49 protein-coding genes (2 of these 49 cut by a window edge) are annotated in these 57,671 nt (G+C 61.9%); 41 read left to right on the forward strand and 8 right to left on the reverse strand.

The genetic code is table 11. The features are described 5' to 3' along the window. The 23 genes from CQ020_RS08320 to CQ020_RS08430 all read left to right on the forward strand — a co-directional run. Positions 1–849 carry the 3' portion of an FAD-binding oxidoreductase gene (locus CQ020_RS08320; RefSeq protein WP_105691417.1) on the forward strand. It extends 429 nt beyond the left edge of the window, so the window shows 849 of its 1,278 coding nt (coding positions 430–1,278); the start codon falls outside the window, past its left edge; it ends in the stop codon at positions 847–849. 17 nt (positions 850–866) lie between these two features. Then, positions 867–2,417, forward strand: a complete 1,551-nt coding sequence (locus CQ020_RS08325) for an aldehyde dehydrogenase family protein (protein WP_105691418.1) — start codon at positions 867–869, stop codon at positions 2,415–2,417. Then, the gene (locus CQ020_RS08330) at positions 2,414–3,535 is read left to right on the forward strand and encodes a tartrate dehydrogenase (protein ID WP_105691419.1); all 1,122 of its coding nucleotides are present in this window, start codon (positions 2,414–2,416) and stop codon (positions 3,533–3,535) included. Before CQ020_RS08325 ends, CQ020_RS08330 begins: the two co-directional genes overlap by 4 nt. Next, positions 3,532–4,512: a D-2-hydroxyacid dehydrogenase gene (locus CQ020_RS08335; RefSeq protein WP_105691420.1), complete on the forward strand. Its 981-nt coding sequence runs from the start codon at positions 3,532–3,534 to the stop codon at positions 4,510–4,512. The genes CQ020_RS08330 and CQ020_RS08335 overlap by 4 nt, the downstream gene beginning before the upstream one ends. 115 nt (positions 4,513–4,627) lie before the next feature. Further along, positions 4,628–6,217: an ABC transporter substrate-binding protein gene (locus CQ020_RS08340; RefSeq protein ID WP_105691421.1), complete on the forward strand. Its 1,590-nt coding sequence runs from the start codon at positions 4,628–4,630 to the stop codon at positions 6,215–6,217. A gap of 31 nt (positions 6,218–6,248) precedes the next feature. Beyond that, positions 6,249–7,190: an ABC transporter permease gene (locus tag CQ020_RS08345; RefSeq protein WP_105691422.1), complete on the forward strand. Its 942-nt coding sequence runs from the start codon at positions 6,249–6,251 to the stop codon at positions 7,188–7,190. Then, the gene (locus CQ020_RS08350) at positions 7,174–8,019 is read left to right on the forward strand and encodes an ABC transporter permease (protein WP_105691423.1); all 846 of its coding nucleotides are present in this window, start codon (positions 7,174–7,176) and stop codon (positions 8,017–8,019) included. The genes CQ020_RS08345 and CQ020_RS08350 overlap by 17 nt, the downstream gene beginning before the upstream one ends. Then, positions 8,012–9,604, forward strand: a complete 1,593-nt coding sequence (locus tag CQ020_RS08355; protein ID WP_105691424.1) for an ABC transporter ATP-binding protein — start codon at positions 8,012–8,014, stop codon at positions 9,602–9,604. Before CQ020_RS08350 ends, CQ020_RS08355 begins: the two co-directional genes overlap by 8 nt. Positions 9,605–9,787: 183 nt before the next feature. Next, a complete protein-coding gene (locus tag CQ020_RS08360; protein WP_105691425.1) occupies positions 9,788–10,192 on the forward strand; it encodes a tautomerase family protein in 405 nt (134 codons plus the stop codon). 162 nt (positions 10,193–10,354) lie between these two features. Beyond that, the gene (gene iolC, locus CQ020_RS08365) at positions 10,355–11,371 is read left to right on the forward strand and encodes a 5-dehydro-2-deoxygluconokinase (RefSeq protein WP_105691426.1); all 1,017 of its coding nucleotides are present in this window, start codon (positions 10,355–10,357) and stop codon (positions 11,369–11,371) included. Then, positions 11,368–12,333, forward strand: coding sequence for a deoxyribose-phosphate aldolase (locus CQ020_RS08370; protein WP_105691427.1), 966 nt, complete (start codon positions 11,368–11,370; stop codon positions 12,331–12,333). The genes iolC and CQ020_RS08370 overlap by 4 nt, the downstream gene beginning before the upstream one ends. 6 nt (positions 12,334–12,339) lie before the next feature. Continuing rightward, positions 12,340–14,286: a 3D-(3,5/4)-trihydroxycyclohexane-1,2-dione acylhydrolase (decyclizing) gene (gene iolD, locus CQ020_RS08375; protein WP_181151812.1), complete on the forward strand. Its 1,947-nt coding sequence runs from the start codon at positions 12,340–12,342 to the stop codon at positions 14,284–14,286. A 31-nt stretch (positions 14,287–14,317) separates the two neighbouring features. Next, complete coding sequence (locus tag CQ020_RS08380; RefSeq protein WP_105691429.1) at positions 14,318–15,829, forward strand: CoA-acylating methylmalonate-semialdehyde dehydrogenase; 1,512 nt, start codon at positions 14,318–14,320, stop codon at positions 15,827–15,829. Positions 15,830–15,860: 31 nt separating this feature from the next. Then, positions 15,861–16,778 carry a sugar phosphate isomerase/epimerase gene (locus CQ020_RS08385; protein ID WP_105691430.1) on the forward strand — a complete coding sequence of 306 codons (918 nt, stop codon included), beginning with the start codon at positions 15,861–15,863 and terminating at the stop codon, positions 16,776–16,778. Between the two features lie 48 nt (positions 16,779–16,826). Beyond that, positions 16,827–17,840, forward strand: coding sequence for a Gfo/Idh/MocA family protein (locus CQ020_RS08390; RefSeq protein WP_105691431.1), 1,014 nt, complete (start codon positions 16,827–16,829; stop codon positions 17,838–17,840). 12 nt (positions 17,841–17,852) lie between these two features. Then, on the forward strand, positions 17,853–18,728 hold the full coding sequence (locus CQ020_RS08395) for a sugar phosphate isomerase/epimerase (RefSeq protein ID WP_105691432.1): 876 nt from the start codon (positions 17,853–17,855) through the stop codon (positions 18,726–18,728). 62 nt (positions 18,729–18,790) lie between these two features. Next, positions 18,791–20,155 (forward strand): sugar porter family MFS transporter, encoded by a 1,365-nt coding sequence (locus CQ020_RS08400; protein WP_374955180.1) that lies wholly within the window; start codon positions 18,791–18,793, stop codon positions 20,153–20,155. A 229-nt stretch (positions 20,156–20,384) separates the two neighbouring features. Next, entirely contained in the window at positions 20,385–21,386 is a 1,002-nt protein-coding gene (locus tag CQ020_RS08405; protein ID WP_105691434.1) for a substrate-binding domain-containing protein, read from the forward strand. Between the two features lie 62 nt (positions 21,387–21,448). Next, positions 21,449–22,498 (forward strand): ABC transporter permease, encoded by a 1,050-nt coding sequence (locus tag CQ020_RS08410; RefSeq protein ID WP_105691435.1) that lies wholly within the window; start codon positions 21,449–21,451, stop codon positions 22,496–22,498. Between the two features lie 13 nt (positions 22,499–22,511). Next, entirely contained in the window at positions 22,512–23,438 is a 927-nt protein-coding gene (locus CQ020_RS08415; protein ID WP_105691436.1) for an ATP-binding cassette domain-containing protein, read from the forward strand. A 140-nt stretch (positions 23,439–23,578) separates the two neighbouring features. Continuing rightward, the gene (locus tag CQ020_RS08420; RefSeq protein WP_105691437.1) at positions 23,579–24,577 is read left to right on the forward strand and encodes a Gfo/Idh/MocA family oxidoreductase; all 999 of its coding nucleotides are present in this window, start codon (positions 23,579–23,581) and stop codon (positions 24,575–24,577) included. Next, positions 24,574–25,629 carry a Gfo/Idh/MocA family protein gene (locus CQ020_RS08425; protein WP_105691438.1) on the forward strand — a complete coding sequence of 352 codons (1,056 nt, stop codon included), beginning with the start codon at positions 24,574–24,576 and terminating at the stop codon, positions 25,627–25,629. Before CQ020_RS08420 ends, CQ020_RS08425 begins: the two co-directional genes overlap by 4 nt. Continuing rightward, a complete protein-coding gene (locus CQ020_RS08430; protein WP_105691439.1) occupies positions 25,626–26,660 on the forward strand; it encodes a Gfo/Idh/MocA family oxidoreductase in 1,035 nt (344 codons plus the stop codon). The genes CQ020_RS08425 and CQ020_RS08430 overlap by 4 nt, the downstream gene beginning before the upstream one ends. A gap of 65 nt (positions 26,661–26,725) precedes the next feature. Here CQ020_RS08430 and iolB read toward each other — a convergent pair whose 3' ends face one another. Together iolB and CQ020_RS08440 are read right to left on the reverse strand one after the other, a co-directional pair. Then, the gene (gene iolB, locus CQ020_RS08435) at positions 26,726–27,619 is read right to left on the reverse strand and encodes a 5-deoxy-glucuronate isomerase (protein ID WP_105691440.1); all 894 of its coding nucleotides are present in this window, start codon (positions 27,617–27,619) and stop codon (positions 26,726–26,728) included. 46 nt (positions 27,620–27,665) lie between these two features. Then, entirely contained in the window at positions 27,666–28,406 is a 741-nt protein-coding gene (locus CQ020_RS08440; protein ID WP_105691441.1) for a GntR family transcriptional regulator, read from the reverse strand. Between the two features lie 231 nt (positions 28,407–28,637). On the opposite strand from CQ020_RS08440, the gene CQ020_RS08445 reads away from it, so the two are divergent. From CQ020_RS08445 to CQ020_RS08465, 5 genes are all read left to right on the forward strand, one after another. Then, positions 28,638–29,063: a ChaB family protein gene (locus CQ020_RS08445; protein ID WP_105691442.1), complete on the forward strand. Its 426-nt coding sequence runs from the start codon at positions 28,638–28,640 to the stop codon at positions 29,061–29,063. Positions 29,064–29,213: 150 nt separating this feature from the next. After that, complete coding sequence (locus CQ020_RS08450) at positions 29,214–30,236, forward strand: 3-oxoacyl-ACP synthase III (RefSeq protein ID WP_105691443.1); 1,023 nt, start codon at positions 29,214–29,216, stop codon at positions 30,234–30,236. Continuing rightward, positions 30,230–32,968: an alpha/beta fold hydrolase gene (locus CQ020_RS08455; RefSeq protein WP_105691444.1), complete on the forward strand. Its 2,739-nt coding sequence runs from the start codon at positions 30,230–30,232 to the stop codon at positions 32,966–32,968. The genes CQ020_RS08450 and CQ020_RS08455 overlap by 7 nt, the downstream gene beginning before the upstream one ends. Next, positions 32,965–33,969: an NAD(P)-dependent oxidoreductase gene (locus CQ020_RS08460; RefSeq protein WP_105691492.1), complete on the forward strand. Its 1,005-nt coding sequence runs from the start codon at positions 32,965–32,967 to the stop codon at positions 33,967–33,969. The genes CQ020_RS08455 and CQ020_RS08460 overlap by 4 nt, the downstream gene beginning before the upstream one ends. 114 nt (positions 33,970–34,083) lie before the next feature. After that, positions 34,084–35,538 (forward strand): APC family permease, encoded by a 1,455-nt coding sequence (locus tag CQ020_RS08465; protein WP_105691445.1) that lies wholly within the window; start codon positions 34,084–34,086, stop codon positions 35,536–35,538. A 7-nt stretch (positions 35,539–35,545) separates the two neighbouring features. On the opposite strand, the gene CQ020_RS08470 is transcribed toward CQ020_RS08465, so the two are convergent. Continuing rightward, entirely contained in the window at positions 35,546–36,358 is an 813-nt protein-coding gene (locus tag CQ020_RS08470) for an MBL fold metallo-hydrolase (protein ID WP_105691446.1), read from the reverse strand. 120 nt (positions 36,359–36,478) lie between these two features. Between CQ020_RS08470 and CQ020_RS08475 the strand changes: the two genes are divergently transcribed. After that, complete coding sequence (locus tag CQ020_RS08475; protein ID WP_105691447.1) at positions 36,479–36,685, forward strand: DUF2945 domain-containing protein; 207 nt, start codon at positions 36,479–36,481, stop codon at positions 36,683–36,685. A 4-nt stretch (positions 36,686–36,689) separates the two neighbouring features. Then, the gene (locus CQ020_RS08480; protein WP_105691448.1) at positions 36,690–37,886 is read left to right on the forward strand and encodes an NAD(P)/FAD-dependent oxidoreductase; all 1,197 of its coding nucleotides are present in this window, start codon (positions 36,690–36,692) and stop codon (positions 37,884–37,886) included. 85 nt (positions 37,887–37,971) lie between these two features. Here the strand turns inward: CQ020_RS08480 and CQ020_RS08485 are convergent, their stop codons facing one another. After that, on the reverse strand, positions 37,972–38,175 hold the full coding sequence (locus CQ020_RS08485) for a cold-shock protein (RefSeq protein WP_014921815.1): 204 nt from the start codon (positions 38,173–38,175) through the stop codon (positions 37,972–37,974). A 156-nt stretch (positions 38,176–38,331) separates the two neighbouring features. Continuing rightward, complete coding sequence (locus tag CQ020_RS08490; protein WP_181151813.1) at positions 38,332–39,534, reverse strand: cation:proton antiporter; 1,203 nt, start codon at positions 39,532–39,534, stop codon at positions 38,332–38,334. A 212-nt stretch (positions 39,535–39,746) separates the two neighbouring features. Here CQ020_RS08490 and CQ020_RS08495 point away from each other — a divergent pair, with 212 nt between their 5' ends. Beyond that, a complete protein-coding gene (locus CQ020_RS08495; RefSeq protein ID WP_105691449.1) occupies positions 39,747–40,355 on the forward strand; it encodes a dihydrofolate reductase family protein in 609 nt (202 codons plus the stop codon). A 28-nt stretch (positions 40,356–40,383) separates the two neighbouring features. On the opposite strand, the gene ligD is transcribed toward CQ020_RS08495, so the two are convergent. Next, entirely contained in the window at positions 40,384–41,628 is a 1,245-nt protein-coding gene (gene ligD, locus CQ020_RS08500; protein ID WP_105691450.1) for a non-homologous end-joining DNA ligase, read from the reverse strand. A 395-nt stretch (positions 41,629–42,023) separates the two neighbouring features. Here ligD and CQ020_RS08505 point away from each other — a divergent pair, with 395 nt between their 5' ends. Together CQ020_RS08505 and CQ020_RS08510 are read left to right on the forward strand one after the other, a co-directional pair. Continuing rightward, complete coding sequence (locus CQ020_RS08505; protein ID WP_105691451.1) at positions 42,024–42,377, forward strand: hypothetical protein; 354 nt, start codon at positions 42,024–42,026, stop codon at positions 42,375–42,377. Positions 42,378–42,464: 87 nt separating this feature from the next. Continuing rightward, on the forward strand, positions 42,465–44,213 hold the full coding sequence (locus CQ020_RS08510) for a pyruvate dehydrogenase (protein WP_105691452.1): 1,749 nt from the start codon (positions 42,465–42,467) through the stop codon (positions 44,211–44,213). On the opposite strand, the gene uvrA is transcribed toward CQ020_RS08510, so the two are convergent. Then, entirely contained in the window at positions 44,214–46,787 is a 2,574-nt protein-coding gene (uvrA, locus tag CQ020_RS08515; RefSeq protein ID WP_258141781.1) for an excinuclease ABC subunit UvrA, read from the reverse strand. It abuts the gene before it with no gap. A gap of 76 nt (positions 46,788–46,863) precedes the next feature. After that, on the reverse strand, positions 46,864–47,688 hold the full coding sequence (locus tag CQ020_RS08520; protein WP_258141782.1) for an IclR family transcriptional regulator: 825 nt from the start codon (positions 47,686–47,688) through the stop codon (positions 46,864–46,866). A 237-nt stretch (positions 47,689–47,925) separates the two neighbouring features. Here CQ020_RS08520 and CQ020_RS08525 point away from each other — a divergent pair, with 237 nt between their 5' ends. From CQ020_RS08525 to CQ020_RS08560, 8 genes are all read left to right on the forward strand, one after another. Further along, the gene (locus tag CQ020_RS08525; RefSeq protein ID WP_105691454.1) at positions 47,926–49,482 is read left to right on the forward strand and encodes an ABC transporter substrate-binding protein; all 1,557 of its coding nucleotides are present in this window, start codon (positions 47,926–47,928) and stop codon (positions 49,480–49,482) included. A gap of 51 nt (positions 49,483–49,533) precedes the next feature. Beyond that, positions 49,534–50,487, forward strand: a complete 954-nt coding sequence (locus CQ020_RS08530) for an ABC transporter permease (RefSeq protein ID WP_105691455.1) — start codon at positions 49,534–49,536, stop codon at positions 50,485–50,487. Beyond that, on the forward strand, positions 50,484–52,535 hold the full coding sequence (locus CQ020_RS08535; RefSeq protein WP_105691456.1) for a dipeptide/oligopeptide/nickel ABC transporter permease/ATP-binding protein: 2,052 nt from the start codon (positions 50,484–50,486) through the stop codon (positions 52,533–52,535). Before CQ020_RS08530 ends, CQ020_RS08535 begins: the two co-directional genes overlap by 4 nt. Further along, on the forward strand, positions 52,532–53,539 hold the full coding sequence (locus CQ020_RS08540) for an ABC transporter ATP-binding protein (protein WP_105691457.1): 1,008 nt from the start codon (positions 52,532–52,534) through the stop codon (positions 53,537–53,539). The genes CQ020_RS08535 and CQ020_RS08540 overlap by 4 nt, the downstream gene beginning before the upstream one ends. Before the next feature lie 53 nt (positions 53,540–53,592). Continuing rightward, a complete protein-coding gene (locus tag CQ020_RS08545; RefSeq protein ID WP_105691458.1) occupies positions 53,593–54,552 on the forward strand; it encodes an alpha/beta hydrolase in 960 nt (319 codons plus the stop codon). Positions 54,553–54,688: 136 nt separating this feature from the next. After that, the gene (locus CQ020_RS08550) at positions 54,689–55,552 is read left to right on the forward strand and encodes an alpha/beta hydrolase (protein ID WP_258141784.1); all 864 of its coding nucleotides are present in this window, start codon (positions 54,689–54,691) and stop codon (positions 55,550–55,552) included. Positions 55,553–55,643: 91 nt separating this feature from the next. Further along, positions 55,644–56,501 carry a fumarylacetoacetate hydrolase family protein gene (locus CQ020_RS08555; RefSeq protein ID WP_105691495.1) on the forward strand — a complete coding sequence of 286 codons (858 nt, stop codon included), beginning with the start codon at positions 55,644–55,646 and terminating at the stop codon, positions 56,499–56,501. Then, positions 56,501–57,671 carry the 5' portion of an FAD-dependent monooxygenase gene (locus CQ020_RS08560; protein ID WP_105691459.1) on the forward strand. Its footprint extends 551 nt past the window's final position, so 1,171 of the gene's 1,722 nt are visible here — the first part of the coding sequence; its start codon is at positions 56,501–56,503; its stop codon lies beyond the right edge, outside the window. Before CQ020_RS08555 ends, CQ020_RS08560 begins: the two co-directional genes overlap by 1 nt.

The raw sequence follows: 57,671 nt of genomic DNA on the forward strand, positions 1-57,671 counted from the left end.
GCGGAGCTGGTTGATCACCATGTCAAGGTCATTCCCCAATCCGAGATCCACAGTGAAATCGGAACGGACTTCTATCAGGGAGCCATGATGGACCCCTTGGGCGCGGGTCTGCATGTGGGCAAGTTCGTTCATGGGCTGGCAAAGGCGGCAGCCGACAACGGAACCCACATCTGCGAGAACGCAAGTGTCACTGAGCTGAACAGGGTTTCAGGTACGGTCCATGACGTCCACACCACCCGCGGTATTACCCGGGCAAAGCAGGTCCTTGTGGCCACCAGTGGCTACACGGGAAATGTCACCCCGTGGCTTCAGCGTCGCGTGATTCCTGTAGGCAGCTTCATCATCTGCACTGAGCCACTGTCCGAAGAGGTGGTAAACCGCATTCTTCCCAACAGGCGCCAAGCCTCAGACAGCAAAATGCTTACCTACTACTTCCGCATAACCCCGGACAACAGGTTGCTTTTCGGTGGTCGCGCCCGCTTCGCGCTGTCCAGCCCGGATTCTGATGTCAAAAGTGCAGAGATCCTGCACAAGGCAATGACCGAACTTTTTCCCTATCTGTCCAAGGCCAAGGTGGATTACATCTGGGGTGGCCTGGTGGACCTTTCCATGGACCAGATGGTGCACGCCGGCGTCCATGACGGCCTGTTCTACTCACTCTGCTACAGCGGACATGGTGTACAGATGGCCGCCCACATGGGCAAGAGGATGGCCCACTACATGGCCGGCGATAAGCAGGCGAACGTGTGGGAAGACCTGAAGAACCCGCCAGTGCCGGGCCACTTCGGCCCACCGTGGTTCCTGCCGTTCATTGGTGGAGCCGCGAAGATCATCGACCGCATCAAATAGGCAGGGTAAAGGATCCCATGAGTTCATCAACCAAAGTCGCTGCAGCGCGCCCGAAAACGGGGAAGGAGACTGCCTACCGGCGGGCAAGTATTGCCGCCCTGCCTGGCGGTGCCTTCCTGGAAGGCCGTTGGGCGACGGCTGACAGGATCCTTGAAGTCCGGGATCCCGAAGACGGCGTGCTTCTGGGCACAGTTTGTTCGTCCACTCCACAGGATGTACGGCGGGCGGTTGCCTACATTTATCGCCATCTTCAAGAAGATGATTGGGCCCTCCGGGAACGGCGGGAGGCTTTGGAGCGTGCTGCACTGCTGCTTACAGACCAGGGTGAGCGGTTTGCGGAGATCATTGCCGCAGAAAGCAGCAAGACCATTACCGAGGCTGAGCGCGAAGTGCGCCGCTGCATTGAGACGTTGCGACTATCAGCTGCGGCGTCCAGCGAACTTGTCGGAGAGACTCTGGCGTTTGAAGACAGTATCGCCGGGGCCAATAAGATCGGTTGGTACAACCGCAAACCCGTGGGCATTATCGCGGCCATCACCCCCTTCAATGATCCGCTCAATCTTGTAGCGCATAAGCTGGGCCCGGCGTTGATCGGAGGCAACGGCGTCGTGCTTAAACCCTCAGGACGCACACCGCTGACCGGGCTTGCCTTCATCGAACTGTTGTTGGAAGCGGGCGTTCCTGCCGGGCGCCTTGCCGCAATCGTTTCGGGACCGGGTGTTTCGGAGGCGATCGTCACCGACCCACAGGTGGATCTCATCTCCTTCACGGGCGGACCGAAGACTGCCGACCGTATCGCTGCCGCCGCGGGAGCGAAGAAGATCCTCTCCGAACTCGGCGGCAACAATGCAACCATCGTCTGCGCAGACGGTGACGCCTTGGCCGCCGCTGAGGCGATAGTGGGCGGCGCTTTCGGAGTAGCTGGCCAGAACTGCCTGTCCGTTCAGCGGGTCTACGTTCACATCTCCCTGTTCGATAAGGTCCTTGAACAGGTGGTCGCTGGAGCCCGGGCGCTTCGTGTCGGGGCTAAATTCGATCGCACCACGGACGTCGGACCCCTCATTACCGAAGCCGAAGCCCGCCGCGTGGAGGAATGGGTGGAAGAGGCCAAAGCACTTGGCGGCACTGTCCACGTGGGTGGCCACCGCCACGGCGCGTTCTACCAGCCCACAGTGCTCACGGACGTGCCCACAGATGCCTTGGTCATTCGCGAGGAAGTGTTTGGCCCGGTTGTCAGCATTATGCCGTTCATCCAGATCACCGATGCCATCCACGCCGCCAACGATTCCCACTACGGGCTCCAAGCCGGCGTCTTCACGGAGTCGATCGAGCTGGCCCTGGCCATAGCCGACAAGCTGCACGTGGGCGCCGTGGTGATCAATGAGACCAGCGACGTTCGAATCGACTCCATGCCCTTCGGCGGGTTCAAGAAATCCGGTGTGGGACGCGAAGGCGTCAAGCACGCGGTACGCGAGATGACCGAACCCAAAAGCACCATCATTAAACTGGCCGAACCCGCCACCCGCTGGCAGCAACTCAATGCCACCTCAGAACGGAATGCATCATGACCACCCACAAAATCGCAGTCATCGCGGGAGACGGAATTGGAAAAGAAGTTGTCCCCGCCGCCATTGAATGCCTGGAACGGATCGCCCGGATCCACTCAGTAAACCTCGAGTTCACCCACTTCGGCTGGGGCTCGGACTACTACGTTGAGCACGGGCGAATGATGCCGGTGGACGGGCTGGAACAGCTGGCGCAGCACGATGCCATCTTTTTGGGCGCCGTCGGATCACCGGAGGTTCCCGACGCCGAATCCCTGTGGGGACTCCTGATTCCCATCCGGAGGGAATTCCAGCAGTACATCAACCTTCGTCCCGTGAAAACGCTCGACGGCGTCAAGTCACCACTGGAGAACAAGGCACCGATCGATATTTTCATCGTGCGTGAAAACAACGAAGGGGAGTACTCGGAGGTCGGCGGCCGCGCGTACCGTGGGCTGCCCCACGAGACCGCCGTCCAGGAAACCATCTTCACCCGCCTGGGAGTATCGCGTGCCGCACACTACGCCGCTTCGCTCGCCTCATCCCGAAAAGGGCACTTGACCTCGGCAACCAAGAGCAACGGCATCATCCACACCATGCCGTTCTGGGATGAAGTGGTGGAAGAAACCACCCGTCTCTATCCTGACGTGACGCTGACCAGCGAACTGGTGGACGCGCTGGCTGCGCATCTGGTCCTGAAACCCTGGACCTTCGACGTGATCGTCGCCTCAAACCTCCTGGGCGACATCCTCTCGGACCTGGGCAGCTCCGTCACCGGTTCCATCGGCGTAGCCCCCAGCGCCAACCTCAATCCCGAAGGTGACTTCCCGTCCCTCTTCGAGCCGGTCCACGGATCAGCCCCGGACATCGCGGGCAAGGGACTGGCAAACCCTGTAGGTCAGATCTGGTCAGGGGCAATGATGCTGCAGCACTTGGGCCACCCGGAAGCTGCCGAGCACCTGCAGTTGGCCTTCGAGTCAGTGTTGCGCGAGGGCCTGGGCACCCGCGACGTCGGAGGACCGTCGTCTACGTCGGAATTCACTGCCGCCGTCCTGGCTGCCATCGATGTGTTGGACACTACTGGCTCGACAGGTGCCGGAGCTACAGCCGCGCCAACGGCAGCAGCGGCGTCGTCATCGTGACAACTCACGAAGGCAAGCGGCCCATCGTCGCTGTCCTGTACCGGGAGGCCCTGCCGCCCCGAGTGGACGAGATTGAGGAACTCGCCGACGTCCGCCTGACCAAGGCAGCTGGCCTTGGTGAAGCAATGAACGGCGCGGATGTTCTGTTCCAATGGCATTCCTTCTCACCCGCACTGCGGGAGAACTGGGCTGCAGCCTCATCACTGAAATGGGTCCACGTGTCAGCGGCGGGTGTCAGTCAGCTCCTGTTCGATGACCTGATCAAAAGCGACGTCACTTACACCAATTCGCGCGGGGTCCTGAGCCGGGCCATTGCCGAGTTCGCGCTGGGGTTTGTCCTGGACATCGCCAAGGATTCGCAGGGCTCGCTGCGGCTCCAGGAAGCCCGGCGTTGGCAGCACCGGATTACCCGGAAGATCCAAGGCCAGCGAGTGCTGGTGGTGGGGACAGGTTCCATTGGGCGCGAAATCGCGTCCTTGTTCCGTGCCGTGGGGTTGCGTGTCAGTGGTGCCGGACGCAGCAGCCGACCAGGGGATGAGTACTTTGATGACATCCACTCCTCCCAGGATCTGGCCTTGGTTCTCCGCGACTTTGACTACGTTGTCCTGGCCGCACCCCTGACCGATGACACCAGGCACATGGTGGACGCCGACGTCCTTTCCGCCATGAAGCCCACCGCACATCTCATCAACGTGGGGCGCGGAGAACTGGTGGACACCGATGCTCTGGTGGACGCACTGCGTTCGGGATCCATTTCAGGGGCCGCGCTCGACGTGGTGCACCCGGAACCTCTGCCGCCGGAACACCCGCTGTGGAGCATGGACAACGTCATCCTCACCCCTCACATGAGCGGCGACACCGAGGAGTACCTCGATGATCTTGGCAAGCTGTTCGTGGAAAACCTCTGGCGCTTCAGCCGGAGCGAACCACTGCGGAACGTCGTGGACAAAAAGCTCGGGTTCGTTCCCGGTTCCTGATGAAAGCCCTCCTCACGAAGAAGCAGTGAATCCGGACACATTGTTACGGGTCCCCGGTGTGTCATTTTCTACCCGGAAAGAGGTAAGGCTATCCTAAATAGTCTCCATTTTCCCCATGCCCACCCGTTCGGGCATAAAACGCAGGCGGTTCCCTTTGCGCACTCCCAGCCGATCCACGGCAGCCCTCGGGCTGGCAGCTCTCCTCACCCTTTCCGGATGTGGACTCAGCGGCGGCCAGCCTGCTTCCACCGAAAAGGTAGCCGATACCAACCAGCGCATCGTGGTGGACAACTTCCGCGCACCCGTGGCCAACTGGGCCCCCGAGTCCGACGCCGCATACATCCTGTCACTCTCCGGCTGCTTGGAGACCCTCACCAAGTACGATTCCGCCCAAGGGAAAGTGGTTCCATTCCTGGCTACGGAATGGAAGCAGGCCTCGCCGCTGGAATGGGACTTCACCATCCGTGAAGGCGTGAAATTCCAGGATGGCACCGATCTCACCGCAGAGGCTGTTGCCGCCTCACTGAATCACGTCCTCCAGGCCAAAGTGCCTGCCCGCGCCTTCAGCCCAAGCGTCGTCAGTGCTGTGAAGGCCACCGATGCCAAGACTGTTCGTGTGACCACACCCGTGGAGAACCCCCTGGTGCCGTTCCGCCTTGCAAGCGTGAACACCGGCATTCTCGCTCCTGCCGCCTACGGAGGTGCCACCGTTGATCCCTTCGGTCACTGCACCGGCCCGTTCACTCCGGTCTCGGAGAAGGCGAAGCAGTCCCTGACGCTGGATCGCAACGAAAATTACTGGGGCGGAGATGTTCAGCTTGCAGGTGCTGAGGTCCGCTTCATCACCAACGGCGCCACACGCGCTGCGCAGGTACAAACCGGTGAGGCGGATATTTCCCTGTCCATCCCAGCCTCTGCTTTGTCCACGTTGGAGAATGCGCCTGAGGTTTCCGTGCTGAAGGCCGACTCGCCGCGCACGGCCACGCTCTACATGAACAACGGCCGGGCGCCTTTCAACAACGTCGATTTCCGTAAGGCCCTACGCTCCGCACTGGACCTTGAGGCGTTGGCCGCCAGCGTTTACGAGGGCGCTGCGCTTCCGGCTGCGGGCCCCTACGCACCTTCCGAACCCTGGGCGTCCAGCGATGCAAGCTCACCCAAGCAGAACGTCGAGGAAGCGAAGAAGCTCCTCGCTGATGCCGGCTACACAGCCGCCAAACCGTTGGAAATCATCGCGATTGTTGAACGAGCAGAGTTTGCCGACGTCGCAACCGTGATCCAGGACAACCTCAAGAACATCGGTGTACCGGTGGCCATTCAGGCCAAGGAATACGCCTCCGCGGAACCCGACGTTCTGGCGGGCAACTACGACATGATCCTGAGTCAGCGTAACCGGCTCATCGACATCGCTGATCCCATTGGCTTCCTCACGGCCGACTACACGTGCAAGGGCTCATACAACCTGAGCCATTTCTGCAACGAAGAGTATGACGCGATCATTGCCGAAGCAGCCGGCACCTCCAACACCGAGGAACGCTACAAGCTGTATGCCAAAGCCGGCAAACTGCTGAACGACCAGGCAGTCAACCTTTGGCTGGTCAACGAACAAGCCACCGACGCCGTTCGCAGTAACGTCCTCTCTTACGTTCAGGACCCGCTGTCCCGCTACGTCCTGACCGCACAAACGGCCAAGTCCGGCTCCTAGCAACGAAACTGCGACCGACAGACAAACCGGCATGATCACGTTCCTTGCGAAGCGGACGGTGACCCTCGTGGTCGCCGTCCTGCTGTCGTCCTTTGCTGTCTTCCTGATTCCTTATGTCACTCCGGGCGATCCTGTCCGGAAGATCATCCGCTCCCGCGTCGCCGGGGATGTGGTGGATGACGCCACTGTTCGAGCTTTGGGCGAGAGCCTGGGCCTCAACGATCCTCTTCCCGTCCAGTACCTGCGGTGGCTGGGGGATTTCTTCACCGGGGACATGGGGTTGTCCCATATCAGCAGGACACCCGTGGTTGACCAAGTGATGCCGGCTTTGGGGATCACTCTCAGCCTGGTGTTCGTCGCCCTGGGCGCTGCGGTGGTGGTGTCACTGCCCTTGGGGATTATTGCGGCGCTAAAACAAGGCAGTAAGACCGACAAGTTGATCACCACAGTCACACAGTCCTTCATCGCCATGCCTGAATACTGGTTGGCGCCGCTGCTGGTGCTCGTGTTCGCCCTCAAACTGTCCCTCTTGCCCTCGGCAGGGTGGAACACGGCGTCTTCCATTGTGCTGCCAGCGGCAACACTGGCGTTGCGTCCCATTAGCTTCTTCACCTCCGCCGTACGGTCAGGAATGATCGATGCCCTCGACGCCGAGCACATCTCCGCCGCGCGCGCCCGGGGATTGAGCCACGTCCAGACCGTCATGAGGCATGTTGTGCCGAACGGCCTGGTGCCGTTGTCCACACTGTTTGCGGTGTGGTTTGCAGGTCTGCTGGGAGGCTCGGTCATTGTGGAGGTGATCTTCGCGATCCCGGGCATGGGCAGGCTCCTTTTTGATGCCGTGGTCAATAGTGACATCCCCTTGGCCCAAGGAGGCGTGGTGGTGGTTGTGGCATTGGCTGTCGCGATCACAACGCTTGCCGATTTCCTGCACCGGATCCTGAGCCCGAAAGTCAGTGGTGCCCTTGCGTAACCGTTCAGCGATCGACGCCGCCGCCGTCGTGGTTCTCGTCCTTATCGTCAGTGCTGTGGCAGCTGCGCCATGGCTGGCGCCGTTCCCTCCGGATGATCAGAACCTTGCCGTACGGCTTGCACCTCCCAGCGCTACGCACTGGCTGGGAACGGACCACCTCGGGCGGGACACTCTGAGCAGATTGCTCGACGGCGGCCGCTTCTCTTTGCTGGTTGCCGCGCTGGCCACCGTGCTCACCGGCGTCATAGGTTTGGTGATCGGCGTCCTCAGCGCCCGCCGCAAAGGCTGGCTGGATGAGCTGTTCACGCGCACCAATGACGTCTTGCTGGCCTTGCCCGAAATGGTGGTGGCGTTGTTTATTGTCGCTGCCATGGGAACCGGCTTCACATCACTGCTGGTGGCGTTGACCGTGACAGGATGGACGCCGTTTGCACGGCTGGCCCGGACCCTGGCCTATGACATCTCGGCACGCGGATTCGTGGAAGCGGCGCGGGTGGTGGGTTGTTCGCAGTCGTTCATTGTTTTCCGCCACATCCTGCCGCATCTGGCCGCGCCAATGCTGGGGCAGGCAACGCTGCGCTTCGGCCAGCTCCTGATCAGCGTAGGAGCCCTGTCCTACCTTGGGCTCGGCGTCCAACCGCCGCAATCGGACTGGGGTTCCATGCTGGCGGCGGCGCAACCCTACGCGGAAAGGGCGCCGTGGGGGATCATCGCTCCCGGACTCGCCGTCTTCCTGGTTGCCCTCTGCGTGACGTTGATCGGTCAACGGGCATCGCGCCGGGCCTCGGATCCGGTGGACGTCCTGGTAGTGGAGGGTCAGCATGCCTGAGCTGGTGGTTGAGGATCTGACAGTCCACAGCGCGGAGACAGGACGCCCGATCCTGGATGGTGTCAGCCTCACCGTGAAACCCGGCGAGTTCGTGGCGCTTGTGGGAGGCTCTGGTTCGGGGAAGACCATGACCGCGCGGTCCATCCTGCAGCTACTTCCTCAGCCCTTGAGGATTAAGTCCGGGTCCATCCGGCTCGGCTCCCTGGACGTCGCCGGGGCATCGGAATCAGAGCTGAACCGTATCCGGGGTGGCCGGCTCGGAATGCTCTTCCAGCAGCCAAAAAAGATGTTCAACCCCAACAAAAGCATCGGAGCCCATCTTCGGGAACCCCTCAAACTCCATGCTGGCCTGCGCGGCCACGCGGCAAAGGCGAAGGTGCTCGAATTGCTGGCCGAGGTGGGCTTCGAGGATCCACAAAGGGGCGCAAGCTCGTACCCGCATCAGCTTTCCGGCGGCATGGCGCAACGGGCCATGACTGCCATGGCCTTGGCCGGCCAGCCCGAGATCCTTCTTGCAGACGAGCCGACGTCCGCGCTGGACAAAGTTCTGGAACAACAAATCCTGGAGTTGTTGGACCAGCAACGGATCCAGCGAGGCCTGGGGATCCTCTACATCACCCATAACCTTGCCTCTGTTGCTGCCTTTGCGGACAGGGTGCTGGTGATGGATGCAGGCGTGATTGTTGAATCGGGCACCACGGAGTCGGTTCTCGGCAGTCCCAAGACCATGTACACCCGCAGACTCCTTGAAGCGTCCAACCTGGCGCCCACTGGTATCCCGGAGCCCCCCAAGCACCAGCGCAGTGCCCTGAAACTGACCAAGGTGGTCAAGCAGTTCGGATCCGGAAAGCGCAGCGGGCGCCCTGCCTTGGACTCGATCTCACTGGAGGTCCAACAAGGCGAAATCCTGGGCATCCTCGGCCAATCAGGATCAGGGAAGAGTACGCTCGCCCGGGCCATTGTTGGGTTGGAAGGCATCAGCAGTGGCAGCATCAGCAGGACGCTCGTGGCCAACGACGCAAGGGCAACAGCCGTGCAACTGGTGTTCCAGGAGCCCCACGATTCCTTCGATCCGCGCATGACACTCCGAGCCAGCCTTGAAGCACCGCTCCGATCCCACAAAGAGTTCTCGGCAGAGGAACGGTCCCGGAAGCTTACTTCGGCAATGGAAGAAGTGGAGCTGGATCCGGCACTCCTGGACCGGCGACCAGGTCAATGCTCAGGTGGTCAATTACAGCGGGTCACCATTGCCCGGGCGTTACTTTTGGAGCCCGAAGTTTTGATCTGTGACGAGGCAACGTCCGCCTTGGATGCGCTGACCCAGCGGACCATTCTTGACCTGCTCCAGCGACTCCATAGGGACCGCGCGCTGACGTTGGTGATCATCACCCATGACATGGACGTGGTGCGGCATATGTGCCAACGTGTGGCTGTTCTCTACCAAGGATGCCTTGTAGAGCTCACTGACACGGACAGGTTCTTTGCGGACCCGCAGCATCAGCACAGCCAAGCCCTCGTTTCGGCAGCCATTCCGTGCCGCGGCCTGCACCTCAAGAAAATCAGGGCCGCACTCCAAGTGAATTGACCCTCTTCGCTACTAACCAGGTCCGCTGACGTCCCGCCACAACTCATCACACTCAACCCCCTTGCCGCCCGCGGTCAGGGGGTTAGTTGTTGTTGGCGCACGGGAGGATTTACCGCGACGTGCTGTTCTTGAGCTCCAAGTCTTCGTTTGTTAGTATGACAGGACAAACTTAGGAGAAAAAACATGCCGCTTGTTCGAATTGATGTCAACCAGGGCCGCTCGCCAGAGCAATTGACCACCCTGAGCCGCGCGATCCACGATGCCATCCTTGCGGAGTATGGGATACCGGAGCGCGACTACTTCCACATCCTCACTGAGCATGCACAGGGTCAGATCGTTGCCCAGGATGCAGGGCTGGGTTTTGAGCGCAGCTCCGGTGTTGTGATGATCCAGATCTTTACCCAGGGCGGGCGCAGCCAAGAAGCCAAGGGCTCGCTTTTTGAAGCCATCGCCATCGGCCTTGCGCAGCTGGGGATACCCGGCGAGGACGTCTTTGTGGGCTACGTGGAGAACTCGCCAAGCGACTGGTCGTTCGGCTTTGGGCGCAGCCAGTACGTCACGGGAGAACTGGCCGTTCCGAGCAAGTAAAAGCACTCGGTGTCATGTTGTAAATATGTCAGTACAAACCTTTGACAGGACATTAAATCTGGTGCAAAGTAGTCATGTGGCCCCGCTCACTGAGGGGTGGCAAGGCATTGGGGCCCAGCGCTCAAAGGTTTAGAGTTCACAAGAGAAAGGTCAACGATCATCGTGACCCACGAACTGCTTACGATCGGGCGCATCAGCGTTGATATCTACCCGAACGACATCGGAGTGGACCTGGAGGACGTGACGTCCTTCGGCAAATACCTCGGAGGTTCGCCCTCCAACGTAGCCGTCGCCGCGGCGCGTCACGGCCGCCGCGCGGGAGTCATTACCCGCACCGGCGATGACGCCTTTGGAAACTACCTTCACCGGGAGTTGCACAAGTTCAACGTGGACGATTCCTTCGTCTCCGCTGTTAAGGAATACCCCACCGCTGTGACCTTCTGCGCGATTAAACCGCCTGAAGACTTCCCCTTGTACTTCTATGGACGCTTTCCCACAGCACCGGACCTTCAGATCAAAGCTGAAGAGCTGGACTTGGACGCGATCCGTGACGCGGGGATCTTCTGGTCCACCGTTACCGGCCTCTGCCAGGAGCCCAGCCGTGAGGCCCACATCAAAGCGCACCAGGCCCGTCCGCGTGCCGGGCTGAGGGAAGGTCAGTTCACCATCCTGGATCTGGACTACCGCCCCATGTTCTGGGCCACCGAAGAGGAAGCCCGGGCCGAGGTCGCCAAGGTCCTTCCGCACGTCACGGTGGCGATTGGCAATGATAAGGAATGTGCCGTTGCCGTAGGTGAGGGCACGCCTGACGAACAGGCGGACCGGCTGCTGGCAGCCGGCGTCGAGATTGCCGTGGTGAAACTTGGACCGGAAGGCGTCATGGCCAAAACCCGCACCGAGCGCGTGGTCTCCGCCCCTGTTCCGGTGGAAACCGTCAATGGTCTGGGTGCCGGTGACTCCTTTGGCGGCGCCTTCTGTCACGGGCTACTGTCCGGTTGGCCGCTGTCCGAGGTTCTGGACTACGCGAACGCCTCCGGCGCGATCGTCGCCTCACGCCTTTCCTGCGCTGATGCCATGCCGACGCCGGACGAGGTCACCTCGCTGCTCGCGGAACGCGGCCGCCCCATCCCTGGTGCAGCCCTTGAAGCCTCCACCCTCGAAGAAGGAGCAGTTCGTTGAGCGCCAACGATGATCCCCGCCGTTACGAGCATTTGAGCCGTATCAGGTTGGAGGACCCCGAGGCTGTGGCCCGCGCTGCAGCCACCCGCCGCCGTCACCCTGGCCTGAAACACAGCACGCAGAACTTCATCGTCGCTGCGGACCATCCTGCCCGCGGCGCCCTGGCCGTTGGTCCACAGCCCATGGCCATGGCGGATCGCAGGGACCTTTTGGACCGTCTGCAGATTGCCTTGGCGAACCCCGCCGTCGATGGCATCCTCGCCTCGCCGGACATCATGGACGATCTCCTGTTGCTGGGGGCCTTGGAAGGCAAGCTCGTCTTCGGTTCCATGAACCGTGGTGGACTGGCCGGCCTGGTCAACGAGTTCGATGACCGTTTCACCGGTCATACTGCCGCTGCGCTGGAAGCGCTCGGTGCCGATGGCGGCAAGATGCTCACACGGATCTGTCTCGGCGACCCGGACACTGTGGCCACTCTCGAAGCGACGGCGAAGGCCATAGATTCATTGGCCGAACGCAAACTCATCGCCATGGTGGAGCCGTTCCTCTCTGTCCGTGATGCGCACGGAAAGGTCCGCAACGACCTCCGCGCGGACGCCGTGATCAAATCGGTCGGTATTGCCGAAGGCCTTGGATCCACCAGCGCTTATACCTGGATGAAACTTCCTGTGGTGGCAGAGATGGAACGCGTCATGGCCTCCACCACCATGCCTACCGTGTTGTTGGGCGGTGACCCGGACGGGAGCCAGGATGAGATCTTCGCCAGCTGGCAGGCTGCTCTTGCTTTGCCCGGTGTTCGCGGCCTCACTGTGGGTAGGACGTTGCTCTACCCGCAGGACGGCGATGTTGCGGGTGCCGTGGCAACTGCGGCCTCGCTCCTGAACAACCCCGCGCCCGCGCCCGCGGCCGCCGCGCAGGAGCGCACCTTGTCTGACCGTATTCCAGTGAAAGTATCGGAGTAGCTAGTAATGGGTACAGCAACCCGTCGGATGACCGTGGCCCAGGCCGTGGTCGAGTTCCTTTCCAAGCAGTACACGGTGGATTCCATCAATGGCTTGGAGTACCGTGAGCGGCTGATTCCGGGCACGTTCGGCATTTTCGGCCATGGCAACGTTGCCGGTGTGGGGCAGGCGTTGAAGCAGTACCAGGCTGCGGACCCCAGCATCATGCCGTACTACCAGGGCCGCAACGAGCAGGCCCAGGTGCATCAGGCCGTGGGCTATGCACGGCATACCCGTCGCCGCCAGACCTTCGCCATCAGCACCTCGATTGGCCCGGGTTCATCGAACCTGCTGACGGGTGCGGCGTTGGCCACCACCAACCGTCTGCCCGTACTGCTGCTGCCCAGTGACACGTTCGCCACGCGTGCCGCGGATCCCGTACTGCAGCAGCTGGAGCTTCCGTATGCGTATGACATCACGGTCAACGATGCCTTCCGTCCGCTGTCCAGGTTCTTTGACCGGGTTTCGCGCCCGGAGCAGTTGTTCTCGGCGTTTCATCACGGGCTGCGTGTCCTGACAGACCCGGCTGAGACCGGGGCGGTCACTATTTCGCTGCCGCAGGATGTCCAGGCCGAGGCTTTCGACGTTCCCGAAGAGTTCCTGGCTGAGCGGGAATGGCGGATCCGCCGTCCCGAGGCCGAGGATGAGGACATTCGCCGCGCCGTCGAGGCCATCCGCGCTGCCAAACGACCCCTGATCATCGCCGGCGGCGGCGTGCTCTACGCCTACGCCAACAACGAACTTGCCAAGTTCGTTGAGCTGACAGGCATTCCCGTGGGCAACACGCAGGCTGGCGTCGGCGTCCTGCCGTGGGACCACAAGCACTCGCTCGGTGCGATCGGTTCAACAGGCACGACGGCGGCCAACGCCATCGCTGCCGAAGCGGACCTCATCATAGGGATTGGCACACGTTACGAAGACTTCACCACCGCTTCCCGTACGGCGTTCCAGAACCCGGACGTGAAGTTCGTGAACATCAACGTCGCCCCTATCGATGCATACAAGCACGGCACCTCGGTGCCGATCGTCGCTGACGCCCGCAAGGCACTGGTGAAGCTCAACCAGGCGTTGGGCGGGTACCGCGTCGGTGCTGACCTCGAACAGAAGGTCGCAGCGGAGAAGAAGCGCTGGAACGCCACCGTGGAGGAGGCTTTCGAGACCCGCTTCACGCCCTTGCCGGCGCAGAACGAGATCATCGGGGCCACCAATAAAGCCATGGATGACCAGGACGTCGTCATCTGCGCTGCGGGCTCCCTCCCCGGTGACCTGCACAAGATGTGGCGCATCAGGGACCCGTTCGGCTACCACGTGGAATACGCGTACTCCTGCATGGGCTACGAAATCCCGGGTGGCTTGGGCGTGAAGCGTGCAGCGCTGGCCGAGGCCGCGGCAGGCGGCGTCGACAGGGACGTGGTGGTCATGGTGGGGGACGGCTCCTACCTGATGATGCACACCGAACTGGTCACCGCCGTCGCCGAACGCATCAAGCTGATTGTGGTGCTTATCCAGAACCACGGGTACGCCTCCATCGGTTCGCTCTCCGAATCCCTCGGCTCGCAGCGCTTCGGTACGCAGTACCGGGTTCTGGACAAGGAACAGCACAGCTTCGACGCCGGTGAGAACCTGCCCATCGACCTCGCCACCAACGCCGAATCCCTGGGCGCGAGAGTCATCCGGATCGAACCGGGTGAACACGTCATCGAAGCCCTCGGCTCCGCTATCAAGGAAGCCAAAGCCGCCCCGGAAACAGGCCCGATCGTCATTCATATCGAGTCCGACCCTCTGCTGGACGCCCCGAGCTCCGAATCCTGGTGGGACGTTCCGGTCTCTCAGGTCTCCGACCTCGAATCCACCCAGCAGGCCTACACAACGTATACCGACCACAAGAACCGCCAGCGCAAGCTGCTCGGCTAGAAATCCCAAAGACTACAAAGGAAGTCCGCACATGTCGACGACGACCACACTGACCACCATTCACCACTTCATTAACGGTGCTGAAACCATCGGCGAGGGCGATCGCACCCAGCCGGTCTATAACCCCGCAACCGGCCAGGTTTCTGCTGAACTGCGCTTGGCCAGCGAAGCCGACTTGAACACCACCGTGGCTGCGGCGAAGAAGGCTGCCGAGTCCTGGGGCGACTTTTCCCTGGCCAAGCGCACCGCAGTCTTGTTCAAGTTCCGCGAACTCGTCGCCTCTCACGTGGACGACCTCGCCGAGCTGATCACCGCCGAGCACGGCAAGGTCCTCTCCGACGCCAAGGGTGAGATCGGCCGCGGCCTGGAAGTCATCGAGTTCGCCTGTGGCATCCCGCAGCTGCTCAAGGGTGACTACTCGGACCAGGTCTCCACCGGCATCGATGTCTTCTCCTTCCGCGAACCGCTTGGCGTGGTGGCAGGTATTACCCCGTTCAACTTCCCCGTCATGGTGCCGTTGTGGATGGCCCCGATGGCCATCGCCACGGGTAATGCGTTCATCCTCAAGCCCTCCGAGCGTGACCCCTCCGCCCCGATGCTCCTGGCCAAGCTCTGGAAGCAGGCCGGTCTGCCCGATGGCGTCTTCCAGGTGCTGCACGGCGGTAAGGAAACCGTCGATGGACTCCTGACCCACCCCGACGTGGACGGCATCTCCTTCGTCGGGTCCACCCCGATTGCCCAGTACGTCCACGAGACCGCCACCAAACACGGCAAACGCGTCCAAGCTCTGGGCGGGGCAAAGAACCACGCCATCGTGATGCCCGACGCCGACCTGGACAACGCAGCAGACCACCTCGCCGCCGCCGCGTTCGGCTCCGCCGGTGAGCGCTGCATGGCCATCTCCGTTGCCGTCGCCGTGGGAGACGCAGCAGAGCTGATCGTGAAAAAAGTCGAAGAACGCGCCCTGGCCATCAAGGTCGCCAACGGCACCGAACCCGACGCCGACATGGGCCCGGTCATCACCCCGGCCTCCAAAGAACGCATCCTCAAGATCGTCACCGAAGCCGAAACCGCCGGCGCCGCCATGGTCGTGGACGGCCGCGACCTCGTAGTCCCCGGTCACGAAGACGGCTTCTGGGTAGGCCCCACCGTGATCGACCACGTGAAGACCGAAATGACCGCCTACACCGAGGAAATCTTCGGACCCGTCCTGGTCGTCGTCCGCGTCGCTGATCTCGAAGAAGGCATCGCGTTGATCAACTCCAACCCCTACGGCAACGGCACCGCGATCTTCACCTCCTCAGGTGCCGCGGCACGGAAGTTCCAGCGCTCAGTCACCGTAGGCATGGTCGGCATCAACGTGCCGCTGCCCGTCCCGGTGGCATACCACTCCTTCGGTGGCTGGAAGAACTCCCTCTTCGGCGACAAACACATCTACGGCCCCGAAGGCGTCTCCTTCTACACCCGCGGCAAAGTCATCACCTCCCGCTGGCCTGAACCCACCCACGCCTCCGGCGCCTCCTACAACTTCCCCTCCAACTGACCCCGTTTTCGTAGAGAAAGACAACGCCGTCATGACTGATGTCGAGAACAAGCTGATTATTGGTACTGCCCCGGACTCCTGGGGTGTATGGTTCCCGGATGATCCTCAGCAAACTCCGTGGGAGCGTTTCCTGGATGAGGTTGCGGAGTCCGGATACAAGTGGATAGAACTGGGCCCCTACGGCTACCTGCCGAACGACCCCACACGCTTGGCAGAGGAGCTCAAGCAGCGCGACCTTAAGGTCACCGCAGGAACGGTCTTCACAGCCTTCCACCGTGGCGCGAAGCAATACGACGAAGCATGGGAACCGGCCCGGAAGGTTGCTGAACTGACGGCGGCCATGGGTGGTGACCACATTGTTGTCATCCCCGCCATGTGGCGCGACGACGTTACCGGCGAAGCCGTGGAGAACGGTGAGCTTACCGACGAGCAGTGGGCCGATTTGTTCGCCGGTCACAACCGCATGGGCAAGGTCCTGCTTGAGGATTTCGGCCTGCACCAGCAGTTCCACTCACACGCTGACTCGCACGTCGGTGCCCAGAAGGACATCGAAACCCTGTTGGCCGCCACGGATCCACAGTACCTGAACCTATGCCTGGACACCGGGCACGCTGAGTACTGTGGTGCCTCCAGCTTGGAACTCATCAAGAACTACCCGGACCGCATCGGATACCTGCACCTCAAACAGATCAATCCCGAAGTCCTGGCCGAGGTCAATGAGAAGAACATGACCTGGGCAGCTGCCAACCTCGCAGGGGTCATGACCGAACCGCCCAACGGACTCCCGGACCTGCGCGCGGTCATTGAAGCCGTGGAAGGCCTCAACAGGCCAATCTTCGGCATCGTGGAACAGGACATGTACCCGATAGCCTTCGATGTGCCAATGCCCATCGCCAAGCGAACCCGCAACTACCTGCTTTCCTGCGGATCCCGTACCCGGGTTCACTAGCACAGCCCGCAACAGCCACCCAGAAGAACTTCACGAAGGACAATTAAAGTGACTAAGACTCTCCGCGTTGCCGTCATCGGCGCAGGCCGCATGGGTGCGGACCACGTCAAGCGCCTCAGCACGCGCATCCACGGCGCTGAAGTAGCCGCCGTCGTCGACGTCGACCTTGATCGGGCGCGTGCCGCCATTGAAGGAATCGACGGCGCCGTGGCGCTGGCCAGTGCCGATGAGGCACTGAACAACGGCGACGTCAACGCCGTGCTGATTGCAACACCGGGATTCCTTCACGAGGAAATCCTCTACAAGGCCTTGGAAAAGGACTTTCCGATCCTGTGCGAGAAGCCGCTGACCCCGGACGCCGAAAGCGCGTGGAAGGTGGTCCAGGCTGAGAAGGCTTTGGGCCACAAGCGCATCCAGGTGGGTTTCATGCGACGCTTCGACGCCGAGTACTCGGCTTTGGGTGCGATCATCCGCAACAGCGAATTGGGGGAGCTGTTGATGTTGCACCATCAGCACCGCAACCCGAGCACGCCCGAGGGCTTCACCAATGAGATGCTGATCAACGACTCCGTAGTCCACGAGTTCGATGCCATCCGTTACTTCACAGGTGAAGAAATCACGTCAGTCCAGGTCCGGCTGGGCAAGCCCACGCGAAGTGCCCCGCGCGGCCAGCACGATCCCCAGCACGTCCTGCTGGAAACCGAATCCGGTGTGCTGGCCGACGTCGAAATCTATGTCAATGCCAAGTTCGGCTACCAAGTGGCCACTCAGGCATCCTTTGAGGATGGCATTGTGAGCATCGGCGGGGACAACGGCCCGTACGTCCAGTCCGCGGGTAAATGGGGCGGCAATGTCACCCCCGGCTTCGAGGAACGTTTCGGTGCAGCGTACGACGTCGAGGTGCAGGCTTGGGTGGACGCCGCTCTTCGCGGTGAAATCGGCGGTCCCACCGCCTGGGACGGTTACGCCACCGCGGCTTGCTGCGAGGCCGGCGTCGAGGCCCAGAAGTCCGGCGAAAAGGTCAAGGTCCAGCTGAACACCAAGCCGGATCTGTACAAGTAGGGGACTGGCCACATGAAAATTGCACTCGATCCCACACCGTTCCATCACAGCCACACCCTGCTGGAGTTCCCAAGGGTAGCGGCCGATCTTGGCTACAAGTACCTGCAGATGACCCCGCATGCGGATCTCATCCCTTTCTATAACCACCCCAAGGCGGACGACGAGCTGGTGGGACAGCTGAAAGCGGCGTGTAAGGATGCCGGCGTCGAAATCGCCTCAGTCCTTCCGGTCCTGCGCTGGTCCGGTCCGGACGAGGACGCCCGGGAGGCTGCAGTCCGTTACTGGAAGCGCGCCATCCAGATCGCTGTAGACCTCGGTGTCCAAACCATGAATACAGAGTTCAGCGGCCGTCCGGAGAAGGCGGAGGAGTCAGAGCGTGCGTTTTACCGCTCCATGGAGGAGCTGCTCCCGATTATTGAGCGCGAGGATCTGGATGTTCTGATTGATCCGCACCCGGACGACTTCGTGGAGGACGGCCTGGCCGCCCTCCGCGTCATCAGGGGAGTCAACTCACCGAACATCGGGATGGTGTACGTTGCTTCCCACAGTTTCCACATGGGCAACAAGCCGTTGGAGATCATGCGGGCAGCAGGGGACAAGCTCCGCTTGGTGCACGTCTCGGATACCATGAACCACCACGCGTCCCACGGCCTTCGTTACATCACCAACCCGCCCGGCAACGCTGTCCGCGTCCATCAACACCTGAAGATCGGCGACGGCGACGTGAACTGGGACGAGTTCTTTGGCGGTTTGAAAGAGATCGGTTTCCTGGACAAGGAAAATACCGTGATGGTTTCGTCAGTCTTCGCCGAGGATGAAAACGCGGAAGATGTATCCCGCTACCAGCTGGAGACAATGAAGCAGCATATTCAAAAGGCCACGGCGTGAGTGTTCCTACACCTGCCAGTGGCCAAACGGGGCCCGTAAACCACAAGAGGGCTCTCCGCACCGTGACGATCATTTCGACGTTCGGGGGCCTGCTATTTGGTTACGACACCGGTGTGATCAACGGTGCTTTGCCCTACATGCAGGAGGACCTGGGCCTCACGCCCCTGACCGAAGGGCTGGTGACGTCCTCGCTGCTGTTCGGCGCAGCGTTCGGAGCCCTTCTGGGTGGACGCCTCGCGGACCGCCACGGCCGCCGCAGGATGATCATGGTCCTGGCCATGATCTTCCTGCTGGGTACGCTCGCTTGCACGTTCGCTCCCACCACGGAGGTGATGGTTGCGGCCCGGTTTGTCCTTGGCTTGGCCGTTGGCGGCGCCTCGGTCACGGTGCCCGTCTACCTGGCAGAAGTTTCGCCCAGTGCACGGCGTGGTCGGATCGTCACCCAGAACGAGCTCATGATCGTGACTGGACAATTGCTGGCCTTTATCTTCAACGCCTACTTGGGAAACAGCTTCGGAGAAGCAGGGGGAATCTGGCGCTGGATGTTGGTGATCGCAACACTTCCGGCCATTGCCTTATGGATTGGGATGAACTTCATGCCCGAGAGTCCTAGATGGCTTGCTTCCATAGGAAACTTTGGTGAGACGTTAAGCGTCCTGCGTCGGATACGTTCGCAGGAAGAAGCGCGGGTTGAGTTCGAAGACGTCAAAGCCATGGCCGTGGAGGACTACAAGTCCAAAATGGGTTCCTGGAAGGACCTTGGCATTCCTTGGCTGCGGAGAATATTCATGGTGGGTCTGGGGTTGGCTGTGATCCAGCAAATCACTGGCGTGAACTCCATCATGTACTACGGCACGCAGATCCTCGCCGAGTCAGGTTTCGGGAGGGAAGCTGCGCTGACGGCCAACATCGCCAACGGTGTGATCTCCGTTCTGGCTACGTTCGTGGGCATCTGGCTTTTGGGCAAGGTAGGGCGCCGGAAAATGCTCATCACCGGGCAGGTGGGCACTACAAGTGCACTGCTGTTAATCGGAATATTCTCTTTGGTTCTGCCGGAAGGTACTGCCCGGGGATTCGTCATTCTTGCTCTGACTGTCACGTTTCTTGCCTTTCAACAGGGTGCAATTTCTCCGGTCACGTGGTTGATGCTCTCGGAGATCTTCCCCCTCAAGATTCGAGGCCTTGGAATGGGCGCTTCTGCCTTCGTGTTGTGGATCGTCAACTTCGTGGTCGGCTTTGGATTCCCGCAATTGCTCGCGGCCATTGGCCTTTCCAACACCTTCTTCGTCTTTGCCGTCCTGGGCGTCGGGGCCATCGCGTTCGCCATGAAGTTCATTCCCGAAACCAAGGGCAAGAGCCTTGAGGATCTGGAGCATTTCTTCAAGAACATCGCTGGTACGGCCTCAGTGGGCTCCAGGAGTCGCTGAACCTTCCTGCAACCACACAACATCAACTGCTTGAGGGCAGTCCCGCTGAATTGAGCGGGACTGCCCTTTTGCATGCCCCGAAGCTGGGATTCACAGCCAAGTTACGTGATTACATCCTAATGTCAGGACAAACTATTGACTTATGTGCTGCAGATCACCATGATCTATGTAGGCGCAATCCGGTGGCTGCAAGGTGGCAGCCCGGAGCTGTAATCAAAGGAGATTCAAAGTGGGTAAATTTTCCTGGCGTAAAGCCACCCTTGTGGCGGCCGTTGTTCCGTTGCTCGCCTTGAGCGCGTGTTCCAGCAGTGGAGGCAAAACCGACGGATCGGGCAGCGGTGCCGGTGGCGGCCAAGTCGCCTCAACCGAACGCATCAAAGTGGCACTCATTACGCATGCTGCCCCCGGTGACACGTTCTGGGATATTCTCCGCAAAGGTGCCGAGGAAGCTGCTGCGAAGGACAACGTGGAATTGCTGTACACGTCCGACCCCGAAGGGGGCCGGCAGGCACAGTTGATCCAGCAGGCCATTGATCAGAAAGTGGCTGGCATTGCGGTCACTTTGGCTAAACCGGACGCGCTGAAGGACGTCCTGAAGAAAGCAGAAGACGCGGGTATTCCGGTGGTCAGCTTGAACTCCGGCGCAGATGTATGGAAGCAGGTAGGCGCCTTCACACACTTCGGTTCCGATGAGAACCTGGCTGGTGCTGCCGTAGGTGAGAAGCTCGCTTCACTGGGCGTGAAGCATCCAATCTGCGTGATCATGGAGCAGGGCAACGTCGCTCTTGACTCACGTTGTGCAGGCGTGAAATCCAAGGTCCCGGGGACGGAGAACCTGTTCGTCCAGGGCACCGATATGACACAGGTTTCCTCCACCGTCACGGCAAAGCTTCAGGCAACTCCAGATGCAGACGCCATCATTGGCCTCGGCGCTCCGTTCACCCTGACCATCAACAAGGCAGTGGAGTCGCTGGGACTTCAAAGCAAAGTCAAAGTTGCATCCTTCGACATGAACGGCGAACTTGCCCAGGCCATCATCGATGGCAAGGTGGCCTTCACCGTTGACCAGCAGCCGTGGCTGCAGGGATACGGAGCAATCGACGCGCTGTGGCAGGTCAAACGTGGTGGAATCCACGTGGGCGGTGGACTTCCTGTTCTGACCGGACCCTCAATCATCGATCAGTCTTCGGCTCCCGACGTCCTCAAGTTCGCCAAGGAAGGCATCCGCTAAGGATGCTCCCAGCGGGTTCCCGGGACTCAAGCCCGGGAACTCCGCCCTAGCAGGAGAAAGCCATGACACAGACCCTATCCAAAGCCCCCCTCCCCATACGCGATGAACGCATCGGCAAGCGCAATCCGCTCCAAAAAATGCTTGGCCGTCCGGAAGTCGGCGCACTCGTGGGAGCCATCGTCCTCTTTATCTTTTTCTCGTTGGTTTCCCCTACGTTTTTACAGCCCGCGTCATTCGCTACAGTCCTCTACGGAAGTTCCACCATCGGGATCATGGCCGTAGGCGTCTCTTTGCTGATGATCGGCGGAGAGTTCGATCTATCAACAGGCGTTGCGGTCATCAGTTCAGCCCTCACGGCATCCATGTTCAGTTGGTACTTCAGCACAAACGTCTGGGTGGGCGTTGGATTGGCCCTGCTGGTGTCGCTGGCTATCGGCTATATCAACGGCTGGATCCTGATGAAGACCAAGCTTCCGAGCTTCATTGTCACCCTGGCCACGTTCCTGATGTTGACGGGTCTGAACCTTGGATTGACGCGGATGATCGGCGGCGGCGTTTCATCGCCCTCCATCTCTGACATGGATGGTTTTTCATCAGCCCAGGCAGTATTTGCATCGTCCGTGAACCTGGGTGGAGTTGAAGTCAAGATCACCGTTTTCATCTGGATTGCCCTCGTGGCCGTCGCCACGTGGGTGCTCATGCGGACTCGCGTGGGTAACTGGATCTTCGCCGTGGGAGGCGACGCGAATGCGGCCCGGGCGGTGGGCGTTCCAGTGAAGGCCACCAAGATCGGACTCTTCATGGGCGTGGGCTTCTGTGGCTGGATCCTGGGCATGCACAACCTCTTCGCCTTCGACTCAGTGCAGTCCGGCGAAGGCGTGGGCAACGAATTCCTGTACATCATCGCCGCGGTCATCGGCGGTTGCCTTCTCACCGGCGGCTACGGTTCAGCAGTGGGTGGTGCGATTGGCGCGTTTATCTTCGGCATGGCCAACAAGGGCATTGTTTACGCACAGTGGAACCCGGACTGGTTCAAGTTCTTCCTGGGCCTGATGCTGCTGCTCGCCACCATCGTCAACCTCATCGTCAAGCGCCGCGCGGAACTCAAGTAAGGGGCCCCGGAAAATGAATGCGAAAGCCATCGATCAGGAAACGCTGCTTCAGAATGAGCGTGATCCCCTCACCCACACACCCGTCCACCTTCTCTCCCTGGAAGGAGTGGGAAAGCACTACGGCAACATCATCGCGCTGAGTGACGTCACCATGGCCGTGGACAACGGCCGCGTCACCTGTGTGTTGGGCGATAACGGCGCTGGCAAGTCAACGCTGATCAAGATTATTGCCGGCCTCCACCAGCACGACGAAGGCGTCCTGAACATCATGGGGGAGGACCGGAAATTCGGTTCGCCCCGCGACGCCTTGGACGCCGGCATCGCAACGGTGTACCAAGACCTTGCTGTGGTACCGCTGATGCCGATCTGGCGGAATTTCTTCCTCGGATCAGAGCTCACCAAAGGCTTCGGTCCGTTCAAATACATGGACGTCGAGCAGATGAAGGCCATCACGCTTAAGGAACTGGCCGAGATGGGAATCGACCTTCGCGATGTTGAGCAACCGATTGGACAGCTGTCCGGCGGTGAGCGCCAGTGCGTGGCGATTGCCCGTGCCGTGTACTTCGGTGCCAAGGTAATCATTCTGGACGAACCCACAGCGGCGTTGGGCGTGAAGCAGTCAGGCGTGGTCCTGCGCTACATCCTCCAGGCACGCGACCGCGGACTTGGCGTCATCTTCATCACCCACAACCCGCACCATGCGTTCCCGGTGGGTGATCGTTTCCTCCTGCTCAAGCGCGGTAAGTCCATTGGCTACTACGACAAGAAGGACATCACCCTGGACGAACTCACCGGCCAGATGGCCGGCGGCGCTGAACTTGCCGAACTCGCTCATGAACTGGAGCAGCTTGGCGGACACGGCGACGTTGTGAAAGAGGTCAAAGCCGAAGTGGCGGATGTTTCGGACAGCGTGAACGCCGGCGTCCCAAAGCCCGCGTAGCGGCAGCACAGTCCAGCCAGTGCGTTCAACAGCACCAGCGGGGTGTTCCGACAAATCGGAGCACCCCGCCACGCTGTGCGCACCCATATTGGGCCGCCTACGTGCAGCAGGCCCAGACAACGCAAACAGAAGGGAACGCCATGCCGATCAGGGTGGGTGTTATTGGCGCCGGAATCATGGGCGCAGACCACATCAGGAACCTTTCCACCAGCATTGGGGGCGCTGAAGTCACCTTTGTGGCAGACCTCGACGTGCACCGTGCCGCCGCGGCGGCACCTCCCACTGCACGTATTACCTCAGACCCTTCGGAACTGATCAATTCCAGCGAGGTGGACGCCGTCGTGGTTGCCTCTCACGATTCCACGCACGCCGGCCTGGTCCTGGAATGCTTCGAAGCAATGACCCCGGTACTCTGCGAAAAGCCGCTGGCGCCCACGCTTCTGGAAAGTCTGGAAGTTGTGGCAGCAGACGCGGACATCGTGGCCGCGACGGGTGCGTCGTTGCTTTCCTTGGGATTCATGCGGCGCTTCGATCCGGGCTACGTGGCTTTGCGCCGTTCCGTGCTGGGCAGGGAACAAGGTGAACCCCTCATTGTTCACTGCGTCAGCAGAAACGGCTTAGCAGCGCCGGGAACAACCGCAGAATCCGCTATCACCAACTCGGCCATTCACGAGCTGGACGTCATTCCCTGGCTCCTGGATTCTCCTGTTACGGAAGTCTCGTGGCAGGCCGGCAAAAGCACACGGCATGCCGAAGCCGGACTGCAGGACCCGTCGTTCATGATCCTCCGCACAGCGGACGGGACCCTGACGACGCTGGAGCTCTTTCTCAATGCTCAGTACGGTTACACCACTCGCTGCGAGGTGGTTTCCGAGCTGGGCACCACCTCCCTTCAGGAATCGTCCTTGCTGGCCATCGAACAAGACGGATTGAAGCAGACCCTCATCCCCGCTGACTGGCGTCCCCGCTTCGCCGATGCCTACCGGCTCCAATTGCAGGCCTGGATCCATGCCCTCGCCGCCGGAGAAGCGCCGCCCCTTGCCGGCGCTCAGGACGGACTCAATGCTTCGCTCGTTGCCCAAGCCATGATCCAGTCGCTGCACAGCGACGGGACGTCAAGCAAAGTCAGTTACTCGTGACGGCATCAACGCTCCCGCACTCCCGCGTACCGGAATCCCGTGATGCTCCAAGCCTGAGATGGGGGATCATGGGCCCGGGGTGGATTGCGGAAAGGTTCACGGAATCACTCCAAGCGCACACCAGGCAGGTGATAGCCGCCGTCGGGTCCCGTTCCCTGAGCCGTTCGAAGTCCTTTGCGGAGGCCTACAACATTCCTGCCGCGTACGGCAGCTATGAGGAACTCGCTGCAGCTCCGGACGTTGACATTATTTACGTGTGTACGCCTCATACCGGCCATCACGCAGCTGCTGTCCTGGCCATTGACGCCGGCAAGCACGTCCTGATCGAAAAGCCGCTTGGGCTCGACGCAGACCAGGCAAGGGACATTGCCGAGCGGTCGGAGGCTGCCGGTGTCTTTGCCGCCGAGGCCATGTGGACGTTTTTCCTCCCAAAATTCGACGTGATCCGGCAGATACTCGACGCTGGAACTTTGGGGACCATCACCACCGTTGTTGCCGAGTACGGTGAACATTTTGATCCGACGCACCGCATCTTTGATCCGCAACTGGCTGGTGGACCGCTCCTTGACCTGGGCACGTACCCCTTGGCCCTGATCACGGAGGTGTTGGGGAGTCCGCGCCGGCTCCATGCCCTAGGCCAGCCCCATGAGTCCGGGGTCAACGCCCAACTATCGGCGGTCATGCAGTTCGACGACGGTGCGCAGGCTGTGGTGAACGCTCACCTGCACAACTTCACGCCTACGGCGGCCACTATTGTCGGTTCACAGGCCACCCTGGTGATCGAGGGTCCGTTCAATATGCCCGGCGCGTTCGAGGTCAGATTCCCTGACGGGAGGCGATTACGCCACGAAGAACCATCCGGCGGGCACTACGAGGGCCTTCACTTTGAGGCTGCGGCCGTGGCCCGGGCAGTTGCCGCGGGCAAGATGCAGCTCAGCCAACGGACGCTGGCGGCCTCGATCCGCACCCTGGAAGTGGCCGATGAGATCCGCCGCCAACTGGGCGTGGTGTTTCCGAATCCAAAAACTCCTACCTTTGAAGGAAAAATATGAGTGATGTCATTCTTGGTCTCGTTGGCGTGGGACGCATCGGCGTCATGCACGCGAACAACATCGTCGCCCTCAAGGAAACGCTCGGAGGCAGGGGTATCAACATCCGCCTGTTGCTCACCGATGTTGCGGCGGACCACGCACGCTCCGTCGCAGCCGGCCTGGGCGCGGAGTTCCTGCCCTCAGTGGCCGAACTGTTGGAATCCGGGGTGGATGGCCTCGTTATTGCGACCGGAACGGCGACCCACCCTGAGTTGATTCGCGCCGGAGTGGATGCAGGTATCCCGGTCTTCTGCGAAAAGCCTGTTGCGCTGAACGTATCCGCCGCACTGCCGGTGCTGGACTACATCAGGGAAAACAATGGCGTGGTACAAATCGGCCATCAGCGACGCTTCGATTCCGGCTACGTGGAGGCAAAGCGCGCGTATCAGACAGGGGAGCTGGGATGGATCCATTCGCTGCGGGCCGTCACCTGCGATATGACGCCGCCCCCGGTCGAGTTCCTGGCGACATCCGGCGGGTTGTTCCGGGACTGTTCGGTCCATGATTTCGACATCCTTCGCTGGCTGACGGGCCGCGAAATCGTGGAGGTCTATGCCAAAGGTTCCAACAATGGCGACCCCGCGATTGGAGGTGTGGGTGATGTGGACACAGCGTTGGCCCTCATCACTTTCGACGACGGCACCGTAGGAACGGTTTCCGCCAGCCGCTACAACGGGGCCGGCCACGACGTCCGACTGGAAATCCAAGGCTCCAGCGGCTCGATCATGGTGGGCTTGGATGAAAAGACAGCTCTGTCCTCGGCTGAAAGTGGAGTCACTTTCCCTGATGGCGATCCGCATCAGAGCTTCGCAGGGCGCTTCGACCAGGCGTACCACTCAGAGATGGTGGCCTTTGTTGAACTGGTCATGGGTGAACGCGGGAACCCCTGCACCCCGGAGGACGCGGTGGCGGCCTCCTGTGTGGCGGACGCGGCCCAGGAATCGTTGGCAACCGGCTTGCCTGTCAAGGTTGCCCTCAAAGTGTCCAGCTAACTCCTCAGTCAAAAATGCCCTCCCCGCGTCCACTGGATGCGGGGAGGGCATTTTTATTCCGAAAGCTAAGCGCCGAACGGCAGGCGGGGGTCGATGCTTTGGCCATCCCAGCTTTGCCGTACCCAACCGTGGTGGGGGTCGTCGCTGATCAGCCATTCACGGACCGGACCCGGGCCTGCCATGACGTTGAGGTAGTACATGTCATAGCCCGGTGCTGCCATCGCAGGGCCGTGCCAACCATAGGGGACCAAAACGACGTCACCGGTGCGGACCTCGGCGGAAACGTCAATGGGCCGCTCATCCGAGGCATAAACCCGCTGGTAACCAATTGCGTCGGCGTCGGCCGGTGCGCCTGAACCCGCAGCTATCTGGGTCTCAAAGTAGTAGATCTCCTCGAGATGGGTCTCGCCGTCCTTTTCCTCATCGTGTTTGTGAGGGGGATAGGAGGACCAGTTACCGGCCGGAGTAATGACCTCGCACACAATGAAACGGTCAGCCTCCAGCGCAGCCGGTGTGCCGAAGTTGTGCACTTGGCGCGAACAATTGCCGGCCCCGCGCAATTCAACGGGTGTCTCGGCAGCCGAAACGAGCCGTGTGGGGTACGAGACATCGGCAGGGGCCGTTGCAATGGCGACGCGGCCGCCGTCGGACGAGCTGATGGTGACGGACTTTCCCGTCCCCGAGTACAGGACGTCGCTGGGTCCGTGGAACACGGACGCCCGCCCCGAGAGGGCACGATGGTGGCCGTCGACAGTAACGGTGAACGAACCGTTGAGGGGCACCACAATGCGCTCCTCACCAACAGCAGGGAGGTCGACGGCGGCGCCCGCCGCGATGGTGGCGACCTTCAGGCCTGTATGTGCCCAGCCGTCAATGGATATGGCCGAATCGGACGTGCCGAGCGAAATGTCCCACACGCCGTCGGCGGCGGAACCCAAGGGGTAAACCCAATTGGTCATGGAAGGGAAGTCCTTTTGTATTGGCTGTACCAGTTGCTTGGCTTTATCAGCGCTGTACGAGTGTCATTTCAAAACTGTAGGAATCGGCGCGGTAAACGTGGTGACCCGTCTCAACGTGGCGGCCGGTATCGTCCACAGCGGTGCGCTCCATGGTGACCAAAGCGGAATGTACCTCGGCTTCCAGGAGGGGCGCCTGGTAATCATTGGCGATCATGGCACCGATGCGTTGGGTGGCAAGACGGAAGTTCACGCCACCTCTGCGCAGGATTGAGTACAGGCCCTCAGCTCCGAGCATGGCTTCGTCCATGGTGGCGATGTCATCGCGCACCCAGTTCTCCATCAGGGCCAGTGGTTTGCCACCCACTTTGCGCAGACGGGTGAAGTGGTACACCTTGGAGCCGGCCGGCAGCTCAAGCGCCGCGAGGGTGGCGGCGTCGGCTTCCTCGTGGGAAAAGCTCAGCACGGTGGTGGTGGGCTTCTTGCCGTTGTTGGTCAGATCGTCAAAGAGGCTGGAGAGCTCCAGGGGGCGGCGGACCTGACTGGAGACCACTTGTGTACCTACGCCGCGTTTGCGGACCAAAAGGCCGGAACGGACCAGTTCATCCATGGCCTTGCGCATGGTTGGCCTGGAAAGGTTGAGCTGGGCCGCGAGATCGATTTCGTTCTCAAGCCGACTGCCGGGCTCCAGTACTCCACTGTGGATGGCGGCCTCGATACCCTGAACCACCTGATGGTAGAGGGGCACGGGGGAAGAACGGTCGATGTTAAGACCAAGTTTAGTAACCACTGGAATACCCCGGGTTTCAGGCTTCGCCCCTGGCCTCCCTGTGCGGGTGCCCGAGGTATGTAGCCATTTGTTCGCTTGATAGGACATACTTTCTGTCTCGATGTTAGCAGCCAGCATTCGATGGTCAAATGGCCTCCCCGCCGTGGCGGCCCTGAATCTTGATCCGGACACCCGCTGCCCATCAGACTTGTAACGCCCGAGGAAAACCGTGATGCAGGGAGATGGAGTGCCATGCCAAAGACCGGAAAGAATGATCACGCCCGCCAGGACGAGCTGCCATCCACCCTGCAGCGCTCGGAACAGAAAGCCCAGGACACTTTTGCCAAGACCTACGATTCGGCCATGGAGACCTATGACAACGATGCGAGCCGGGCTGCCCGGACCGCCTTCGCGGCACTGAAGCACAGTTACGAGAAGGTGGGTGACCACTGGGAACCCAAAGAGGAGCGCGGACCTTCCGACGACCACGCGGAGGAAGGGGTGGACTCCTCCAAGCCCACGGCCGGCGGAGTGGATGCCCATGCCTCCAAGGAGCACCTCTACCAGCGGGCCAAGGAAATGGATATCAAGGGCCGTTCAACAATGGACAAGAAGGAGCTGGTGGAAGCGCTGCAGAAGGCTAACGAAGCAGCTACCCGGAAGGCGCGCGAAGGTTAGCCCCCATAGTCCCGACACGTCGTGAGCCGGTCCGAGCTGCGCCCAAATATGCAGGAACGGGTCCGCACCGGCATAGTTAACGTCTTGGGGTTGCACTTTATGGGTACAGTCACCGCATGAAGGCAGGACAGAAACGAACAGGGGCTTAACTTGGCAGGGAATGCGACCTTCCGGCACAGCAACACCGCGCTGCTCTCGGTGAGCAGCGTAGAGGCTCCGAGGATAGTGAGCTCCACGGATTTCGACCGGAGATTGGCTTCGACCCTGCAGCGGCTGAAGTTTCCACCGCGGCTGCTGGAGCGCGTTGCAGGTATCACGCACCGCCGCTGGTGGGCCGCAGGGACATCGTTCGACGACGCGGCCGTTGAAGCAGGCGCAAAAGCCCTGGCTGAAGCGGGCATCGAAGCCTCGGAAATCGGATTGCTGATCAACACGTCAGTGACCAGGCGCAACCTCGAACCTTCTGTGGCGGTTAAGATTCATCACGAACTCGGCCTGCCGTCGTCGGCCATGAACTTTGACTTGGCCAACGCTTGCCTCGGGTTCGTGAACGGTCTGATCCTGGCAGCCAACATGATCGATTCCGGACAAATAAAGTACGCGGTGATCGTCAACGGCGAGGACGCTCAGGGCACACAGGAAGCCACCCTGGCGCGGCTCCAGCGGCCTGAAACCACCCGCGAGGACTTCAACCGCGAATTCGCCACGTTGACGCTTGGATCCGGAGCTGCCGCAGCGGTCCTGGGCCCTGTCGATGAGCACCCGGGTGCGCACCGGCTTGTTGGTGGCGTCATGCGTGCCGGCACCGAACATCATGAACTGTGTGTTGGAGGCATCGATGGCATGTCCACCGACACCAAAGGACTGCTCGACGGCGGCCTGCAGCTTGTGGTGGACGCCTGGCACGAGGCCCAGCCTGAGTGGGATTGGGCCAGCATGGACCGCTATGTCACTCATCAAGTCAGCAACGCCTATACCCAGGCCATCATCAACGCCATAGATCTGGACCCGGACAAGGTCCCCATCACGTTCCCGCACTGGGGCAATGTGGGTCCCGCATCGCTTCCCATGACACTCGCGGCCCAGGCACAGTCATTGACCTCGGGCGACCGGGTCCTGTGCATGGGTGTGGGTTCCGGACTGAACGCAGGAATGGTGGAAATCGTTTGGTAGCCGCCAACTGGCCTGGCGTGGATCCGGAATGGTCCCGGACAATCAGGGTGAGGTCCACGTCAGAGGTGGACGCGCCCGGCGCCGTCCGGCGCTGGCATGTGCTGGATAACGGCGCCCAGCTCACCCGCCGTGGTCTGACCCCGATCGGTACCTTGCTATGCGTGCACGGAAACCCCACCTGGTCCTATCTGTGGCGAACGTTGTTGAGTGCGGGAACAGACCCGGCACGTCCGTGGCGGGTTGTGGCCGTGGACCAGCTGGACATGGGCTATTCAGAACGCACCGGCACGTTCCGGCGCTTGGCTGACCGGGTCAACGATCTTGGCGACCTCACGGATGCCCTGGGCCTGGAGGGGCCGGTAGTAACGGTCGGCCATGACTGGGGTGGCGTGATCAGCTCGGGCTGGGCCTTGAATCACCCTCAGCTCCTCGCGGGCGTGGTGCTGACCAACACTGCTGTCCACCACCCCTCCGACTCGCCGCTCCCGCCAGCACTCCGGCTCGCCTTGCACCCCGCCGTGCATCGGTGGGGCACTACGACGTCGGATGCCTTCCTGCGTGTGACACATTCCCTGGCAAACCCGCCGCTGCCGGCGGACGTGAGGAGGGCTTTCATGGCCCCCTACCGCGGAGCCGGCCGCCGGGACGGGGTGGGAAATTTCGTCGCGGACATTCCCGCCAATGCCTCCCACCCCAGCTTCCCAGCGCTGACTCACGTAGCGGACGGCTTGCGCGGGCTGAAGGTTCCTGCCCTGATGCTCTGGGGCCCGAAGGATCCGATCTTCTCCGACCGGTACCTCAAGGACCTCATCAGCCGGCTTCCGCACGCGGATGTGCATCGATTCGAAGGCGCAGGACACCTCGTGGCGGAGGACAAAGACATCGCCGGGCCGGTCTTTGATTGGCTTGCTGTGCACGGCACGGACATCAGTGGGAGCGCCGTTAGTGGCGATGACTCCCGGTTGGTCGGAGCTAACGGCGCGCCACTGCTGCCAAATAAGCCTGCCGAGGAAGAGAAGACAGCATTCCGTCCCCTCTGGGACTCGCTCGGCCAGCTGGCCGCGGGATCGGCCAAAGAAGAGATCGCTGTAGCTGAAATGGCGCCCGACGGCACCGTAAGCCGCTCACTCAGCTGGCGGCAGCTGGACCAAGGCGTTCTGGATCTGGTGGAGGGACTGCGGGAAGCCGGCGTGGGACACGGCAGTCGCGTGAGCCTGATGGTTCCTCCCGGAACCGACTTGACCGTTGCGCTATACGCCTGCCTGAAGTTGGGTGCGATAGTAGTTGTGGCCGACGCCGGATTGGGAACCAAAGGCATGAGCCGCGCCGTAAAGGGCGCTACCGCCGACTTCCTGATCGGCATCGACAAGGCACTGGCAGCAGCCTCGGTGCTGGGGTGGCCGGGACGCCGGATCAGCGTTCAGGATCTCCCAACCGCCCGCCGTCGAATCCTGGGTGTTGAGACCTCGCTCCATGCCTTGGCAGAGAGCGGTTCACGAAGCGGCGTCGCACAAGGGAATGCCGGGCGTCGGGAAGATCATCCGTTGGTCATGGTGGACCCTGATGCGCCGTCCGCGGTGCTTTTTACCTCCGGTTCCACCGGTCCCGCCAAGGGCGTCGTCTACACACACCGGCAGCTTGCCGCGATGCGTGACACGGTTGCCGCTACGTTCGGGATACACTCCGGTGCCCGTCTCGTGGCGGGTTTCGCGCCGTTCGCGTTGCTGGGGCCGGCGCTGGGAGCCGTTTCGGTGACCCCTGCCATGGACGTCACTGCCCCCCGCACGTTGACGGCCCGAGCCCTGGCAGAAGCGGTCGCTGCCATTGACGCTACCGTGGTCTTTGCTTCGCCGGCGGCGTTGCGTAACGTCGTCGCCACCCGGGATGACCTCAGCGGCTCGCTGATGAGGGCTCTTGCAAACGTGGAGCTGCTCTTGTCCGCCGGTGCGCCCGTCCCCGAGCCCCTCCTTGCGGAGGTGCAACAGCTGATGCCGCAAGCTTCCTTGCATACCCCCTACGGAATGACTGAGGCGTTGCCGGTCACTGACATCAGCTTTGAGGAGATTCGGGCGGCTGGCGCCGATGTGGCTACCGGGGCTGTCCTTGGAGCCGGCAATGGGGTTTGCGTGGGCACGCCCGTGCACGGAGCCCGATTGGCGATCGTCGCGTTGGCGGCTGACGGAACGGCGCCAGGAGAGAACTGTGTGACCGAGGCGGGGGTGACCGGGGAAATCGTGGTCAGCGCGCCGCACGTCAAAAAAACTTATGACAGGCTCTGGCTGACCGAACAAGAGAGCGCCGGCCTGACCGGATGGCACAGAACAGGCGATGTCGGCCACTTCGACGCCGCTGGCCGTCTGTGGGTGGAGGGGCGTCTTGCCCACGTCGTGACGGCGCCTGGGGCTGTAGTGACTCCCGTCGGTGCCGAGCAATCCATCGAACGCCTGGACGCCGTGCGGCTGGCCGCCATCGCCGGCGTGGGACCAACAGGGACGCAGGCCGTGGTGGCCGTCGTCGAGACCGAGCCTCCTGTCCCTAAAGCGGGTCCCGCAACGCCGCAACTCGCTGGGCGTGTCCGGCGAGCAGCCTCCGAGGCCGGCGTCCACGTCAGCGCTGTGCTGGTAGTCCCGGCACAGCCCACCGACGTCAGGCATAACGCCAAGATCGACAGGACACGTCTGGCCCGATGGGCTTCGCGGGTGCTGGCCGGCGGCCGCCCGGGCAAGCCATGAGGGTCCTCGTCACAGGGGCCAGCGGGCTCCTCGGAGGGGACGTTGCGCGGCAACTGGTCCGTCAAGGACATAGCGTGGGCACGTTTCAGCGGCGCCCGTCGGGGGTCGACGGCGTGGAGGACTTCCGCGGGTCCATCAACGATGACGCGGCTCTCCGCCGGGCATTGGCCGGTGCGGAAGGGGTCATTCACCTCGCAGCCAAAGTGTCCATTACCGGGCGTGCCGAGGAGTTCGACGCTGTAAATGTTGAAGGAACCCGCCGGCTACTCCACCTGGCCCGCGAGGCTGAGGTACGGGACGTGGTGTTTGTCTCGTCACCATCGGTGGCCCACTCCGGCGCGGCCATCATGGGGCTGGGTGCGGAGCAGGCTGACCCACAGCATGCGCGCGGAGACTATGCGCGCACCAAGGCTGAGGCTGAACTGCTGGCCCTCGCCGCGGACCGTCCTGATTTCCGGGTGGCAGCAGTGCGCCCCCACATTGTGTGGGGCCCAGGAGACACCCAGCTGGTGGAACGCGTCCTGGCACGCGCCAGCCACAGCCGGCTGCCACTGCTCGATTCCGGCGCTGCCCTGATCGACACAACATATGTGGACAACGCCGCGTCGGCCATCGTCGCAGCCCTGCACCGTATGGAGCACGTCCATGGCAGGGCCGTGGTGGTGAGCAACGGCGAGCCCCGGCCAATTGGTGAGCTGTTGGCGGGCATTTGCGCAGCGGGTGGTGTGGCTCCGCCGTCGTGGTCTGTACCCGGTGGGCTGGCACGGGCAGTAGGAGCGGCAGTGGAAAGGGTGTGGACCTGGGCGGGACGCAAAGAGGAGCCGCCCATGACGCGTTTCCTCGCTGAGCAGCTCTCCACCGCCCACTGGTTCGACCAACGCGTCACGCGTGAGCTCCTCAACTGGACACCTGCTGTGTCGATTGATGAAGGACTGGCCAGGCTGGCTGAGCATTACGGTCCACGTGCTTCGGAGACCGGCGAAACGGACCGACTTCGCTAAGGCTGTTTCAGCTTTTCGCCGGACAGTGTTGCCAAACCCGGACCTCAGGATCAAAGTGAGATGAATCAGATCACTTACACGGTTTGAGGACCGTGTACGGGCCGGGGGTGGACCATGAGCACCACGTCAGACAACGCCTTGGAAGCAACACCTGCAGGTGAGGAGCCAGAGCTTAAACGCGTGCTGGGACCCAAACTGCTCCTCCTCTTCATTGTTGGGGACATTCTGGGGGCCGGGGTCTACGCGGTCACCGGGACCATGGCGGGAACAGTTGGCGGCATCGTCTGGTTGCCGTTCCTGCTCGCCTTTGTTGTAGCGACCCTCACCGCGTTTTCCTACCTTGAATTGGTGACGCAATACCCCCAGGCGGCCGGAGCAGCGCTCTACACGCACAAGGCCTTCGGGATCCATTTCGTCACTTTCCTCGTGGCGTTCGCCGTCGTTTGCTCCGGCATCACCAGTGCCTCGACATCGGCCAACGTCCTTGCCCAGAACTTCTTTGGTGGCCTTGCTATCAACGGCTGGATGGACGTGCCGGACCGCGGCGTGATCACCGCAGTGGCACTGGGTTTCATGCTGCTGCTGGCGGCGATCAACCTGCGTGGAGTGGGAGAGAGTGTGAAGTTCAACGTCATTCTCACCGCGGTGGAGGTCATTGCCCTGTGCGTCGTCATCGGGGTTGGCTTCTTCGTCATGGCGCAGGGGACCGGCAACGTCCAGGAAATCTTCGTGTTCACCGACTACCAGGACAAGGGATTGTTCCTGGCCGTTACGGCAGCCACATCCATTGCCTTCTTCGCCATGGTTGGTTTTGAGGACTCCGTCAACATGGTTGAAGAGACCAGGAACCCGGAGCGGATTTTCCCCCGCACCATGCTGACTGGCCTTGGCATCGCGGTGATCCTCTACATGCTGGTAGCTGTGTCTGTGGTGAGTGTGCTCACTCCGGCAGAGCTCGGCCAGATCAGGGAGGCCGAAGGTGCGGCCCTCCTTGAAGTGGTGCACAAGGGCTCCCCGGATTTTCCCATCGACAAAATCTTTCCTTTCCTGGCTGTGTTCGCCGTTGCCAACACAGCCTTGATCAACATGCTGATGGCCAGCCGGCTGATTTACGGCATGGCACGCCAGCACGTTCTACCGCGGTCCTTGGGACGGGTCCTGCCGGGCCGCAGGTCACCATGGGCCGGAATCGTGTTCTCCACCGTCCTTGCCCTGGGGCTGATCTGGTACGTCAGCAGCGATCCCTCAAGCAACATCGTGGCTAATCTTTCCGGGACCACGGCATTTCTGCTGCTGTGCGTGTTCACACTGGTCAACGTGGCATGCGTCGTTCTCCGCCGAAAGCGCGATCCTCACCGGAAGGTGTTCTTCACCTCTCCCGGACAACTCCCGCTGGTTGCCGCCGTGCTGTGCGCGTTCCTCGCTGGTCCGTGGGTGGGCAGGAACCCCATCCAGTACCAAGTGGCCGGCGGGCTGATGGCCATCGGCGTAGTGCTGTGGTTCGTCACCTGGCTGATTACCAGGAAGGCCAACACCGGCGGGGGAGCACAGCAACCGCCCCGGGACTGACTTGCCTTCAGGTCAGGGGGTCAAAGTCTCCCCGCGTCCATGCTGCATGCCGCTGTGCAGAGTCGTGCAGAATAGTCTTCGCTCCAGTGGCTATCACATTGTTGAAGTTGCCGTAGATCCGGTCGAACTCAAGCTCTTCCAGCTGGGCGGCGATACGTAACGCCACTGCGCCGGAAAGCGGTAAGCGATTGGGATAGCTGCGCATGAACGCAACCGTGCGCCGATCAGGATTGGGAAAGACGCTGTCACCGGTCAGGAGTACCCCTTTGCCGCCAGCACCGGCTGCCCAGTGCGCCACCGCGCTTCCCGGGAAGTGCCCGCCAGTCTGATGCAGGGTCAGCCCTTCGGCAATTGTCATGCTGCCGGTCCAGTAGGCGACGCTTGGGTCATTGCGGCCAAGCCAGTGGCGATCTGCCTCGGCCACCAGGACAGGGACGCCTCCAAGACGCCGCGACCATTCCACCTGCACGCCAAACATGTGGGGATGGCTGGCGGCGATCGCCACAACGGGACCATGCTCAAGGACCGATTTCACTGCGTTCTCATCGATGTAACCCGCGGGGTCCCACAACAGTGAGCCCTGGGGTGTCACTACCAGCTGGGCAGTCTGGCCGATACCCACCTTGGGCTCAGTCCTGATCCCTATGAGCCCGGGTTCATTGTGCTCCATCAGCGTGTGCTGGCCAGCCCGCGCCAGCTCGTCCAAGGTGAGCCATTGCTGTCCGTCCTCGGGGACGTACTGCCGTTCGTCGGCACAGATCGGACAGAGGTCCGGCACGGGTTCATCGCGTTCTACGGCGCAGGTAGCGCAGATCAGCATTTGGACGTCCTTCTCGCAGTACGGTATTCCGGCTGCTCCGTCGGGTGACCATAAATGATCATCATGCTTACTATTGTGGAGCAGTCGAAGTTGGAGAGGGACACCACACTAGGAGCGGACATGGCACTGAGCAAGGGAACACGCGTGGAGTGGAACACCCCGCAGGGTAAGACGCACGGGACAATCGTTGAAAAGAAGACCAGCAACTTTGAACTGGACGGAAATAGGCACGTTGCCAGTGAGGACGAGCCGCAGTACGTGGTGGAATCAGCGAAAACCGGCGCCAGGGCAGCGCACAAGAGCTCCGCGTTGACTGAGAAGAGCTAGCGGCATGGAACGCGCGCACGAGGTTGCCATCATCGGCGGTGGCAATGCAGGCGTGTCCCTGGCCGCCCGGTTGAAGCGGTATGGCGTCAAGGACATCGCCCTGATCGAGCCCAAGGAACACCACCTCTACCAGCCCCTGTTCTCGCATATCGCCGGCGGCCGGGCCGAGGTGAAAGAAGCCGTCCGGAGTCAGGAGTCCGTAACCCCCAAGGGCGTGGCATGGATCAAGGACAAAGCAGCGAAGGTGGACGCGAAGGCTAATTCGGTGACGCTCGCGTCCGGTTCCACGGTGAGCTACGAGCACCTTGTTGTGTGCCCCGGGCTGCAGTACAACTGGGACGCCGTGCCGGGGCTGGCGGAGGCAGTGCACTCACCGTATGGCGCCTCCCACTACGAGTTTGAGCTTGCGCCGAAGCTCTGGACACTCTTGAGTTCCCTGACATCCGGCACAGTCATCTTCACCATGCCCGCAGGGCCCGTTAAATGCGCAGGGGCCAGCCAGAAACCTATGTACCTGGCCTGCGACTACTGGAGGGAGCAGGGAGTCCTGGAGAACATCCGGGTAGTCATGGTCCAGCCTTATCCCACAGCCTTCGGCGTCCCCGAGGTGGACGTTGAGCTTGACCGCAAGATCGCCGAATACGGCATAGAACTGCGGACCAACAGCGAACTCGTGGCAGTTAACAATGCTGATCGCACGGCCACCATCCGTAACATCACGGACCACACCTCGGAGGACCTGCCCTACGATGTCCTCAATGCTGTTCCGCCCCAGTCGGCGCCGGACTGGCTCAAAGCCACGGACTTGCCTGCGGAAGGAGAACAGAACGGCTTCGTGGAGGTAGACACGGAGACCTTGCGGCATCCCAGGTATCCCAATGTCTGGTCACTGGGCGACGCCGCAGGTACTTCCAACTCGAAGGCCGGTGGGGCGCTCCGCCAGCAGACCAAAGTTCTCGCGAAAAACCTGCTTTCGGCACGCAAGGGCGAAGCCCTCCGCGCGAAGTACAACGGATACTCCGTTTGTCCGTTCACCGTATCGCGGAACACTGTTGTCTTTGCCGAGTTTGATGATCGGTACAAGCCCATGCCAACCATCCCGAAGGTGCCAACGTGGAAGGAAAGCCGGCTCGCCTGGTGGGTGGACCGGGATATGTTCCCCCAGGTTTACTGGCATCTGATCCTCAAAGGCCGGGCGTAGCGTCGCCAAGAGAGTACGGACGCCAAGAGACCGGCCAGGCCAATTGGCCCGACCGGTCTCTTGTGGTGAACTTTAAGTTGTGAACTTAGGCGGGTTGAATGTTTTCCGCCTGCGGACCTTTGGGGCCCTGCGTGATGTCGAATTGGACCTTCTGGTTCTCCTCCAGCGAACGGTATCCGCTCGACGTAATCGCTGAGTAGTGAGCAAATACGTCGGGGCCTCCATCGTCCGGGGCGATGAATCCGAAACCCTTTTCAGCGTTAAACCACTTGACTGTTCCTGTTGCCATGCCTTTATTTCCTTCACCCGGTCGCCGGTCGGTCCCGCTGGTCGGTTTGCCGTCCCTGCCACTCACGATACGAGCCTATGGGCCTGTTCCGCCTGGGGCAACACATTTGGCAGGGCAACACATCAAAAGGGGCTGGTTCAGAGCAGCCTCGCCGCCTCAGGCCTTCGGCGTGTGTTGCTTGGGGTCTGCCGATTCCGGGCGGCGCAGTCGGCGAAGCGCCAGCAACGGAAACAGGAGTACCGAGAGCATCCCCGCGCCGATGAGGGCGGAGGAGATTCCACTGGTGATCAGGCCATGTTCCCGGCCAACGGTGGTCACGGCCACGATGATGGGCAACGCTGTGGCCCCGAACAGGATGAGGGCAGTTTTTTCCGCTCGGCTGGATCCGCGGGGCGCTGCGAGTAATGATGGCAGGCCACGGATGATCAGCAGAAGGGCGAGGAACAGCGGGACCATAGCCAAGGTAATGGGGCTGGAGGTCAAGGCGCCAAGATCGAAGTCAATGCCGGTGTCGATGAAGAAGATGGGAACAAGAAACCCGAAAGCTACGGCGTCGATCTTTGTCTCAATAACCTTCCGGTCCACCTCGGGAGCGCGCGCTATGGTGACCTTCCAGAGGACCCCGGCAGCGAAGGCGCCCAGCAGCATGTCGAGCCCCAAGACCATGCTGAGCACCACCAGCGTGCTGAGAATCAACAGAATGGACCGCATGGCGAACTGGCTGCTGGTGTGCAGAGTGGCAGTGACTTGGGCGTGGAAAAGCGTGTGTCGGGCCTGGGAGGCCAGGTAGATTGCCACGCCGGTCAAGAGAACGAAGCCCAGAAGGACTCCTGACGCCACTCCAAGTTGTTTGCCACTGAAAAACAGGGAGATGGCTATCAACGGACCAAACTCGCCAGCAGCGCCCACGGCGGTAACGGCCACACCGATGGGCGACTTGGAAGCGCCGGCGTCCCGGAGGATCGGCAGCAAAGCACCCAGAGCCGTTGAGCACAGGGCTACGCCGATGATCACGGCAGCCTCGGGGGAGGGAACCAGGATAAGACCTGCGCCGATGCCCGCCGCCAAGGACATAACCCAGCCAGCAGAGGCGCGGTAAATGGGACGGCCGCGGATTGCCGTGAAATCGATCTCGTTGCCTGCCACGAAGAACAGCATTGCCAGTCCGAAATCAGCCAGTGTATCGGTGAATGCAGTGGATTGGACCCAGCCCAGAAGACTGGGACCCAAGAGGATGCCAAGGATGATCTCGAACACCACGATTGGAACTTTGACCCAACGGCCAAGGACCCGGGTGGCAAGAGGAGCCACCACCGCCATGAGGGCTATGAGGACCAGCGACGTGGACAAGCCTTGCATCGGCAGTGCCTCCGGTACCTCGGCTGCTTCAAGGAAAAGTACTCCAAAGCTACCGCCACCTCCCGCCGGGCGCCATAACCCTTGACCTGAAAGTCCGGCAACTCCCATCACCAGACCCGGGTTCCCCGCGCACCCGGGAAGCAGCATACTTATTCGAGGAAGACGCCACCGCCCCGCGGCATCCGGCCGCTACTCAGGAGAAGGAGTGCACCGTGGGAATCCTCACCGCCAACCTGTTCATTACCCTTGACGGCGTCTATCAAGCCCCGGGCGGCCCGGAAGAAGACAGGGAAGGCGGCTTTGAATTCGGCGGCTGGCAGGCAGCCTATTTTGACGACGAGACCGGCGAAGCCATCGGGGCGGGAATTGACCGAATGGACGCACTGCTGCTCGGGCGAAAGACCTACGACATCTTCGCGGGGTTTTGGCCCCACCAGGAGGATCACATTGGCACCACCTTCAACACCTTGCCGAAGTTTGTTGTGTCAGAATCCCTCACCAAACCGGAGTGGGAAGGGACCACCTCCGCGTCAGAAATCTCTGAGCTGGAGGACGTCAAGGAGCGGTTCGATGACATCCACATGTTCGGCAGTGGCCACCTTATTCGCTCGCTGCTTGAGGCTGAGCTCCTGGATCGACTGAATCTTTTCCTCTACCCACTCACCTTCGGCTCCGGCAAGCGACTATTTGCCGATGGCTCCGGAGTCCCCGCGGCCTTCCGGTTCGCCGAACCACCCAGAGCGTTCCCGAAAGGTGCGGTGTTGCTCTCCTATGAGCGTGCCGGCACGCCGATTACCGGAATCACCATCGGCCAGGACTAGCTGAACCTTCTCAGGTTTCCGGCAGACCTCAGGACGCAGGCAGGCCCGGCCATTCCTTGCCAGCCCACGGGTCATAGTCTGCGATCAACTCCTCCTGGGGCGGGCGCCGGTCCTCGGGGATGTTGTGAAGATTCACCCGTACCCGATACCAGAGGGAGCTCGATCCCCGCATCCCGTCGATGAGGACATCCGCCGGATGCAGCAGGGAAACAACGTCCACGTGCCGGTCCTTCCACTCCTCAAGTGCTGCCTCGGCCTCGGGCTTGGTCTTAGTCCGGGCCACCTCGATGAGCGGCATCACCGACACCCGGCGACCCGATCCATCTGCGCTCCTGGGGGCTTTCTCGGCGGGACCAAGCTCGGCAGCCAGAGTGAGAAGCCCGTCGAGCGAGCCGGCGGCGTCGTCGATTCCTGCGTGCGGGTCACCCAAGTCCGCGAAACGTGCGGGCACTGAGCGCACCGTGAACTGCTCGGGCCGTGCGGAGCGCACTTCTTCCCAGGTGAGCGGGGTTGAGACACGGGCGTCCGGGCGCGAACGTACCGAGTAAGCGGAGGCTACGGTACGGTCTTTGGCATTCTGGTTGAAGTCCACAAAAACACTTTCGCCACGTTCTTCCTTCCACCATTTGGCTGTTGCCAGTCCTGGAGCGCGAATTTCCACCTCACGGGCAAGGGTTTCGGCGGCGAGGCGCACCTCCTTGTAGGACCACCGTGGCTCTATGCGGACCAGGATGTGGAGCCCGCGGGAGCCGCTGGTTTTGGGCCAGCCCACCAGCCCGACGTCGTCCAGAACCTCCTGGGCTACATAGGCGGTGTCCACAATCCGGGACCACTCGACTCCCGGCATGGGGTCCAGGTCCACGCGGAGCTCGTCGGGGTGATCAAGGTCCTCTGCGCGCACCGGATGCGGGTTGAGATCCAGGCATCCCAGGTTCACCACCCATGCAAGGCCCGCGGCATCCCGGATCACCGTTTCCTCAGCGGAGGTACCGGAGGAATAGTGGAGGGTTGCCGTGTCAATAAAGCCAGGGTGGTTCTCGGGCACACGTTTCTGAAAGAACGGCTCGGCGTCGATGCCTTTGGGGAAACGCTTGAGCACCATGGGACGTCCGCCTGCACCGCGCAGTGCCCCTTCCGCGACGGCAAGGTAGTAGTTCACCAGATCGAGCTTGGTCAACCCTGGCTCGGGAAAAACCACCTTGCCCGGGTTGGAGATGCGGACCTCTTGGCCGGCGATATCCAGGATCTCGGCCGGGGGCTTCGACGGGTTCATGCGGCAACGCTAGCAATTACCAGCCCTCCCAGCCAGAGTGGCGGTGGAAAAAAGCATAAAAGGGCTGTGAAATCGAGTCGCTGAATTCGGTAACTGGCTTTAAAAATATAAGTAGGTATGGTGATGTCATAGCCAAATACCGAAGGAGCAAGAAATGTCCGGGAAATCGCCGAGTCGTGTCACTTCGAAGAAGACAGGTAAGACAATTCTCGAGAAACGTGCCGAAAAACGAGCCAAGGCTGAGGGCAGCGAAGTCCTCTTTTCCAAACCAAGGAAAAGCCAAAGGTAAGTCAGTGAGGGGCGACACGGCAGTGAAGGGACTACAGCGCCCAGGCCGCGCGCCATGTTTGCGCGAACGAGCGCCGGATTGTGAAAAGAATCGATAATTGAAGACCATGCAACAACAATTAGTTACTGTTCTGATCATCCCTGCCCGCCTCAGTGAGCGCATCCGGATGGAACAAATTGAACCCGCAATGGAAATGTGCCAATCAATCGTTGCGGGGAATGTAGAAGCCATCTCCGGCCGCGGATGGCATGTTCTCCTGAACGACCAGGCAATCCACATCCCGTTGCCTCTGAACCCGCGGGCAGAGGTCTTGATCCGAGAGGCAGGAACCCCCTTGGAAGACACCGTCAGCGGCACTGCCGTTTTCCTCGGTCATGGGAGAAGCGGCACGGACCAGGATGTGCCGGGCCATCTGCTGAGCTTGGCGGAGCGGCTGTTCCAGACTCGGCTGGCAGCTTAAGTACCGGGCGTTCCAAGGTGGGGCCGGGACAGGCCGACTATATTGGCCCTGTCAGCCCACCACCACCATTGAGGGAGCCTGCACACCATGGCCAAGGAACTTGCCACCCAACTCATCGAACAACTCCAGGCTGCCGGAGTGCAGCGCATCTACGGAATTGTGGGCGACAGCCTGAATCCAATCGTGGACGCTGTCCGGCAAACAGGAGGCTCCACGAAGGGCGGCATCGATTGGATCCATGTCCGTCACGAGGAAGCTGCCGCCTTTGCTGCTGCTGCGGAAGCTCAATTAACGGGAAAGCTGGCGGTCTGCGCAGGGTCATGCGGCCCGGGCAACCTGCACCTGATCAATGGGCTGTATGACGCCAACCGCACCGGAGCGCCGGTGCTGGCCATCGCCTCACACATCCCCAGCAAGCAGATTGGCAGCGGCTTCTTCCAGGAAACCCATCCGGACCGCTTGTTCAACGAGTGCTCTGTGTATTCGGAAATGATCAGTACCGCCGAGCAAGCACCTCGGGTGATGCACAGCGCCATTCAGAACGCCCTGGGTCTTGGGGGAGTTGCAGTGGTCACCCTGCCCGGCGACATCGCCGGGCTTGAAGCCACCGCCCCAACCCCGCTTCCGGCCACCTTCCGGCCGGCCTCCTTGATTCCGGATCCGGCAAGCGTCCGCGAACTGGCGGACGCCATTAACGACGCCGGCAAGGTCGCCATTTTTGCCGGCGCAGGTGTGGAGGGCGCCCATGACGAACTGATCGCCTTGGCTGAGCTGGTCAATGCCCCCATTGGCCATTCCCTGCGAGGCAAGGACTTCGTCCAGTACAACAACCCCTACGATATTGGGATGACCGGGCTGCTTGGCTATGGCGCGGCGGCTGAGGGCATTGAAGACGCGGACTTGCTGATCCTTTTGGGCACCGACTTTCCCTATGACCAATTTCTCCCTGACACCCGGACGGCGCAGGTTGACCGGGCCGCACAGCGGCTGGGGCGGCGGACCGACGTCGACGTTGCAGTCCATGGCGACGTCTTGCCAACACTGACGGCGCTGTTGCCGCTGGTGACGCCGAAGAAGAGCCGGCGCTTCCTTGACCAGATGCTGAAGAAGCACGACCGTTTGATGAACAAAGCCGTGGGCGCCTACACGCGCAAGGTGGAGAAGAAACAGCCGATCCACCCCGAATACGCAGCGTCGCTGCTTGACCAGGTTGCGGCCGAAGATGCCATTTTCACGGCCGATACCGGCATGTGCAACGTCTGGACGGCGCGCTACATCAACCCGTTGGGCACGCGGCGGCTGATTGGCTCTTACCTCCACGGGTCCATGGCCAACGCACTCCCGCACGCGATTGGCGCGCAGGTGGCTTATCCGGGACGCCAGGTAATTTCCGTATCCGGGGATGGCGGACTGTCCATGCTGCTGGGCGAACTGATCACCGTGGCCGCGCACCAGCTGCCGGTGAACGTGGTGGTCTTCAATAACTCAACCTTGGGCATGGTCAAGTTGGAGATGCTGGTTGATGGCCTTCCTGACTTCGGTGTGGACGTACCGGACGCCAACTATGCCGGGGTGGCCAAGGCCTTGGGCTTCCACGCCGTCCGAGTCACGGATCCCGCTGACATCGAAGCTGCGTACCGGGCTGCGTTTGCCCATCCTGGTCCGTCATTGGTGGAGCTCATCACCGACCCCAATGCGCTGTCCATCCCACCGAAGATTTCCGGTTCCCAGGTCATCGGCTTCGCCACTGCCATGTCCAAAGTGGTGTTGAACCGCGGTGCCGGGGAGGCTGTCAGCATGGCGCGCAGCAACCTGCGGAACATTCCCCGGCGTTAGCTACAGTCGGCTGGCGGCGGCGAGATAGGGTGCTGTCCGGCTCGCGTCGGAACCCGCGACGACGGCCGGCGGGCCTGCGACCATAATCCCGCCGCCGGCGTCGCCCCCGCCCGGACCTAAATCGATCACCCAGTCGGCGCCCGCGACGACGTCCATCTCATGCTCCACCACGACCACCGTGTTACCGGCGTCCACCAGCCTGTGCAACTGCGCCATCAGAAGTTGGACGTCGGCAGGGTGCAATCCGGTGGTGGGCTCGTCCAGCAAATACAGCGTGTGGCCGCGTTGGATCCGTTGCAGCTCGGAGGCGAGTTTGATGCGCTGAGCTTCACCCCCGGACAGCTCCGTGGCGGGTTGACCCAGCCGGAGATAGCCCAGGCCCACCTCGCGAAGGGTTTGGAGGCTGCGGGCAACGCCGGGGAGATCAGCCAGGAATTCGGAGGCTGCGTTCACGGTCATGCCCAGGACCTCGGCAATATTGCGTCCACGGTAGGTGACTTCCAGGGTTTCAGGATTGAACCGCGATCCGTGGCATTCGGGGCAGGGGCCGTAGCTCCCCGGCAGGAACAGCAGTTCAACGGCAACAAACCCTTCTCCCTGGCAGGTTTCGCAGCGTCCGCCGGCCACGTTGAAGGAGAACCGTCCAGCTCCGAAGCCTCGGGAGCGGGCGCCTTGAGTGGCGGCGAATTCCTTCCGGACTCCATCGAAGAGCCCTGTGTAGGTGGCCAGGTTGGAGCGCGGGGTCCGGCCGATGGGCTTCTGATCGACCTTGACAAGCCGATCCAACTGGTGAAGCCCGGAGATCAGGCCCACAGCGTCCGGCGTCTGCGGGATGTCTGAATCAAGGGCTTCGGGATGCAGCGCTGCCCCCACCACCTCAGCAAGAACGTGGCTGACCAAGGTGGACTTACCCGAGCCGGACACGCCTGTCACTGCAGTCAGCACGCCCAACGGGAACTCAGCGTGAACGTCGCGAAGGTTGTGCCTGTTGATGTTCTGTAAGGTGAGCCATTCTTTTGGTTCCCTGGGCGAGGAGCGCCTGGTCCCGGCGGTGACCAAACCGTCGTCGTGAGTTACCTCAGTACCCTCGGCAGCGCCGCGGCGCTCAGGGAACAGGAAGGGCCTCGTCACGGAGTCCTGTACGTCCGCCAATCCGGCCACAGGGCCGCTGTAGAGAATTTTTCCTCCACCCTCGCCTGCGTGCGGCCCAACATCAACCAACCAGTCGGCCGCCCTGACCAGGTCCATGTTGTGTTCCACCACGAACACAGAGTTACCGGAGCTTTTAAGCTGGTCCAGCACGGCAAGGAGCGGCTCGGCATCGGCTGGATGAAGCCCGGCAGACGGTTCATCAAGCACATAGATGACGCCGAAAAGCCCGGAACGCAGCTGCGTGGCTATCCGGAGTCGTTGCATTTCACCGGGGGAGAGCGTGGGTGTGGGGCGGCTCAGCGCCAAGTAGCCCAGTCCCAGATCAAGGAGTACCGTGATCCGGCCCAGCAGGTCACGGGTGATGGCAAGGGCTACCTCGTTGACTTCGCCGGAGGTTTGGGTGCGTGAGGCTGTGCTGGCTGCCGTCAACTGCGTGGTGGGGCGGATGATGTCGGCCAGCTCGGTCATGGGCAGGGAATTGAGTTCGGCGATGTTTTTTCCGGCGAAGGTGACAGCAAGTGCGTCCGGACGGAGCCCACTGCCACCACATTGCGGGCACTGCCCTGTTTCCATGAAGCGCAACACCCTGTCACGCATTGTGGAGCTTTTTGAGTCGGCCAGAGTGTGGAGCACGTAGCTTTTGGCGCTCCAGAACCGGCCCTTGTAGGGCTTGGCGACGCGATCGCGTTGCGGCGTCACCTCCACTACGGGCTGCTCGTCGGTGAAGAGGATCCAGTCGCGGTCCCTTTTGGGGAGCTTCCGCCATGGCGTGTCAACGTCATAGCCCAGGTGCGTGAGGATGTCACGGAGATTCTTGCCTTGCCAGGCGCCGGGCCACGCGGCGATCGCACCATCCCGGATGCTGAGCGAAGGGTCCGGAACCAAGGACTCTTCCGTGACCGTGTGGGCAACACCCAGTCCGTGGCATTCGGGGCAGGCGCCGGCAGCAGTGTTGGGGGAGAACGCATCAGAGTCCAGCTGACTGGCCCCTTCAGGGTAACTTCCGGCCCGGGAGAAGAGCATGCGCAGTGAGTTGGACAGTGTGGTCAGTGTTCCAACACTGGACCGTGCGGTTGCGGTGCCGCGGCGCTGTTGAAGGGCGACGGCGGGAGGCAACCCCGTGATGGACTCCACCTTGGGGTTGTGGCCCTGTTGGATGAGGCGGCGGGCGTAGGGAGCAACCGATTCGAAGTACCGGCGTTGGGCTTCGGCAAAAATGGTGCCGAACGCCAAGGACGATTTTCCGGAGCCTGACACTCCGGTGAACGCGACGATTGAGTCGCGGGGCACGTCCACGTCCACGTTTCGAAGGTTGTTCTCGCGGGCTCCACGGACCCTGACGAATCCGTCCTCAGGCTCTGCCGACTGTGGTTTCGGCGGGTTGCTACCGGGCTGCCGGGCGATTGTCAGTTCACTGTCCATTGATATGACTCTATCCGCCCCATGGACCGGCGGGCACACTTCTGACTCCGGAACACGCGGCCGTCGCGGAGGGACTTCAGCGCATCCGTACGCTCTCGCTGGGGCCGGCGTTGTAGCCGAGGTTTCGGGACACTGCCCTGGCCGTGGCCTGAACTGCAGGCGCCAAAACGTTGGGCGGCGTGGCGCCGTCGGGTACCACGATGGACAGCGCAGCCACCACCAAACCCTCGGCGCCAAAAATGGGTGACGCAACCGATACTGTGCGCGACGGTGCTGACCGCCGGATCATGGCCAGGCCCGTTCGCCGCACGTCGGACAAAGTGCGCCGCAATTGACCCTCCGGCAGGGACTCAACGCCCACCTCGAGGTCAGGGGGTTGGTTGATGACTGATTCCTGGAATGCTGCTTCGGCCCCCGACAACAGGACCAGGCCCACCGCCGTCGACCTCAGCGGCGCACGTCCACCCACGCGATAGGCAACTTCGGTTGCTTCCTTGGAAGACAGCCGTTCGATCAGGACTGCTTCGTTCTTGTCGCGTACGGCCAGCAGTACGTGGTGGCGGGTCACTGCGAAGAGGTCCTCGAGGTAGGGCAGCGCGATTTCGCGGACGCCGTGACCTCGGGGCGACAATGATGCCACTTCCCACAAGCGGACGCCCACCACGTAGCGGCCATCCTCCAGCCGTTCCAGGGCGCCCCACGCAACCAACCGCGCGATGAGGCGCAGGGCGGTGGGGGCTGGCATGTCAGCGAGTCGCGCCATTTCGGATAACGTCAACGCCCGACGCCGGTCACTGAAGACGGCGAGCAGGCTCAAGGCGCGGTCAATGACGGGTTCGCCCTGTTTGGGCCGCTTACCGCGCTGCGCTTTTTCGGGTGGAGTTCCCACTTCGTTGGGCAAGAATCTGAATCCTTTCAACTCAAACCAGTGACCCCCACCACAATACTGTTTCAACCAATGAAATTCACGTGGGGCGACAGGCTGCCCGCCTACGACTCTTGAAGAAGCCGGTTACCGGAAGCCATCTGACGAGAGGGCGCCGACGGATCGGTCCGAACAGGTCACAGCCGACCATGTCCAGGCCGCCGGTCCAACATCTCGACTCACGATTCCATCACGAATGCGAAGGCGCAGCACATGAATCTCCTCACCTCACCTGCACGTCGGAGCGCGGCCGTCCTGGCCGGGGCGCTCCTCTTGGGATCCCTGACAGCTTGTGGCGGAGGTACAGCAGCCACGTCCTCCGTGGACAAGAGCACGCTCACCATCGCCACCGACAGTGACAGCGCATCGTTCGGCTACGATCCGTTGCGGGTCTCGGACGCCCAGCGGCAGTTCTTCGAAGGCCTGTACGAAAACCTGATGACGCTTCAGCCTGACGGCAGCGTCGGTCCGGGCCTGGCCAAGGAATTCAGCTACAACGCGGACAACACAGTCCTCACCTTGACCCTCAAGGAAGGCGTGACGTTCACGGACGGCTCCACGCTGGATGCTGCGTTGGTCAAGGCCAACCTGGATCGACGCAGCGATACTGCCCTCAGCGCTTACTCCGCCATCGCCAAGGGCGGAGCGCAGGAGATTGCCGCTGTTGACGTGGTCAACCCCACGCAGGTGGCCATCACGTTCGCCAAGGCACAGCCGGGCTTCGAGAAGAACCTGACCTCCACTTTGGGCATGATCGTGGGCAAGAACGCTGTCTCTGACACCGCGAGCCTGGCCACCATTCCGGATGGCTCCGGCCCCTACACCCTGGATAGCGCCACAACAGTCAAGGGCAACAAGTACGTGTTCACTAAGAACGAGAAGAACGCGGACGCGTCCAAGTACCCCTACAACAAGATCACTTTCAGCGTCATCATGGATCCCCAAGCCCGGGCGAATGCACTGGTGTCCGGCCAGGCGGACGTTGCCTCACTGACCTCGCCCACGGTGGACTTCGCAAAGTCCAAGGGCGTGGGCGTGTCCCAAATCGGCGGCACCGTCCAGACCATGATCTCCTTCGACAAGACCGGCAAGACATCGCCGGCCTTCGCCAGCGAGAAAGTCCGCCAGGCCTTCCAATACGCCATCAACCGCAAGGCTCTGGTGGATGCCCTCCACAAGGGGGACATCCCAGCATGGAACGCACTGCCCAAGGACTCCGCAGGCTTTTCTGAAGAGCTGAACACCACCTACGCCTATGATCCGGCCAAGGCAAAGAGCCTCCTGGCCGAGGCTGGCTACGCCGATGGCTTCGACTTCCCTATCATCGCCGGACCCCAGACGCAGACGGATCTGCAGGCAGTTCAAAAGGACCTGGCCGCGGTGGGGATCACCATGAACGTTAAGCTCGCGGCTTCAACTGACGAAGCCTTCGCCGCGGTTGCCACCACCCCGCTGGGCTACGCCCCCTTGGGCTGGGACAACCCGGTGGGACTGATGTATGGCGCTATCCTCAGCGGCTTCACCAACGTCCAGAAGGCTACGGACGATCAGCTGAACGCAGCAACTGCCGAAGCGGCAGCAGCAAAAGATGACGCCGCGAAGAAGACGGCACTGACCAAGCTCAATACCCGCTTGGTGGAGTCCGGCTGGATGATCCCACTCTATGAGTCCCTCACCAACCAGGGCTACAACACCAAGAAGGTCCAGCAAGTGAAGTTCGCCGGAAGCAACGTCTACCCGCTGCTCTCCTCCTACGCACCCACCAACTGATCCACAAAAGGCCGGGCGCCTGTTCCCAGGGACTGGCGTCCGGCCCGAGCAATGGAGGTCACCATGGCTATGTTCGTCACCAAGCGCCTGCTGATGGCGCTTGCCACCGTGTTGGTGGTGGCGGTGCTGGCGTTCCTGCTGGTCCACGCCATGCCTGGCAGCCCGGGCGCAGTATCACTCGGGGCAGGTGCTTCGCAGGACGCGATCGATCAATTGAACCAAACCCTTGGTTGGAATGATCCGTTGCTGGTCCAGTTCTTCCGTTGGCTGGGCGAGGCCGCGCAGGGCAATTTTGGCAACTCCCTCGTTGACGGACGATCCATCAGTTCTGACCTTGCCAACAGGCTTCCGGTCACGGCGTCCCTCGCCGCTGGCGCTACTGTTCTCAGCGCCCTCTTCGGCATCGTCCTCGGAGTCACCGCAGCTGTCCGGGGCGGTTTCCTGGATCAGCTGATCGGCGGGTTTGTTGGACTTCTGGTCGCCCTGCCCGCCTTCTGGATCGGCGTCATTTTCGTCTATCTCTTCGCCGTCCAGTCGACCGTTTTCCCGGCGACCGGCTACGTCCCGTTCGAAGTCTCCCCCCGGGATTGGGCGATGTCCCTCGCGTTGCCGGTCATTACCTTGGCCGTTGGTGGCGCAGCCTTTATAGCTCGGCAGACCAGGGCGTCGATGCTCGAGGCGTTGCAGCAGGAACACATCCGGACCCTTCGGGCAACGGCAACACCAACGTGGAAGATCCTTTACGTTCACGCCCTGCGCTATGCCAGCCTGCCGATCGTGGCTGGAATAGCGCTGCAGTTCATCGGCCTTTTCGGGGGCTCCGTCATTGCCGAGCAGCTGTTCGCCATGCCCGGCCTCGGCCAAGCCGTTCAGACCTCCGTCAGCACCCACGATGCCCCCGCCGTCCAGGGCGTGGTGGTCATCGCCACGGTTGTGGTGGTGGCCGTCAATCTGGTGCTTGAACTCGCCACCAAATTCCTTGATCCGAAGTTGCGTGCCTCATGATTCCCACACTTCCAGCAACCACTCCGGCAATCCAGCGCAAGGCAGCACTCACAAAGCTCTCCAGACATCGTCTGCTCGCTTCCCCTGCCGGGCTTGCCGGTACGTTATGGCTGGCTGCGATGATCACTGCCTCGCTCACAGCGCCATGGTGGTTGCCTTTCCAGACCGAAGACCAGGATTTCACCGCGGTCTTGTCCGGCCCCACAGCAACGCATTGGTTGGGCACGGACGAACTGGGCCGCGACATCCTCAGCCGCATCTTCGCCTCAGCAGCCGAGACCCTGGGGACATCGTTCATCGCGGTGGTTGTCGGCGTCGGGCTTGGAACGCTGCTTGCGTTGGCTGCAGCCTCCAGTCAACGCGGCGAGGGTGTCATCAGCCGCGTCACCGAAGTCATGATGTCCCTGCCGGGAACGGTGATCATTCTGGCTGTCATCGGTGCCGTGGGAACCAACATCCCGCTGATCATGGCCATACTGGGCGTGTTGATTTCCGCTGGCATTTACCGGGTGATGCTCGGCCAGGCCAAGTCCTTGCAGAACCAACTGTATGTGGACGCTGCAAAGGTGGATGGCCTGGGTCCGCTGGCCATCAGTGCTCGTCACGTGCTGCCCGGACTGGCCACCACCATCGTGGTGCAGTCCGCGCTGATCTTCGCGGTGGGCCTGCTGATCCAGGCCGGCCTGGCCTTTATCGGCTTTGGCCCGCCCCTGCCGCAGCCCAGCTGGGGCGGCATGATCCAGAGCGCGTCACAGCACGTCTACGACGCACCTTGGCTCATGGTTCCCACGGGCGTGGTGCTTGCACTGACGGTTCTTTCCGCAAACGCGATCGGCAACGCGTTAGGTAAAGGTCCCAATGACACGGCATCTCACCTTCCATCAGCAGCCATCCGTCGCAAGCGGGCAGGCCAGGCAGTTGCGGCTGCTGCAGCAGCGCCCGCCGTCGGGAATCCTCCGGCTGCCGGCAAGCTCAGCGTGCGCGGCCTCTCGGTAGGGGTCGACGGCGGCACTCCTCTGGTCACCGATGTCTCCTTCGACGTCGAACCCGGCATTGTCCTGGGGCTGGTTGGGGAGTCAGGCTGCGGTAAGACGATGACTGCTTTGTCACTCATGGGGCTTCTGCCGTCCGGCGTGGCGGTGACGGGTGGGCAGATCCTCTGGAACGGCAAGAACCTGGCCGCCGCCACGGATAAGGACATGGAAAGCATCCGTGGGCGCGATGTGGCCCTCATCTCGCAGGAGCCCATGAGGGCCCTGGATCCGATGTTTACCGTGGGCTATCAGTTGACCTCCGCCATCCGCCGGCTACGCTCCATGGGCAAAGCCGCAGCCAGCGCCGAAGCCTTGAGCCTGCTGGAAAAGGTTGGCATTGTGGACGCCAAACGCATTCTGAAGACCTACCCGCACCAGATCTCCGGCGGTATGGCCCAGCGTGTGGCCATCGCATTGGCCCTGTCCGGGCGGCCGCGGCTACTGGTAGCAGATGAGCCCACCACCGCCCTCGACGTCACCGTCCAAGCCGAGATTCTCTCCTTGCTCCGGTCGCTGGTGAAGGACACGGGCATGTCCGTGGTCATGGTGACCCACGACCTCGGCGTAGTTGCCGATATCTGCGACCAGGTAGCGGTGATGTACGCAGGCCAAGTAGTGGAGAACGGCGCCACAGCCAGCATCTTGGACGACCCGCGGCACCCCTACACGCTGGCCCTGCTCGCTGCGGATCCGCACGCCAACTCCGGTCACGATATGCCAGAGCGCCTGGCAACCATCAAGGGCCAGGTTCCGCAGCCGAAGGACTGGCCGGGCGGTTGCCGGTTCGCGGCACGTTGCCAGTTCGCCGGCTCAGCTTGCCTTGTACCGGTTCCCTTACTTCCCACGGGCACCGGCGTAGGCCTGGTGCGCTGCGTCAAGGCCGACGAACTGGCCACGGAGGGGCTCGCATGGGTGGCGACCGACGTTCCCAGTGACCTTTCGCCTGAACTCGGTGTTCCTGCCGAAGTTCCCGCCCGTCACCGGTTGGACATCATTGAAAAGGACATGGCATGAGCATCGAAACCCCACTGCGCAGCGAACAGGAAACCACAGTTCAGCGGAAGCCCATGTTGGAGGTGCAGGACCTCGTGGTCCGCTACGGCCACGGGCGGAAGACTGCCGCCGCGCCAGCTGCCGTGGACGGCGTCAGCTTCACCATTCAGTCCGGCGAAACCGTGGGGCTGGTAGGGGAGTCCGGCTCCGGCAAGTCGACCATAGGCAAGGCGATCCTGGGCTTGCAGAAGATCTCCGGCGGCTCCGTGGGGTTCCAAGGCGAGGACATCACCCACACCACCTCCGGCAAGCGGCGCGCCATCGGCAGTGAGCTCCGGGCCGTCTTCCAAGATCCCAACTCGTCCCTGAATCCCCGCAAGACCATTGGCGCTTCCCTGGCCGAGCCGTTGCGGGTCCGCGGCATCTCCGCGGCAGCTGCCCGCACCAAGGCCGAAGACATGCTGGAACGTGTTGGCCTGCCACGGGAAGCCGTGGACCGGTATCCAAGCCAGTTCTCCGGCGGCCAGCGTCAACGCATTTCCGTTGCCCGCGCATTGATCTGCGAGCCCAAGCTCGTGGTCTGCGACGAAGCAGTGAGTGCCTTGGACCTCTCCACACAGGCGCAAGTGCTGAATCTCCTGGCTGACCTAAGGGACGAGCGCGGGCTGAGCTACCTGTTCATCGCCCATGACATCTCGGTGGTCCAGTTCCTGGCTCAGCGGGTAGTGGTGCTCTACCGGGGGCAGGTCATGGAATCAGGCCCCGCCGCCGCTGTGACAGAGAACCCGAAGCACCCTTTCACCCAGGCCTTGGTGGCGGCGTCTCCGGTTCCACGGCCCGCGGAGCAGGCGGAGCGGCGGGCTGTCCGGGAAGCGCTCGGCGTTCGCACCGCCTCGGCCGTTGCGGCTGGACCGGGTGGCTGCCCGTTCCGTCAGCGCTGCCCCCTGGCCACCGAACTCTGCGCCACCGAACGACCGGCCCTACGGCGCATGGGTGAAGCGGATGTCGCCTGCCACCATGCCTGAACACATCCGTTGGCCTCTCAAACCAACATCCCCGAATCTTCCAGGAGGAACACATGACACTCGAAACCACCGAACACCGCGCGCCCACCCCGCCTCCGTTTCCCGCCTTCCATGCGCCAGGCCAGCCAGTGGAAGTGTCCGATGACTCGTTGGTCCACCGCGAGCTGAGCTATGCCATTGCTGTGGGCTTCCGACGTCTCTCCATGGACATCTGGCTTCCGCGCAAGGCAGCGGCCACGGCCGTACCCCTGGTGGTGTGGATCCATGGAGGCGCCTTCCAGCTGGGGGACCGAAGGGAACTGCCCCCAACGTTCGCACCGGACTCGGTGTTCCGCCTTCTCAACCAAGCCGGCATTGCCTGCGCCACAGTGGACTACCGCCATTCTTTGGAGGCCCCCTTCCCGGCGCAGCTTCACGACATCAAGGCCGCAGTCCGCTACCTCCGCCACCACGCTGATGAACTGGGAATCGATCCGGACAGGATCGGAGCCTGGGGAGAGTCCGCCGGCGGGCATCTCGCTGCCTTGCTGGGCCTCACCGGTTCCCGCGAAGACCTGGAAGGTGGCCTTGGTGTTCAGGGACAAGCCAGCTCCGTGAGCGCGGTAGTGGACTTCTACGGCGTGTCCTCACTGAACGATATGCCGCCGATGACGGCGGCCAACGACTTCATGGGCCCTGCACTCCTGGCCGCTGTGCCCGATGGCATGTCACTTCATCCGGAGACCATGCTGGTGGGTGGTTCCACGGATCCCGTGGCCCTGGACGCGGCAAGCCCGCGCAGTTATGTCACGCCGGACGCCGCAACGTTCCTGTTGGTGCACGGAGATTCGGACGGTTTGGTGCCGCTGTGCCAGAGTGAAATCCTGGCCGGCCTGTTAAGCCAGGCGGGAGTCGAAAACGAGCTCATGGTCATCCCCGGCGCAGACCATTGCTTCTTCTTCGCTGTGGACCAGATTGACCGGATCCTGGACATGTCGGTTGAGTTCTTCCGGCGCGAATTCCGACTCCCATGAGTCCTCGCGCGGGCCTGGGAATCGCTGCGCCAGTTTCAATGATTGAAATCGGCGGTTCAGCTGCGGGCGCAGAACCTACATTCTTGGATGAACAGGCCGGGACGTCATGATCCCGCCGAGGCAACAGAGGGAGTCAATGATGACGGATGGTCGCGTACTGAAGGGTGTCGAATACGCCAGCACCGGCGACGACGGTACGCGCCCGCTCCTGCTTGACCTCTACCTGCCGGCCGGGCACGTGACGCCCGACGCGCAAGGCCGCCCCGCCGTCGTTCACTTCCACGGTGGGGGTTGGCGCGTGGGCGAGCGTTCCTCCCTGGGACCGGTAGGTGACGGTTTTGGGTTGACTCCGTTCGAGGTTCTGGCAGAGGCAGGGTTCGTGGTGGCGTCCGCCGATTACCGGCTCAGCGACGAGGCACAGTTCCCGGCACAGCTGCACGATGCCCTGACCGCAGTGGGCTGGCTCCGGGACCATGCAGAGGAGTACGGCGTGGACCCCGGGCGCATCTACGCGTGGGGTGACTCGGCGGGCGGACACCTCGCCAGCCTGGTTGGACTCGCGGCCTCCGAGTACGGCAAAGACAGCAGCATCGCAGCGGTCGCCGCCTGGTACCCGCCCACGGACCTGGTGCACATGGGGGAGCAAGCATTGCCCAACGCCGTTGCCCGGGCCAGTGATCCCGGCTCCCGCGAGGAGCTCCTGGTAGGCGCCGTGCTGGCAGAGAACCCGGACAAAGCAGCCGCCGCGAGCCCCATCAGCTACGTCAGCCCCGCCGCTCCGCCCTTCCTCTTGATCCACGGCACGGCCGACCGCTTCGTTCCAGCCGCCCAATCACAATCCCTGGCGAGCGAACTTAAGAAGGCCGGCGCCGACGTCGAACTTCTCCTCATCGAGGATGCGGACCACATGTGGCAGCTCCCGGACGGAAGCCCGGCTGCGGCTGAGAAGGCGCTCGCCGCAACGGTCTCGTTCTTCCGTCAACAAGCGGCACACCCATAAATTTCCATCACCAACCGGCATCACCCCATGGGGTCTTGTTGCCATGCCCATCTACCAAATATCGCCTGCGGGCGAAGCTGAAAGGCCCACTATGCAGTACATAGGCATCAACCACGACGGCGGAACCTGGGTCGCAGCGCTCAGCGGCGAGCGCGTTTTCCCCCTGGCGTCCGTGACGGACTTTTGGGCCGATGCTGCCCGTTGGCAGGAGAAGGCTCCCGCGATCATCACCGATCCTGCCTCCGGCGGCGAGCGCGAAGCGTTTTCCGAGGTGCCCTTGGTCCCGGCGTCGGCGCGCGTGATCTGCGTGGGCCTGAACTACAGGGCGCACGCGGCGGAGGGTAGTTACAAGGACCAGGAATTGCCGTCACACCCCACTCTGTTCGGGCGTTGGACGGCATCGTTGTCCGTAGGGAACGTTCCCGTTCCCGTGCCCGGAAGTGAAGCGGGCCTGGACTGGGAAGGAGAGGTGGCGGCGTACATCGGCAAACGCACCGAGTCAGTGGACGAGGCCACAGCGGAGAACGCTGTGTTCGGGTACTCAACGTTCAATGACATCACTGCCCGCCGCGCACAGAAGCTGACCTCTCAATGGACGCTGGGCAAGAACGGAGACTTCTCCGGTCCGCTTGGTCCCTTGGTCAGCTGCGACGAAGTTGGCGACCTGCGCGGTGGCCTCCAGGTACGGACGCGTGTTAATGGGACCGAGGTGCAGAGCGGCAATACGAGGGACATGATCTTTTCCGTCCCGGCCATCATTGCGTTTATCAGCCAGACCTTCACGCTTCACCCCGGTGATGTGATCGCCTCGGGTACCCCGGAGGGCGTGGGTTACGCCAGGACACCGCAATGGCTCCTCCAGGCAGGAGATACCGTGGAAGTTGAGATTGATAAGTTGGGCACCTTGGTGACTCCCATCGGTGATCCTTCTCTCCGGGCGAGGGCCTGATGGGTGCCGTCCCCAGTGCACGTCTGGCAGACCTCCCGGATGAAGTACCGGTTCTGATCGCCGGTGGCGGACCCAGCGGGTTGTTCCTCGCTCTGGACCTGGCCCAACGGGGGATCCGCAGCCTGGTGATTGAGCCACGCACCAGCATCGATCAGGATCGACCGCGTGCCAAGACCACCAATGCGCGCACCATGACGCATCTTCGGAGGATCGGGCTGGCTGAGGCGCTGCGGAAGGCGGCACCGCTCCCGGTGGAGTTCGCACAGGACGTCATCTTCTGTTCCTCGTTGACGGGCAGGGAGATCCGGCGGTTCCCCCAAGCCTTCCAGCTTGAGACCGGCCGCTATGAACCTCAACCCGAATGTGGCCAGCAGGTGCCGCAGCCGGTGCTCGAATCCCTGCTGCGCCGTTCCGTGGAAGACTCTGCCCACGCCATGTTGCTGACGGGGCTCCGGGTGGAGTCCCACGCGACGTCGGCCATGGGGCAGGAGGTCACCGTGGTTGACCAGGCGGGCACCTCCCGGACTGTTCGCAGCAGTTTTCTGGCAGCGGCCGACGGCGGTTCATCCACCGTTCGCCGTGGCTTGGGAATCCGTCTCGAGGGAGGGTCAGCAACCCTGTCCAACATCAGCATCCTGTTCCGCTCCGGAGACCTCGCTGACACCATCAGCCTGGACCCGGCAGTGCAGTACTGGGTTCTTGGTCCCGGGACGGCCGGCATGGTGGGACGCATGAACATGGACCAGACGTGGTGGGCCATTGTCCAAGGGGTGGACGGTTCCGCCGGTGGCCAGGACGTGGATGCTGTGGCGCTGGTTCGTTCGCTGGTAGGTGCCGACGTCGAGGTAGACGTGATCGCCACGGATCCTTGGACTGCCCGTATGCTCCTGGCTCCCAGCTATGGCCGTGATGGTGTGTTCCTGGTGGGCGATGCTGCGCACCAGAACCCGCCGTGGGGTGGGCATGGATTCAACACGTGCATCGGGGACGCCGCGAATTTGGCGTGGAAGATTGCTGCCGCCTTGGAAGGGTGGGCCGGGCCGGATTTGCTGGATAGTTACGGCGTTGAACGCCGGCCCGTTGCAGAGCGGACCATCGGTGACGCCGCAGCCAACGGCAAGGCCTTGGCGTACCATTTTGCGGATCCTGCCTTGGAACTTGACGGAGAAG

It is taken from the genome of Arthrobacter sp. MYb23 (assembly GCF_002979775.1).
GTDB lineage: Bacteria > Actinomycetota > Actinomycetes > Actinomycetales > Micrococcaceae > Arthrobacter.

What these genes read in the sequence shown, in the direction of transcription:
- CQ020_RS08325 (WP_105691418.1), top strand. Translation starts at nt 867, where the DNA reads ATGAGTTCATCAACCAAAGTCGCTGCAGCGCGCCCGAAAACGGGGAAG.
- CQ020_RS08330 (WP_105691419.1), top strand. Translation starts at nt 2,414, where the DNA reads ATGACCACCCACAAAATCGCAGTCATCGCGGGAGACGGAATTGGAAAA.
- CQ020_RS08340 (WP_105691421.1), top strand. Translation starts at nt 4,628, where the DNA reads ATGCCCACCCGTTCGGGCATAAAACGCAGGCGGTTCCCTTTGCGCACT.
- CQ020_RS08345 (WP_105691422.1), top strand. Translation starts at nt 6,249, where the DNA reads ATGATCACGTTCCTTGCGAAGCGGACGGTGACCCTCGTGGTCGCCGTC.
- CQ020_RS08355 (WP_105691424.1), top strand. Translation starts at nt 8,012, where the DNA reads ATGCCTGAGCTGGTGGTTGAGGATCTGACAGTCCACAGCGCGGAGACA.
- CQ020_RS08360 (WP_105691425.1), top strand. Translation starts at nt 9,788, where the DNA reads ATGCCGCTTGTTCGAATTGATGTCAACCAGGGCCGCTCGCCAGAGCAA.
- iolD (WP_181151812.1), top strand. Translation starts at nt 12,340, where the DNA reads ATGGGTACAGCAACCCGTCGGATGACCGTGGCCCAGGCCGTGGTCGAG.
- CQ020_RS08380 (WP_105691429.1), top strand. Translation starts at nt 14,318, where the DNA reads ATGTCGACGACGACCACACTGACCACCATTCACCACTTCATTAACGGT.
- CQ020_RS08385 (WP_105691430.1), top strand. Translation starts at nt 15,861, where the DNA reads ATGACTGATGTCGAGAACAAGCTGATTATTGGTACTGCCCCGGACTCC.
- CQ020_RS08395 (WP_105691432.1), top strand. Translation starts at nt 17,853, where the DNA reads ATGAAAATTGCACTCGATCCCACACCGTTCCATCACAGCCACACCCTG.
- CQ020_RS08410 (WP_105691435.1), top strand. Translation starts at nt 21,449, where the DNA reads ATGACACAGACCCTATCCAAAGCCCCCCTCCCCATACGCGATGAACGC.
- CQ020_RS08415 (WP_105691436.1), top strand. Translation starts at nt 22,512, where the DNA reads ATGAATGCGAAAGCCATCGATCAGGAAACGCTGCTTCAGAATGAGCGT.
- CQ020_RS08420 (WP_105691437.1), top strand. Translation starts at nt 23,579, where the DNA reads ATGCCGATCAGGGTGGGTGTTATTGGCGCCGGAATCATGGGCGCAGAC.
- CQ020_RS08430 (WP_105691439.1), top strand. Translation starts at nt 25,626, where the DNA reads ATGAGTGATGTCATTCTTGGTCTCGTTGGCGTGGGACGCATCGGCGTC.
- iolB (WP_105691440.1), bottom strand. Translation starts at nt 27,619, where the DNA reads ATGACCAATTGGGTTTACCCCTTGGGTTCCGCCGCCGACGGCGTGTGG.
- CQ020_RS08445 (WP_105691442.1), top strand. Translation starts at nt 28,638, where the DNA reads ATGCCAAAGACCGGAAAGAATGATCACGCCCGCCAGGACGAGCTGCCA.
- CQ020_RS08460 (WP_105691492.1), top strand. Translation starts at nt 32,965, where the DNA reads ATGAGGGTCCTCGTCACAGGGGCCAGCGGGCTCCTCGGAGGGGACGTT.
- CQ020_RS08465 (WP_105691445.1), top strand. Translation starts at nt 34,084, where the DNA reads ATGAGCACCACGTCAGACAACGCCTTGGAAGCAACACCTGCAGGTGAG.
- CQ020_RS08470 (WP_105691446.1), bottom strand. Translation starts at nt 36,358, where the DNA reads ATGCTGATCTGCGCTACCTGCGCCGTAGAACGCGATGAACCCGTGCCG.
- CQ020_RS08475 (WP_105691447.1), top strand. Translation starts at nt 36,479, where the DNA reads ATGGCACTGAGCAAGGGAACACGCGTGGAGTGGAACACCCCGCAGGGT.
- CQ020_RS08480 (WP_105691448.1), top strand. Translation starts at nt 36,690, where the DNA reads ATGGAACGCGCGCACGAGGTTGCCATCATCGGCGGTGGCAATGCAGGC.
- CQ020_RS08485 (WP_014921815.1), bottom strand. Translation starts at nt 38,175, where the DNA reads ATGGCAACAGGAACAGTCAAGTGGTTTAACGCTGAAAAGGGTTTCGGA.
- CQ020_RS08490 (WP_181151813.1), bottom strand. Translation starts at nt 39,534, where the DNA reads ATGCAAGGCTTGTCCACGTCGCTGGTCCTCATAGCCCTCATGGCGGTG.
- ligD (WP_105691450.1), bottom strand. Translation starts at nt 41,628, where the DNA reads ATGAACCCGTCGAAGCCCCCGGCCGAGATCCTGGATATCGCCGGCCAA.
- CQ020_RS08505 (WP_105691451.1), top strand. Translation starts at nt 42,024, where the DNA reads ATGCAACAACAATTAGTTACTGTTCTGATCATCCCTGCCCGCCTCAGT.
- CQ020_RS08510 (WP_105691452.1), top strand. Translation starts at nt 42,465, where the DNA reads ATGGCCAAGGAACTTGCCACCCAACTCATCGAACAACTCCAGGCTGCC.
- uvrA (WP_258141781.1), bottom strand. Translation starts at nt 46,787, where the DNA reads ATGGACAGTGAACTGACAATCGCCCGGCAGCCCGGTAGCAACCCGCCG.
- CQ020_RS08525 (WP_105691454.1), top strand. Translation starts at nt 47,926, where the DNA reads ATGAATCTCCTCACCTCACCTGCACGTCGGAGCGCGGCCGTCCTGGCC.
- CQ020_RS08530 (WP_105691455.1), top strand. Translation starts at nt 49,534, where the DNA reads ATGGAGGTCACCATGGCTATGTTCGTCACCAAGCGCCTGCTGATGGCG.
- CQ020_RS08535 (WP_105691456.1), top strand. Translation starts at nt 50,484, where the DNA reads ATGATTCCCACACTTCCAGCAACCACTCCGGCAATCCAGCGCAAGGCA.
- CQ020_RS08540 (WP_105691457.1), top strand. Translation starts at nt 52,532, where the DNA reads ATGAGCATCGAAACCCCACTGCGCAGCGAACAGGAAACCACAGTTCAG.
- CQ020_RS08545 (WP_105691458.1), top strand. Translation starts at nt 53,593, where the DNA reads ATGACACTCGAAACCACCGAACACCGCGCGCCCACCCCGCCTCCGTTT.
- CQ020_RS08550 (WP_258141784.1), top strand. Translation starts at nt 54,689, where the DNA reads ATGATGACGGATGGTCGCGTACTGAAGGGTGTCGAATACGCCAGCACC.
- CQ020_RS08555 (WP_105691495.1), top strand. Translation starts at nt 55,644, where the DNA reads ATGCAGTACATAGGCATCAACCACGACGGCGGAACCTGGGTCGCAGCG.